The sequence below is a fragment of the Rhodococcus sp. NPDC058521 genome (assembly GCF_042719695.1).
Classification (GTDB): Bacteria; Actinomycetota; Actinomycetes; order Mycobacteriales; family Mycobacteriaceae; genus Rhodococcus_F.
On sequence record NZ_JBHXNL010000017.1, the window covers coordinates 1 to 57,671 of the forward strand.

Annotated in this window: 48 protein-coding genes and 1 tRNA gene (1 of these 49 running past the window's edge); 17 read left to right on the forward strand and 32 right to left on the reverse strand. The window is 63.8% G+C overall.

Annotation, left to right across the window (positions count from 1 at the left end; all coding sequences use genetic code 11):
• Window positions 1-94: 94 nt before the first annotated feature.
• On the reverse strand, window positions 95-967 hold the full coding sequence (locus ACFWO3_RS20035) for a TetR/AcrR family transcriptional regulator C-terminal domain-containing protein (protein WP_378581036.1): 873 nt from the start codon (window positions 965-967) through the stop codon (window positions 95-97).
• 93 nt (window positions 968-1,060) lie between these two features.
• Here ACFWO3_RS20035 and ACFWO3_RS20040 point away from each other — a divergent pair, with 93 nt between their 5' ends.
• Entirely contained in the window at window positions 1,061-2,293 is a 1,233-nt protein-coding gene (locus ACFWO3_RS20040; RefSeq protein ID WP_378581037.1) for an FAD-dependent monooxygenase, read from the forward strand.
• Here ACFWO3_RS20040 and ACFWO3_RS20045 read toward each other — a convergent pair.
• The 6 genes from ACFWO3_RS20045 to ACFWO3_RS20070 all read right to left on the reverse strand — a co-directional run bounded on the left by ACFWO3_RS20045 (window position 2,272) and on the right by ACFWO3_RS20070 (window position 5,388).
• Complete coding sequence (locus ACFWO3_RS20045) at window positions 2,272-2,631, reverse strand: hypothetical protein (RefSeq protein ID WP_378581039.1); 360 nt, start codon at window positions 2,629-2,631, stop codon at window positions 2,272-2,274. The genes ACFWO3_RS20040 and ACFWO3_RS20045 overlap by 22 nt on opposite strands.
• A 161-nt stretch (window positions 2,632-2,792) precedes the next feature.
• The gene (locus ACFWO3_RS20050) at window positions 2,793-3,365 is read right to left on the reverse strand and encodes a dihydrofolate reductase family protein (RefSeq protein ID WP_378581040.1); all 573 of its coding nucleotides are present in this window, start codon (window positions 3,363-3,365) and stop codon (window positions 2,793-2,795) included.
• A gap of 160 nt (window positions 3,366-3,525) precedes the next feature.
• The gene (locus ACFWO3_RS20055) at window positions 3,526-4,047 is read right to left on the reverse strand and encodes an SDR family NAD(P)-dependent oxidoreductase (protein WP_378581041.1); all 522 of its coding nucleotides are present in this window, start codon (window positions 4,045-4,047) and stop codon (window positions 3,526-3,528) included.
• A gap of 258 nt (window positions 4,048-4,305) precedes the next feature.
• The gene (locus ACFWO3_RS20060) at window positions 4,306-4,770 is read right to left on the reverse strand and encodes a MarR family transcriptional regulator (protein ID WP_378581042.1); all 465 of its coding nucleotides are present in this window, start codon (window positions 4,768-4,770) and stop codon (window positions 4,306-4,308) included.
• A 117-nt stretch (window positions 4,771-4,887) separates the two neighbouring features.
• Window positions 4,888-4,958 (reverse strand) — tRNA-Gly (locus ACFWO3_RS20065).
• Window positions 4,959-5,031: 73 nt separating this feature from the next.
• A complete protein-coding gene (locus tag ACFWO3_RS20070) occupies window positions 5,032-5,388 on the reverse strand; it encodes a VOC family protein (RefSeq protein ID WP_378581044.1) in 357 nt (118 codons plus the stop codon).
• A 39-nt stretch (window positions 5,389-5,427) separates the two neighbouring features.
• Between ACFWO3_RS20070 and dcd the strand changes: the two genes are divergently transcribed.
• Entirely contained in the window at window positions 5,428-5,997 is a 570-nt protein-coding gene (gene dcd / locus ACFWO3_RS20075; protein WP_378581046.1) for a dCTP deaminase, read from the forward strand.
• Here the strand turns inward: dcd and ACFWO3_RS20080 are convergent.
• Window positions 5,978-6,841 (reverse strand): DUF559 domain-containing protein, encoded by an 864-nt coding sequence (locus ACFWO3_RS20080; RefSeq protein WP_378581048.1) that lies wholly within the window; start codon window positions 6,839-6,841, stop codon window positions 5,978-5,980. The two genes, dcd and ACFWO3_RS20080, sit on opposite strands and share 20 nt — an antisense overlap.
• A gap of 162 nt (window positions 6,842-7,003) precedes the next feature.
• On the opposite strand from ACFWO3_RS20080, the gene ACFWO3_RS20085 reads away from it, so the two are divergent.
• Complete coding sequence (locus ACFWO3_RS20085) at window positions 7,004-7,723, forward strand: alpha/beta hydrolase (protein ID WP_378581049.1); 720 nt, start codon at window positions 7,004-7,006, stop codon at window positions 7,721-7,723.
• Here the strand turns inward: ACFWO3_RS20085 and ACFWO3_RS20090 are convergent, their stop codons facing one another.
• From ACFWO3_RS20090 to ACFWO3_RS20100, 3 genes are all read right to left on the reverse strand, one after another.
• Complete coding sequence (locus ACFWO3_RS20090; protein ID WP_378581051.1) at window positions 7,724-13,210, reverse strand: carboxyl transferase domain-containing protein; 5,487 nt, start codon at window positions 13,208-13,210, stop codon at window positions 7,724-7,726.
• A gap of 488 nt (window positions 13,211-13,698) precedes the next feature.
• Window positions 13,699-13,821: a hypothetical protein gene (locus ACFWO3_RS20095; protein WP_378581053.1), complete on the reverse strand. Its 123-nt coding sequence runs from the start codon at window positions 13,819-13,821 to the stop codon at window positions 13,699-13,701.
• A 240-nt stretch (window positions 13,822-14,061) separates the two neighbouring features.
• The gene (locus tag ACFWO3_RS20100; RefSeq protein WP_378581055.1) at window positions 14,062-15,453 is read right to left on the reverse strand and encodes a wax ester/triacylglycerol synthase family O-acyltransferase; all 1,392 of its coding nucleotides are present in this window, start codon (window positions 15,451-15,453) and stop codon (window positions 14,062-14,064) included.
• Between the two features lie 425 nt (window positions 15,454-15,878).
• Here ACFWO3_RS20100 and ACFWO3_RS20105 point away from each other — a divergent pair, with 425 nt between their 5' ends.
• Window positions 15,879-16,217: a hypothetical protein gene (locus ACFWO3_RS20105; RefSeq protein ID WP_378581057.1), complete on the forward strand. Its 339-nt coding sequence runs from the start codon at window positions 15,879-15,881 to the stop codon at window positions 16,215-16,217.
• A 3-nt stretch (window positions 16,218-16,220) separates the two neighbouring features.
• Here ACFWO3_RS20105 and ACFWO3_RS20110 read toward each other — a convergent pair whose 3' ends face one another.
• From ACFWO3_RS20110 to aztB, 6 genes are all read right to left on the reverse strand, one after another.
• Window positions 16,221-18,560 carry a glycoside hydrolase family 65 protein gene (locus ACFWO3_RS20110; RefSeq protein WP_378581058.1) on the reverse strand — a complete coding sequence of 780 codons (2,340 nt, stop codon included), beginning with the start codon at window positions 18,558-18,560 and terminating at the stop codon, window positions 16,221-16,223.
• Window positions 18,550-19,302: an HAD family hydrolase gene (locus tag ACFWO3_RS20115; protein WP_378581151.1), complete on the reverse strand. Its 753-nt coding sequence runs from the start codon at window positions 19,300-19,302 to the stop codon at window positions 18,550-18,552. Before ACFWO3_RS20115 ends, ACFWO3_RS20110 begins: the two co-directional genes overlap by 11 nt.
• 137 nt (window positions 19,303-19,439) lie before the next feature.
• The gene (gene aztD, locus ACFWO3_RS20120; RefSeq protein ID WP_378581060.1) at window positions 19,440-20,609 is read right to left on the reverse strand and encodes a zinc metallochaperone AztD; all 1,170 of its coding nucleotides are present in this window, start codon (window positions 20,607-20,609) and stop codon (window positions 19,440-19,442) included.
• A gap of 68 nt (window positions 20,610-20,677) precedes the next feature.
• A complete protein-coding gene (gene aztC / locus ACFWO3_RS20125; protein WP_378581061.1) occupies window positions 20,678-21,592 on the reverse strand; it encodes a zinc ABC transporter substrate-binding protein AztC in 915 nt (304 codons plus the stop codon).
• Entirely contained in the window at window positions 21,589-22,860 is a 1,272-nt protein-coding gene (locus tag ACFWO3_RS20130; protein ID WP_378581063.1) for an ABC transporter, read from the reverse strand. The genes aztC and ACFWO3_RS20130 overlap by 4 nt, the downstream gene beginning before the upstream one ends.
• A gap of 33 nt (window positions 22,861-22,893) precedes the next feature.
• Window positions 22,894-23,721, reverse strand: a complete 828-nt coding sequence (aztB, locus tag ACFWO3_RS20135) for a zinc ABC transporter permease AztB (protein WP_378581066.1) — start codon at window positions 23,719-23,721, stop codon at window positions 22,894-22,896.
• 19 nt (window positions 23,722-23,740) lie between these two features.
• On the opposite strand from aztB, the gene aztA reads away from it, so the two are divergent.
• A complete protein-coding gene (aztA, locus tag ACFWO3_RS20140; RefSeq protein WP_378581068.1) occupies window positions 23,741-24,463 on the forward strand; it encodes a zinc ABC transporter ATP-binding protein AztA in 723 nt (240 codons plus the stop codon).
• A gap of 148 nt (window positions 24,464-24,611) precedes the next feature.
• On the opposite strand, the gene ACFWO3_RS20145 is transcribed toward aztA, so the two are convergent.
• Complete coding sequence (locus tag ACFWO3_RS20145) at window positions 24,612-25,130, reverse strand: protein tyrosine phosphatase (RefSeq protein ID WP_378581070.1); 519 nt, start codon at window positions 25,128-25,130, stop codon at window positions 24,612-24,614.
• A gap of 126 nt (window positions 25,131-25,256) precedes the next feature.
• Here ACFWO3_RS20145 and ACFWO3_RS20150 point away from each other — a divergent pair, with 126 nt between their 5' ends.
• Window positions 25,257-26,579, forward strand: a complete 1,323-nt coding sequence (locus tag ACFWO3_RS20150) for a UDP-glucose dehydrogenase family protein (RefSeq protein ID WP_378581071.1) — start codon at window positions 25,257-25,259, stop codon at window positions 26,577-26,579.
• A 129-nt stretch (window positions 26,580-26,708) separates the two neighbouring features.
• Window positions 26,709-28,007 carry an Hsp70 family protein gene (locus ACFWO3_RS20155; protein ID WP_378581072.1) on the forward strand — a complete coding sequence of 433 codons (1,299 nt, stop codon included), beginning with the start codon at window positions 26,709-26,711 and terminating at the stop codon, window positions 28,005-28,007.
• 6 nt (window positions 28,008-28,013) lie between these two features.
• Here the strand turns inward: ACFWO3_RS20155 and ACFWO3_RS20160 are convergent, their stop codons facing one another.
• Window positions 28,014-29,282 (reverse strand): YibE/F family protein, encoded by a 1,269-nt coding sequence (locus ACFWO3_RS20160; RefSeq protein ID WP_378581074.1) that lies wholly within the window; start codon window positions 29,280-29,282, stop codon window positions 28,014-28,016.
• 618 nt (window positions 29,283-29,900) lie between these two features.
• On the opposite strand from ACFWO3_RS20160, the gene ACFWO3_RS20165 reads away from it, so the two are divergent.
• Both ACFWO3_RS20165 and ACFWO3_RS20170 read left to right on the forward strand, forming a co-directional pair.
• Window positions 29,901-30,401: a hypothetical protein gene (locus ACFWO3_RS20165; protein WP_378581075.1), complete on the forward strand. Its 501-nt coding sequence runs from the start codon at window positions 29,901-29,903 to the stop codon at window positions 30,399-30,401.
• 2 nt (window positions 30,402-30,403) lie between these two features.
• On the forward strand, window positions 30,404-31,555 hold the full coding sequence (locus tag ACFWO3_RS20170) for an MAB_1171c family putative transporter (RefSeq protein ID WP_378581077.1): 1,152 nt from the start codon (window positions 30,404-30,406) through the stop codon (window positions 31,553-31,555).
• Here ACFWO3_RS20170 and ACFWO3_RS20175 read toward each other — a convergent pair.
• The 5 genes from ACFWO3_RS20175 to ACFWO3_RS20195 form a co-directional block, all read right to left on the reverse strand.
• Window positions 31,531-31,947, reverse strand: coding sequence for a hypothetical protein (locus ACFWO3_RS20175; protein WP_378581079.1), 417 nt, complete (start codon window positions 31,945-31,947; stop codon window positions 31,531-31,533). The genes ACFWO3_RS20170 and ACFWO3_RS20175 overlap by 25 nt on opposite strands.
• Window positions 31,944-32,654 (reverse strand): helix-turn-helix domain-containing protein, encoded by a 711-nt coding sequence (locus tag ACFWO3_RS20180; RefSeq protein ID WP_378581081.1) that lies wholly within the window; start codon window positions 32,652-32,654, stop codon window positions 31,944-31,946. The genes ACFWO3_RS20175 and ACFWO3_RS20180 overlap by 4 nt, the downstream gene beginning before the upstream one ends.
• Window positions 32,655-32,711: 57 nt before the next feature.
• A complete protein-coding gene (locus ACFWO3_RS20185; RefSeq protein WP_378581082.1) occupies window positions 32,712-33,974 on the reverse strand; it encodes a pyridoxal phosphate-dependent aminotransferase in 1,263 nt (420 codons plus the stop codon).
• 125 nt (window positions 33,975-34,099) lie between these two features.
• Entirely contained in the window at window positions 34,100-36,397 is a 2,298-nt protein-coding gene (locus tag ACFWO3_RS20190; RefSeq protein ID WP_378581083.1) for an FHA domain-containing protein, read from the reverse strand.
• A 39-nt stretch (window positions 36,398-36,436) separates the two neighbouring features.
• Window positions 36,437-37,051 (reverse strand): TetR/AcrR family transcriptional regulator, encoded by a 615-nt coding sequence (locus ACFWO3_RS20195; protein WP_378581085.1) that lies wholly within the window; start codon window positions 37,049-37,051, stop codon window positions 36,437-36,439.
• A gap of 74 nt (window positions 37,052-37,125) precedes the next feature.
• On the opposite strand from ACFWO3_RS20195, the gene ACFWO3_RS20200 reads away from it, so the two are divergent.
• Entirely contained in the window at window positions 37,126-37,563 is a 438-nt protein-coding gene (locus ACFWO3_RS20200; RefSeq protein ID WP_378581086.1) for a hypothetical protein, read from the forward strand.
• Window positions 37,564-37,634: 71 nt separating this feature from the next.
• Entirely contained in the window at window positions 37,635-39,047 is a 1,413-nt protein-coding gene (locus ACFWO3_RS20205; protein ID WP_378581088.1) for a carotenoid oxygenase family protein, read from the forward strand.
• Here the strand turns inward: ACFWO3_RS20205 and ACFWO3_RS20210 are convergent.
• Window positions 39,044-39,664 (reverse strand): NAD(P)-dependent oxidoreductase, encoded by a 621-nt coding sequence (locus ACFWO3_RS20210; RefSeq protein ID WP_378581089.1) that lies wholly within the window; start codon window positions 39,662-39,664, stop codon window positions 39,044-39,046. The two genes, ACFWO3_RS20205 and ACFWO3_RS20210, sit on opposite strands and share 4 nt — an antisense overlap.
• A 92-nt stretch (window positions 39,665-39,756) precedes the next feature.
• Between ACFWO3_RS20210 and ACFWO3_RS20215 the strand changes: the two genes are divergently transcribed.
• The 3 genes from ACFWO3_RS20215 (at window position 39,757) to ACFWO3_RS20225 (ending at window position 42,274) form a co-directional block, all read left to right on the forward strand.
• Window positions 39,757-40,788 (forward strand): AraC family transcriptional regulator, encoded by a 1,032-nt coding sequence (locus ACFWO3_RS20215; protein ID WP_378581090.1) that lies wholly within the window; start codon window positions 39,757-39,759, stop codon window positions 40,786-40,788.
• Window positions 40,789-41,052: 264 nt separating this feature from the next.
• Complete coding sequence (locus ACFWO3_RS20220; RefSeq protein WP_378581091.1) at window positions 41,053-41,487, forward strand: hypothetical protein; 435 nt, start codon at window positions 41,053-41,055, stop codon at window positions 41,485-41,487.
• Window positions 41,488-41,692: 205 nt separating this feature from the next.
• Window positions 41,693-42,274, forward strand: coding sequence for an FHA domain-containing protein (locus ACFWO3_RS20225; RefSeq protein ID WP_378581153.1), 582 nt, complete (start codon window positions 41,693-41,695; stop codon window positions 42,272-42,274).
• Here the strand turns inward: ACFWO3_RS20225 and ACFWO3_RS20230 are convergent.
• The 3 genes from ACFWO3_RS20230 to ACFWO3_RS20240 are packed head-to-tail and all read right to left on the reverse strand — an operon-like array spanning window position 42,255 to window position 45,306.
• Window positions 42,255-44,090: a serine/threonine-protein kinase gene (locus ACFWO3_RS20230; protein ID WP_378581092.1), complete on the reverse strand. Its 1,836-nt coding sequence runs from the start codon at window positions 44,088-44,090 to the stop codon at window positions 42,255-42,257. The two genes, ACFWO3_RS20225 and ACFWO3_RS20230, sit on opposite strands and share 20 nt — an antisense overlap.
• On the reverse strand, window positions 44,087-44,884 hold the full coding sequence (locus ACFWO3_RS20235) for a hypothetical protein (protein WP_378581094.1): 798 nt from the start codon (window positions 44,882-44,884) through the stop codon (window positions 44,087-44,089). Before ACFWO3_RS20235 ends, ACFWO3_RS20230 begins: the two co-directional genes overlap by 4 nt.
• The gene (locus tag ACFWO3_RS20240) at window positions 44,881-45,306 is read right to left on the reverse strand and encodes a hypothetical protein (RefSeq protein ID WP_378581095.1); all 426 of its coding nucleotides are present in this window, start codon (window positions 45,304-45,306) and stop codon (window positions 44,881-44,883) included. The genes ACFWO3_RS20235 and ACFWO3_RS20240 overlap by 4 nt, the downstream gene beginning before the upstream one ends.
• Before the next feature lie 885 nt (window positions 45,307-46,191).
• On the opposite strand from ACFWO3_RS20240, the gene ACFWO3_RS20245 reads away from it, so the two are divergent.
• Window positions 46,192-48,156 carry an Hsp70 family protein gene (locus tag ACFWO3_RS20245; protein WP_378581097.1) on the forward strand — a complete coding sequence of 655 codons (1,965 nt, stop codon included), beginning with the start codon at window positions 46,192-46,194 and terminating at the stop codon, window positions 48,154-48,156.
• Between the two features lie 41 nt (window positions 48,157-48,197).
• On the opposite strand, the gene ACFWO3_RS20250 is transcribed toward ACFWO3_RS20245, so the two are convergent.
• From ACFWO3_RS20250 to ACFWO3_RS20265, 4 genes are all read right to left on the reverse strand, one after another.
• Window positions 48,198-49,673, reverse strand: coding sequence for a dynamin family protein (locus ACFWO3_RS20250; RefSeq protein WP_378581098.1), 1,476 nt, complete (start codon window positions 49,671-49,673; stop codon window positions 48,198-48,200).
• On the reverse strand, window positions 49,670-51,529 hold the full coding sequence (locus ACFWO3_RS20255) for a dynamin family protein (RefSeq protein ID WP_378581100.1): 1,860 nt from the start codon (window positions 51,527-51,529) through the stop codon (window positions 49,670-49,672). Before ACFWO3_RS20255 ends, ACFWO3_RS20250 begins: the two co-directional genes overlap by 4 nt.
• 185 nt (window positions 51,530-51,714) lie before the next feature.
• The gene (locus ACFWO3_RS20260) at window positions 51,715-52,920 is read right to left on the reverse strand and encodes an IniB N-terminal domain-containing protein (RefSeq protein WP_378581101.1); all 1,206 of its coding nucleotides are present in this window, start codon (window positions 52,918-52,920) and stop codon (window positions 51,715-51,717) included.
• A 263-nt stretch (window positions 52,921-53,183) separates the two neighbouring features.
• Complete coding sequence (locus ACFWO3_RS20265) at window positions 53,184-53,576, reverse strand: hypothetical protein (protein WP_378581103.1); 393 nt, start codon at window positions 53,574-53,576, stop codon at window positions 53,184-53,186.
• Window positions 53,577-54,480: 904 nt separating this feature from the next.
• Here ACFWO3_RS20265 and ACFWO3_RS20270 point away from each other — a divergent pair.
• Window positions 54,481-57,573, forward strand: a complete 3,093-nt coding sequence (locus ACFWO3_RS20270) for an FAD-dependent oxidoreductase (protein ID WP_378581105.1) — start codon at window positions 54,481-54,483, stop codon at window positions 57,571-57,573.
• A gap of 85 nt (window positions 57,574-57,658) precedes the next feature.
• Window positions 57,659-57,671 carry the beginning of an FAD-dependent oxidoreductase gene (locus tag ACFWO3_RS20275; RefSeq protein ID WP_378581106.1) on the forward strand. The gene runs 1,466 nt beyond the window's last position, so the window shows 13 of its 1,479 coding nt (coding positions 1-13); the start codon lies at window positions 57,659-57,661; its stop codon lies beyond the right edge, outside the window.

Sequence of the window (57,671 nt, forward strand, 5' to 3'; positions counted from 1 at the left end):
ACATGAGATCGGGCGATACTCCACGGCCTCATCCGCCATCAACGCGCACAAACGAATCCAGTCTCACCAGCGAACCGAATCGGTGGATTCGGGCTTAGACGCCGGGGTGTGCGGAGATGCCGTCGATGAATCGGCGTACTCCGGATTCGAGCAGTGTGTCCGGGTCGTACGGGTAGCCGACCTCGATGATGCGATTGAGATTCGGAAACCCGGAGGCGGGTGCGATTCGCCTCAGCTCGCTCGTCCTGGTGTCCATCCACTCGTCGTTGGTGAGGCCGGTCTCCGCGCGGTCCGCGAGTTCCGGCTCGAGGGTCGATCCGAGTCCACGGATCAGGTTGAGTAGACAGAGATAGTCGGTGAATGCCTGCACGGGCTCCAGTCCCGCTCTGTGCAGGCTGCCGAGCATGAACTCCGACAAGGCCATTGCATTGGGCATCTCGGCGGGTCTGGTCAGAGACAGTGCGCCCGCGAACCACGGGTGTTCCACCATTACTCGCCACATCGCGTTTGCCGCGGCCGTCAGATCGCCACGCCAGTCGTCGGAAGCGTCCGGTAGGGCGATCTCTCCCATCACGCGATCGAGCATCGCGAGTTCGAGATCCTCCCGGCTGGGGACGTATCGGTACACCGCCATCGTCGGAATCTCCAGTGCAGCAGCGAGTCTGCGCATGGACACCGCAGTCAGAGACTCGGCATCCGCGATCGAGATCGCCACCTCGACCACACCCTCCGTGGTCAGAGTGGCGGGGTTGGAACCGTCCGGCTTCAGTACGACGCTGCCACGTCCGGGTTTGGATTCGATCAGCCCGGCGTCCTGGAGAATTGAGAGCACCCGGCTTGCGGTGGCCATGGCCACGTTGTGGTCGCGCATGATCGCGCGGGTCGACGGAACGGCGTCGCCTGGACCGAGCCGTCCGGTGGCAATCCGGAGGCGCAGGATCTCGGCGATCTCTTCGGCGCGGGCCATGAGCGTCCTTCCCTGGGTGCACTAGTGCACTTTCTGCAAAAGTGGATGTAAACAGCGTAGCGCCGTGCGCTTCATACGCTGTACGGTTGCCCTATGAAACCTTTGAACATCCTCATCAGCGGCGCCTCGATCGCCGGACCTGCGGCCGCACTCCTGCTTGCTCGTCAGGGGCATGCCGTCACCATCGTGGAGCGTGCTTCGGCGCTCCGGGCCGGCGGCCAGACCGTCGATCTCCGCGGTGCGGGCCGCACCGTGATCGATCGGATCGGTCTCACCGCGGCCACCGACGCTCGCCTGCTCGACCAGCGAGGCATCACGACAGTCGATGCGAAGGGTAAGCGCCACAGCGCTCTTCCGGTAGAAGCATTCGACGGCAACGGAGTCGTATCGACCCACGAGATTCTGCGCGGTGACCTCGCCGAGGCCTTGACCGCAGCTCTTCCGGAATCCGTCGAGTTCATCTGGAACGACACCGTCGTCGCGATCGACGACTCCAGCGACAGCGCAGTCGTTTCGTTCGAGAAGGAGGCGGACCGGCGGTTCGATCTCGTGATCGGGGCCGATGGTCTCGGTTCTGCGGTGCGCCGCAATGCCTTCGGTCCCGACGAGCAGAATCTGCAGCCGATCGGACTGCGCTTTGCATGGTTCACCGCAACCATCGACGACGATCTGAAAGGTTGGTACCTCATGCACAACGCTAAGGGTGGACGCGTGGTGTCGGCGCGGCCTTCCCGGACCGACAACAGGGTCAAGGCCTCGATGGCCATTCGCGGGAGCGACCCGAATCCCCTCTACGACAGGGAAAGCCAGCGACGCGTATTCGAAGAAGCTTTCGCCGACGTCGGGTGGGTCGCGCCGCAGCTGCTGGCACAGATGCACAACGCCGACGACTGGGCGTACGCAGACCTGGCGCAGGTGAAGATGGATCACTTCACAAAGGGACGGGTGGCCCTGGTGGGAGACGCTGGATATTGCCCCACCCCGCTGACCGGATTGGGTACGACGCTCGCGTTGGTCGGTGCGTACGTACTGGCGGGCGAGTTGGGGCGTGCCGGTGGCGACGTCGGCCCGGCTCTTCGCGAGTACGAACGCGTGATGCGTCCGTTCATCGAGCGGACACAGCAACTCCCGCCGGCCGGAGTCGCGGGCTACGCACCCAAGAGTCGAGTGGCAATCGCGCTCAGCCGATTCTCGTACTGGGCGATGAATCGCTGGCCGATGCGAAATATCTTGGCAAAGCAGTTCGCGAAGGCCGACGGAATCGACCTACCCGACTACGAGGCCGAAGGCGTCCGTAATTCTGCTCACGGAGCCCAATGCGCCTGATCGGGGATCGAGGTATTGAAGATTTCGTAGAACCACTGGCCGGGCAGAAGTTCGTTCATCACGTGCCAGTTGCCCCACGGATCCTGCTGGTAATACCGTTCGATGCCCGTTCCGTCGTCGTAGCAGGCGATTCCGGAAGTTCCGAACGGGCTCCAGTAGGTATCGAGGTCCGTCTGCGAGAAGTCGATCGGGGTGCGGAACAGGTGGCTACACGGGGTGAGTTCCGGGTCGTAGATGGTCGGTTGGGCGGCGGCCGGCGCGGCCAGGCCGAGCAGACCTGCGGAAAATGCTGCCGCTGTGGCCGTAGCAGCCACTCCGCGGCGGATGGTGAAACGCACGATGATGTTCCCTCCGGTTCGGGGCAGGTTCCCTCTTTACGTCGGGAGAGTGTCGATGGCCGTTACTCGGATGGCAGCGGGCTGCCATTTCGCTTCTCGGCGCATCCATCCCGGCATGAGGTCGTCTATCGCTCTTCGGTCTTCGAGGTACGAACCCGTCGCTACTTTCCTTCCGCGTTCTTCGGCCGGTATCGAAGTGCGAGCGTCCCGGACCGGAGCTCGTCGCGATCCACGAGCTCGAGTCGGGTGCGTTCGCGCAGACCGGCGAGCAAAGTCGGCCCGTGTCCGGCAAGAACCGGCTGCACGAGGAACGTGTATTCGTCGATCAACCCCAGATCTGCCAAGGCGAGGGGGAGTGTCACACCGCCGACGAACAGCCCCTGGCCCGGCTCACTCTTCAGTTGCCGAACCGATTGTTCCAAGTCGTCTCGCACCAGTTCGGCGTTCCAATCTACCTCGCTCAGCGTGCTCGACACGACGTGCTTCTTAGTCCGGTCGATGGCTTCGGCGAACGGTGTCTCCCACTCGCGCATCCAGTCGGGCCACGCGCCTGTGGACGGCCGGCGCCACGCGGATTCCATCATTTCGTAGGTGACCCGGCCGAACAGCAGGGCATCGGCGCGTTCCATCTCCGCTGTCCAGTAGCGCATCGACTCCTCGTCGGGCGGTACCCCTGCTTCGTGATGACAGCAACCGTCGAGGGTGATGTTGATCGAGTATCGAAGTGGTCTCATCGGGTGGTCCTCCCTCGACGCGCGCAGAGTGTTTTCGTTGGACCATTCTCCGCCTGTCAACGGCCGCAGGCGCGGTTTCAGGTCAGGCCACCATCGGCGCGGATGTTCTGGCCCGTAGCCCATCCGCTGTCGGGGCGAGCAAGTAGGGCAACGAGGTTGGCTATGTCGACGGGGTCATCGAAGCCGCTCCTTCCACCGCGCCCGGTTGGGCGCCGGCACGAAGGAGGTCGGTGTCGGTGGGGCCGAGCGAGATGGTGTTTGCAGTGATACCTCGGTGGCCGAGTTCGCGGGACGCGACACGGGCGACCTGTTCGACGGCGGCCTTGCTTGCTGCATAGACCGACTCCCCGGGGCTGGGCAAATGTGTGCCTACCGTGGAGATGGTGGAGTTCGCGAAGGTACCTGCGTTGACAACGAGAACATCGAGCCCAACGCCGACTTTTCGAAAGAACTCGTCTGCGGCGGAGAAGGCTGAATCGACCTGGTCCGGCTTCGCGACATCGAGCTGCGCTGCACAGGCGTGGCCGTTGTGTTCGGCGATTTCCTTCACGACCGTTTCGGCGGCCTCGGATTGTGCGCGGTAGGTGAGAACAACGGCTGCGCCGTCGGCGGCCAACCGGCGAGCGATAGCGCGGCCTATGCCGCGCGACCCGCCGATGACCAGGGCGCCGTGCCCGGCCAAGGTTGAGCGGAAGTGTCGGGGGCAGGTGAACTCGTCGAAGTGGTCATGGACGCAACGGTGGCACCGATTGCGACACGAATCGCTCCGCGATCGAAAGCCGTCGCGGTCGCCATCGCTCTGCGGACCGCAGCCGGTGCCGGCGTGGCCGATATCGAGGAAGCCGCCGGCCGCGCGTCGACCAAGCTCGAACAGTTGACTTGCTGCCGAAATCACTACGATCGCCACCCGTTACGCGAATGCAACTGTGCCGGGCAGCCCTCAGTTGGATTGACCGGCATTCTGAATCATCCGCTGCAGCACCTTGATTGTGGTGACGTAGTCGGAGTCGGCGATACCTTCGTGAATGCGGGCTCTGATGGCCGGCGCGTGCAGTTTGATCTCCGTGCGGGCCTTCTCTCCCGCCTCGGTGATCCATAGCCGGTCTCGGGTGTCGCGCGTGAGCCATCCGCGTGTCAGCAGGACCTGCGCCTCGGCCTCGAGGTCGTCTTCCGGCCTGATGTAGGAGCTCATGGCCTGCTGGAGTTCGGGGATGGTCATGCCCTCGCCATCGGGTGAAATGTCGTCCTCCGACAGGTTTCGCAGCAGCCAGAACTGCGGCTGAGTGAAGCCCAACTCGGCCTGCAGGGCCCGGGTGTACGAGATGAGGGCCTCATACGCGACCCCGGTCCAGTAGGCGGCAGGTTGAGCGGCAAGTTCCGCGTCAGCGGTGTGTTGGGTTGTCATGCAAGAAACGTAAAACCTCGAGCGTGGTTGAGGTCAAGAGTTGGCTACGCGCGGCGGCTGAGGCGGGCAGCGAGTGAGGGATGAGGGGAGAAGTAGAGAGTGGGAGAGACGAGAGAGAGCCGATGACGGGAATCGAACCCGCGTATTCAGCTTGGGAAGCTGATGTTCTACCATTGAACTACATCGGCGTGCATGATATTGGGCGCCCGTAGGCAGGCCCAACACCCTGCGGCGGCAACATTATCAGACGTCGGAGGCGTATCAGCTCGAGGGCGCGCGGTTGCCGAGAACGCAAAATTCGTTCCCTTCCGGATCCGCGAGAACCACCCACGACGACTCACCTTGACCGACGTCCACGCGCGTCGCTCCCAGTTCGAGTAGCCGGCTGACTTCGGCGGCTTGGTCGTCTGGCCGAAAGTCGAGATGAAGCCGATTGACGGTCCTCTTGCCATCCGGAACCGACAGGAACTCGATCACGGGCTGACCGCCGGGCGGAGTGATCACCACATCGCCGTCTTCGTCCTCGTCGGCGTCCCAGCCGAGGGCAGTTGCCCACCAGTGCCCGAGCCGTGTCGGGTCGAGCGAATTGACGATCACTGCTTCCCACTGAAGACCCATGTTCGAACGCTACCGTCGCACACCCGCTAACCTCTACCCGTGCTGCTCTCCGATCGTGACATCCGTGCCGAAGTCGATTCCGGACGTCTGGCAATCGACCCGTACGACCCGTCGATGGTGCAGCCGTCCTCGGTCGACGTACGTCTCGACGGTCTGTTCCGAGTCTTCAACAACACCAAGTACACGCACATCGACCCAGCTCAGCGGCAAGACGAGCTGACGTCGCTGGTCGAGCCGGGCGAGGGTGAGCCGTTCGTTCTGCACCCCGGTGAGTTCGTGCTGGGCTCCACACTCGAGGTGTGCGCCCTGCCGGACGACCTCGCAGGTCGTCTCGAAGGCAAGTCCAGCCTCGGACGCCTTGGCCTCCTCACACACTCGACGGCGGGCTTCATCGACCCGGGCTTCAACGGCCACATCACGCTCGAACTGTCCAACGTCGCAAATCTCCCGATCACACTCTGGCCGGGAATGAAGATCGGACAGCTGTGCCTCCTGCGTCTGTCGAGCGCCGCCGAGCACCCCTACGGCAGCTCGTCGGTGGGGTCGAAGTACCAGGGTCAACGTGGCCCCACGCCTTCGAAGGCCTACCTCAACTTCGTTCGCGACTGACCACGGACTTACGTCGTCGACGCACCACTGTGATGATCTCGTCCACGACCGCTTCGGTTCGCGCGTTCACGGTCGCAGCCGAATAACGCAGGACCAGCCATCCTCCGAGGACCAGCTCGTTCTGCCTGCGCCGATCGTTGGTGAAAGTGTGCGGATCGCTGTGAAACTCACGGCCGTCGATCTCCACGACCACGCGTGCCCGGTAGTCCACCAGGTCGCCGTAATACGGTCCGATCGGCGCATTGATCTCCATGAAGAACCCGCGTGCAGTCAGCCCACGTGCCACCAGCCTTTCCGGCTCCGAAGCGGTGAACGGACAGGCAGTGCGCAACTGTCGCCGCACCATGCCGATCCCATGCATGCCTTTCGGCTCGTCGCACCGCCTCCGCACAGCCGCCCAGGACAACTTGCCGCTGAGCGCCCCGTCCATCACCTTCTCCAGCTCCGAAGCGGGTAGGCACTCGGCGAGGTCGATGCACGCCTGTTCCATCGACACCACCGGAAGCCCGTACAGATGATCAGCGGGGCCGACGTCCGGTCGGCGGTGCAGCACCAGCCACTCAGGACTTCTGACCTGGGACGACATGGGCACCGTCGCTTCGACCAGCAGTGGCTCCTCGGGGAGCAGGCTCCACAGCCAGGCCGCCGCACGATGGCTCAATACAGCATCCGGTTTCCACACGATCACCGCTTTGCACCGGGTGAGGTAGTTCGGTTCGTCTACCGAATAGACGGCCGGAAGTACTCGGTGGAGGGTTCCGTTCTTCGTCCGATGGGCAATGGCGCTGCGTGTCAGCCCGGACGCGATCAACTGGGCCCGCGTGTACACCTCGATTTCCCCCACGCCCTCGACCTTGCTCGACCCACTGCCGCCAGGGAAGTGCCACCCGGGATCTGTGGATGAACGAGCCTGAGTGCACACAAATCCACATAACGACCGGGTTCCCGTCGCAAAAGGCAACTTGTGTGCACTGAGACTCATCCATACGGGGTCTAGGCTGTCGGCGTGGTCGAGCAGTTCGTGACGGTGCCCAAATCGGGCGACGCTGTGTTGTTGTATGTCCCGAACACAGTGAACAAGGGTCAGCCGATCGAACTTGTCCACTACCTGCACGGCCGTACCGGAACGTACGAGGTGATCGACGAACGCCATCATCTGCGGGATGCCCTACTCGCCGCCGGTTACGCGGTGGCGTGTCCGCAGTTGCACGGTGATCAATGGGGGAACCGTCTCGCGCAGGATGATCTGGGTGCCCTCGACGATTGGATCGCAGAACAGTGGCCGGTCAAGCGCCGGTTCGTGATTGGTGAATCCATGGGCGGCACCACTGCTGCGAACATGGTGCGTCTGCGCGAGCTCGCGGTGGACGCTGTCGTGTTCATCGCACCGTCCCTGTCCATGCAGGCAGTGTGGGACCGCAACGACGAGGCCAGGGCCTCGCTGATCGGCGCCTTCGGCGTGAATCCGGACGGCACCGATCTGAGTGCCAGGACCCGCGAGTGGGACGTGACGCGTCATGACCCGGCCGCATACGAGGGGGTCCACCTGATGGTGTTCGCCTCACCGGACGACCCCATCGCGAACGTTGCCGCTGTGACAGGGCCGTGGATGGATGCTGTTCGCGACGCGAAGGCTCAGGTGTACTTCACCGAGGTCTCGGGCGACCACGTGTCGGACGATCATTTCCGTCCGGACGACGTGGTCGCCTTCTTCGACTCGTTCTGATCAGTTCTGTTCGAGCGTGCGGCTCATCCCACGCGCGACCGCTGCCGCGATGCCCGGCCGCAGCTCTGCAGCGGGGACGATGTGGTGGACCGAACCGACCTCACGTGCCCGCTCGATGTTGTGGATGGCCTCGAACTCCTTGGCCACTTCGCCGAGTTTGGCGGAGCGCGCAGCGACCCGCTGTTCCTGGAGTTCTACACCAAGGCGAGCCTGTTCGCTCTCGTCGCCGGCTGCGGCGAGAGCGACCTCGAGTTCCTTGACCGTGGGGTCGGCCTTGGTGCGGGCGTTGACCTCGCGGGTGAACACGACGGCAGCAGCGGGAGCACCACCGAGGACGGACGCGAAGGAGCCCTCCACAGCAAGGACTTCCATGTTGTCGTTGAGCGCACCGGAGAACACCACGAACGCACCGCCGTGGTAGCGGGACACCACGCAGAACACGATCGGACCGTCGAAGTTGACTATGGCCCTACCGATTTCGGCGCCGTACTCGAGCTGGATGTTGCGCAGCGACTCGGGTGAGCCGTCGAATCCGGAAAGGTTGGCCAGCACGACGACGGGCCGGTTGCCGCTCGCCGCGTTGATGGCGCGTGCCGTCTTCTTCGACGAGTGCGGGAACAGGGTGCCCGACGTCCACTGGTCCGGTCCGTCCGTAGGGAATCGTCCCTTGCGGGGGATGGCCCGCGATTCGATGCCGATCACAGTGACGGGGTTGCCGTCGAGGTGGGCGTCGAACACCACCGATGTGTCGGCGCCGGCCATGTCGGCCCACCGCTCGAGTACGCCGTGGTCCTGGTCGACCACCGAGCGCATGACGGTGCGAATGTCGAACGGCTTCTTGCGTTCCGGGTTCGTCTCCGCCGAGAAGATGTCGCCGACGGTGGTGAAGTCGCTAGAGGGGTGCACGTGCGGGTAGGAACGCACGTCACGTTCGATGGGGTCGGTGGTCTCGGCCTTGCGTGGGAACCGCTCACCGGGGGCGAGGTAGGCGTGCTCGTAGTGTGCGAACAGAATCCCGCATGCGGCAGTGAGATTCGGTGCCCAGTACTGGGCCTGGCCGTTCGGCCCCATTACGCGGTCGTAGCCACCGATACCGAAGTTGTCTTCGGCGGACACACCGCCGGAGTAGTCGAGTGACTGCTTGCCGGTGAGGACCATGGCGCTGTCCGGGGTCATCACGAGGATGCCCTTGGTGTGCGTGAGCATGGTGGCCTCGGCGTTCCAGTACGGCTGCGCCCCGACGTTGATACCCGCGACGACGACGTTGATCTCGCCACCGTTCTGCGTGAACGTCACGATGCGGCGAAGCGCACGCGAGACCCAGTCCATGTTCTCGGTGCCACTGTCCATCGAGATGGTGGCGCCGGACGAGAGGGCAAACCATTCGACCGGAGCGCCGAGCTTCTCGGCCAGGTCGATAGCGGCGACGATGCGTGAGCATTCGGCTTCGGCGACGGTCCCGAGAGCCTTCGTCGGATCACCGAACAGGGCAACACGTTTCATGCCCTCCGGGTAACGCTCGGTAGGCGTGGTCACCAGGCCGACGACGATGCCTGCCTTGTTCTTCCCGTACGGACGTTCGACCGGAACCAGGGTTCCCAGCGCGTCGAAGTCATACTCCTCGAATGTGCCACCCCGACCCGTGAGCTGGGGGATCAACTCGTACGGGTACACGGTTCCACGGGCGCGGGAACGCTTGACCTTCTGGGTGTACTCGTCCAACGGTTGCATGGGTTCGGTGGGCGGGTCGGTGATGTCGACGACCACTCCAGCGCCCGAGCGGTAGGTGAACCGCATCGCGACCTCGCGCGGATCGCTGTCCGGGGTCTCGCGGAATCGGCCCATGATGATGATCTGCTCGAGACCGGCGCCGAGGGTGAGTCGGGCGGCGTTGTGTGCGACGATCTCGATCTGGTCGGCCGGAATGTCGAGCACGGGCCAGGCGTAGAGCACCACACGGTTCGCGTCGAGACGGCGGCTGTTGCCGCGAAGTGCCTGTTCCCGGCGAATTCCGTCGAGGCAGGCCGCGAGGGTGCGCTCGATCGCCGGCATGGCGACGATGTCACCGGACTCGTCGTATTGGGGGCTGAGGTCGCGGATCTCGGCGAGTGCGATGAGGCGCTCGTCGTCCGGGTTGTCCTTGCCGACGAGGCGGTAGAGGTAGGTGTCGGGAGCTGCGGGCAGTCTCGTCCCGGTGAAATTCTTGAACCGCCACAGGTCGAGGCGCTGCCCGGTGAGGGGGTGCATGTCCCTGATGGACAGGTCCTCTTGGAGGCCGGACGGTCCGGGCCGGAACGTGAACTGATGTTCTCCCGATTCGGACACGCCCAGCACGGTCACGGTGAAGCGGCGATTTGCGGAGATCTGCTGTCCGGCAGCGATCTTCGTCAGCAGTGCGGCCGACATGTCGTCGGCGTCGGCAGGCGCGTCCGGCCACGAGAGGTACAGATCCGCGACCAGCGTGAGCGCGGGCGCGGTGTCCGGGGTGAGGCTCGCGATGCCGGTGAGCGTGGTGTCGAGTGTGTCGAAATCGCTGATTGTCGACACGAGGTGGAGCTGCTCGCCCCGCAATTCGAAATTGCCGGTGACGAAGGGTTTTCCGTCCTGCTCGAATGTCTTGACGTCCAGCAGGGTACGGATTCGGTAGTAACGGCGCGTGGTTGCCTCGAGCAGTGCACACAGATCCGAACCGCCCTTGGCGATGCGCTGTGCCAGAAGCGCATTGAGTGGCTCGGGCACGGCAGCAAGGGCCTCGACGCGTTCGACGTAGTCGGCGGCGTCGGGTTCTTCGGACAGGTAGGCGAGGCTTCCGCGCACTCGGTCGTAAACCTTCTGACGAGCATCCCGGATGTGCGGCTCCTCGAAGAAGCGGTATCGCAGGTTGCGGGCGACGTCACCGATCAGCGGGTAGCGGACCTGGGTCGCGAGAATGAGGCGATCGAGGACGTCCGAGATGTCTTGTGCCCCGTCGGGGGTGGTGCTCTTGGTGAGCCACCGCTCGAGCAGTGACGCGACGACGGGGATCTGGTTGTCCATGCGCTGCTGAGCGAGAAACAGTCGGTAGACCGCTTCCTCGACCTCCGCGGTGCGCTCCAGTTCGGTCACCTCGTAATGAGTGAGTGCCTGAGAGAGCTTGGTACGGAACGCTTCCGGGAGCCCCTCGCGTTCGGCATCGAGCGAATGCAGGTACGTGTGGAAGTGCTCACGCGGGCTGTGAACACCTTCGGGTGAACGTTCCTCTTCGGGTGCCGGACGGTTACGCGAGAGCTCGCACACGTCTGCGAACGTGTTGAGCAGTGACAATTCGGCCTGCACGAGCGTGCGGTCGTTCGCGGGCAGTTCGTCGCACAGGGCGTCGTACTCGGCCAGCAGCGCGCTGGCGCGATCGGCGCTGACGTCGTATCCGGTCATCATCGCGCCGAGCGAACGCAACCGGGCGAGTGCGTCGCCGAGTGCGTCCGGGCTCGCGACCGGGACCGGGAGATCGAATTCGACGCGAGGGATGTGTGAGGTGGTCGTCTCCTCGGTGATCTGGTCGACCCGCAGCAAAGCGGCACCGGCGTCCACCTGTGCGTTGACCGTGCCGAGGATCTCGCGAACCGTGCCCGCATAGGGTGCGCGGATCGCCGTTTCCATCTTCATGGACTCGAGGACGACCAGGGTGGCGCCGGCCTCGACCTCGTCACCGACGGCCACGGGCACCGCAACGACCACGGCAGGTGCCGAGGCGCGGACCACGCCTGCTTCGTCCTGGCTGACCTGATGGCTGACGCCGTCGACCTCCACCAGGTACCCGGTGGGGCCGGCGACGGTGACGATCTGGTGGCGGCGGCCGCCGATCGTCAGTCGTGCCTCGAAGTCGCCGAGCCGGTCGAGTTCGACCTCCACGGCTCCGCTGTCGCCGTCGACGAGGTAGTGGTGCGGACCGATCTGGCCGACCTTCAGCTTGTACGCCTGGCCCTGGTAGCTGAGCTCGACCTTCCTGCCGATGGTGTGGTTGGCCCGTGGGCGGCCACCGCGGGCGGAGGAGAGGAACGATGTGCGTTCGAGTGCCTCCTCGGAGTCGTAGACCTCGATGGCGCCTGCGATCAGAGCGACGTCGGCGACCTTGCTTGGCGCCGTGGGCTCACCGGCGCCGGAACGATCGAGCCACCCGGTGTCGGCGCTGGCCGAAATGACCTCGTCGCGGTCGAGAAGGTCGAGGAGGAAGGACTTGGTGGTGGTGCCGCCGTCGAGAACGACGGTGGTCTCGCGCAGGGCGTTGCGCAGCCGTGCCAGCGCCTCCGAGCGGTCGCGCCCCCACGCGATGATCTTGGCGACCATGGAGTCGTAGTCGGGCGGGATAACGTCGCCGGAGGCGATGCCGGTGTCGACGCGGATGCCGGAGCCGAGCGGGAACTTGAGCAGCTGCACCGTGCCGGGTGCCGGGGCGAACCCGTTGTCGGCGTCCTCGGCGTTCAGGCGCGCCTCGACGGCATGTCCGAACTCCGATGGGCACTCGCCGACCAGAGGGTCGCCGCCGGCAACCTGAATCTGCAGCTTCACCAGGTCCAGACCCGTGGTCGCCTCGGTGATGGGGTGCTCGACCTGCAGGCGGGTATTGACCTCGAGGAACGTGAAGATCTTCTGCTCGGGCTGGTACAGGTACTCGACAGTGGCCGCACCGCAGTACCCGGCAGCACGCACCAGATCAGCGGACACCGAGCGCAGGTGATCGGACTGCTCCTGGCTGAGCAGGGGGGAGCTGGACTCCTCGATGACCTTCTGGTTCTTGCGCTGAATGGAGCAGTCACGCACACCCGGCGCCCACACGTTGCCGTGCGCGTCCGCGATGACCTGAACCTCCACGTGGCGGGCATCGGTGACGAGACGTTCGAGGAAGACCACCGGGTCGCCGAACGAGCGCAGCGCCTCACCCTGGGTGCGTTCGAGGGCGAGCTCGAGTTCGTCCTCCGTCCACACCTTGCGGATACCACGGCCACCGCCACCGCTGCGTGCCTTGATGATCAGGGGGTAGCCAATGGCGTGTGCGTGCCGACGCGCATCGGAGCGAGTGTCGACAGGGCCGCCGCTCCACGGCGCCACCGGCACTCCGACCTTCTCGGCCAGCAGCTTCGCCTCGACCTTGTCACCGAGCAGACGCATCGCATCCGCAGAAGGACCGATGAACGTGATGCCCAGTTTCGTCACCAATTCGGCGAACGCGGGGTCCTCGGCCACGAAGCCCCAGCCCACCCACACGGCGTCGGCCCTCGACTCGATCAGGGCGCGCTCGAGTTCTGCGTGGTCCAGGTAGGGGTTGCCGGCGGTCTCACGCAGACATACCGTGTCGTCGGCCTGCCGTACGAACATCGCGCGCCGCTCGGCCTCGGTGTGGAGAGCGATCGTCGTGATGTCGTGGTCGTGCTCGGCATTGAGCTCGCGTACCGCACGAATGAGCCGGACCGCCGACTCGCCACGATTGACCACTGCAATCCGCTTGAACATCCACTGCCACCGTTTCTCGTTGTTTACTCCGGCGGACGTGCACGCACGCACGCGTACACACCGACCGCAACCGACTAGTTGATCAGATCGACCGCGCACGTCGTCTGGAGACGAATGCACGGCGGCACGACGTATGTCGCGCCGATCGCAAGGAAAGTTACCGATTGTCGATCTGTACCGGATCGGAACTGTCGACTTCCCACCCTGATTTCGGTTCCCTTGCGAGCTATTGCTCGTATGCAAGCATGCAGTATTTTTTCACACTTGTCATGTTGTCAACACCTAGAGATTGTGCCTCTGAATTGTGTACCTGCACAAAATGATTCAACGTCACATATGTGGACGAAGGTACCGTTCCGGCACTACTCGCTGGTAGGTTTTATTGCTACTTGTGAGTAGTTATTCAGAGGGGCGAGACGGTTTCGAGCGGAAACGGCACAAGCCCCCGGCCTGAGGCCAGGGGCTTGTGCCGTGTGCGGATGTGCGTCCTAGACGTTCCTGGACTTCTCCAGGCCCAGGATTGCGTAGAAGAAGTTCCTGATGGCGGCGAACTTCTCGTTGGTGAGGTCGATCGCCTCGCGCAGCGACTTGTCGAGTGCGGTGTCGGACATGGTTCTTGCTCCCTCCGGTGTGGTGCACGGTGTGCGGATCGAAATCTTGCAGCTGGACACGAACCTGACCAGTGTTCGAATGCTCGTGTGCGGGAAACTGTTTGGAGTTTCAATTGGCTATCGATCAGCGAACCGCGTGAGTGCGGCCTGTCTACCAGCGCAATTGGCGATCGCGGAGTCAGGCTCGGACGTCCACGGTACGCGGAACCGAAAATTCGACTGTGTTCAATGTCACGTTTCTCAGATTCCGAATGCGTTCTCCAGAGCTGCCAATTCGGCACTCAAGCGTCCTGGGAACGACTGCAGGTCCGGAACCGACTTTCGGCAGGCGGTGACGCCGAACGAGATCGTGTCGTCACTGCTGGTGCAGGTGATGTTCATGGCTTGGCCATGCATCGGCACGGAAAGCGGGTACAGGGCATCGAGGTGCGCGCCGTTCCAGTACTGGGGAGCGCTGGGCCCCGCGATGTTGGAAATCACCAGATTGAACGGGGGCCTCGGCAGCGGGTTACGTCCGAAGAACATGTTCGCACCCGCGGGGGCCGCGCCCAAACCGCTCATGGTCAGCACCTGGGTGGGGCTCATAGCACGCAAGGAAGTCTTGCCGTCGTTCATGCACGTCCGAATGGTGCTCAACCGCTCGATCGGATCGGAGAGGTGAGTGCCGAGGTTGCACATCAGGACCCCGACGGCATTTCCTTCCTCGGTCCCTGTTCGGTCGTGGAGAGACACCGGCACCATTGCGACCAATGGTTCGTCAGGCAGTGCCGACTGGTCGGAGAGGTAGGACCGCAGCGCTCCCGAGGACATGGCAAGTACGACGTCGTTGATGGTGGCGTCGGCGTACTTCGCGACGAGACGAAGTTGCTCCAGCGGCAGTGCTCGCGCCGAGTAGTCCCGCGCACGTGAGACCTGGACGTTGAACATGGTGCGGGGCGCGGACAGCGACATGGCGCCGCCGCGGTCCTGTACCGCGCGTGACACGGTGGTGGCGAGTGCCGGAACCGTTCCGGCGACCTCGCCGAGGAGGCTACGCCCGGTGCGTACGGCAGCGCCGGGGAGATCGACCACGCGGATACCGCGCTGTTCGGCGTTGGTTTCCGCCTTCGGGTGGTTCTGCCACGGCGCCGACATGCCCCGTTGCTCGGAGTTCTCGCTCAGCGAGCGGCGCAGCACCTTCATGGCGGTCACCCCGTCCATGATCGAGTGGTGGACTTTCGTGTAGATCGCGAACCGTCCGTCGCGGAGCCCCTCGATGAAGTGCATTTCCCACAGTGGGCGGGTGCGGTCGAGAGGGGTGCTGTGCAGGTGTGCGCACAGGTTCGTCAGTTCTCGATCTCCGCCAGGTGTCGGGAGGGCGTTCTTGTGAAAGTGATGGTCCAGGTCGACAGCGGAGTCGGTGTCCCACGCCCACTGGCCGAGGGTCATCAGGGTTCGTCGCGGACGTTTCGCGAACCTCTCGGACACGTTGCCCGGCTCGTCCTCGATGTGTGAGTCGAGGAGGTCCCGGACGTCGCGGGCATCGGCACCTTCGGGAGGTTGGAAGATCTGGATTCCACCGACGTGCAGAGGATGCTCGGGTGCGTCGCCGAGGAGAAACATCGAGTCGAGTGGGGACATCGGCATCAGCATGTGCGAATCCTCTCCGGCGTTCACGCATCCCCCCGGATGCGCGCGGCGGCGGTCGGTCGGTATGGGGCGACGACCTGATCTACGACCTCCGTGCGGTGTTGCGCGAAGGTATCGGAAGGGAAACGAACAGGGTGTCGGTCTCAATTAGTACTACGCCTGTTCGTGCCCTGCCACTAGACAAACGTCCAGTCAAGACTTCAGCATCGTGAAACTGATTGAAGGCGAAAATGCTTGCGCGGGACACATTTTCAGCGAATGTAAATCGGTAATGGGGGGCGTGTCCCCCGATCGGGGGACGGCGGTGTGGTCCCGAACGTGATGCCGATGGGGGAATGCGTGCGGCGGGTGATGCTCGATAGTGAATGCATACCGCGAACAACATCAACGATTGTTCGTAGAAATACACTCGGACAGAGGTTTTCGACATGCAGAACGTTTCGGACATCAGAATTGCGCGCAATCGCACTCCCCGTCGGGTGTTGTTCCTCGGCGCACCCGGGACCAGTGCCGAGGCCACCCGTTGGGCCATGGTGAAGGGTTGGCTGCAGTCCGAGGGCATTCTTCCTGTCCGCCGGAATCACGGCGAGGTGCTGTGCGTCATCGCGAGCGAAGACGTCCTGGACGGGATGTGCTCACCGATCGAAGCAGCCGCCCTGCAACGGGCACGAGAACTCGGCACTCCGTGCATCGGGATTCATGAGTCCGCCGCGATCTGGGATCTCACCGCTCCGGTGCGCCCTCGTCGCCAGTCGGTGGGAGCGTGAACCTCAACCGCGCCGGGCGGGCTCGCGGCCGTGTGGTTGGCGCACCTCGGGGATATCCGGCAATGGGGGGATCTCGTGCGTCACCGGGGTGGTACCGAGAGTGAACGGCTCGCCGTGATGAGACAACAGGATCGGCTCACCGCGCACCAGGGTGTAGGACGCGGTGTGCTGATGAATCTCGACCCCGATGCAACTTCCTCGAACGAGCATGTGAAATGCCAATCGGTTCAATTGTTCGGGGATCCGCGGCGCGAAACTGATGTTTCCGCCGTGGTCGCGCATTCCACCGAATCCCGCGACGCATCCCAGCCAGGACCCGGCCAGCGATGCGACGTGCAGACCGTTGGAGACGTTCGAGTGCAGGTCGTGCAAATCGGTGAGGGCGGCTTCGGAAAGGTAGTCGTAGGCGAGTTGCAGGTCTCCGATCTCCGCGGCCACGATGGATTGAATACACGCGGACAGTGACGAATCGCGGACGGTGATCGCCTCGTAGTACAGGAAGTCTGCGAGCTTCTGTTCGTCGGTGAAGGCGTCCCCACGCAGATAGAGCGCCATGACGAGGTCGGCTTGCTTGACCACTCTCTTGCGGTACAGGTCGAAGTACGGGTAGTTGAGAAGGAGCGGATACGTGCCCGCTGGTGTACCCGCGAAGTCCCAGTCGGCGTGATGGGTGAATCCGTCCGACTGCTGGTGCACGCCCAATCCATCGTCGAACGGGATCCGCATGTGTTCGGCGGCGTCCCGCCACAGGGCGGTCTCCTCGTCGTCGACCCCGAGGTCGCGTGCGAGGTCGGGGTGCTTCGTGCAGACGGTGGCGGCGTCCACCAGATTCTGCTGGGCCATCAGATTGGTGAACACGTTGTTGTCGGCGATGGCGGTGTACTCGTCGGGCCCGGTTACTCCGTCGATTCGAAATTCACCCTGAGAATTGTGGTGGCCGAGCGAGCACCACAGTCTGGCCGTCTCGACGAGTAGTTCGAGCCCGCATTCGGTCTCGAACTCGGTGTCTTCGGTGGCGGCCAGATAGCGTGCCGTCGCCGCTGCGACGTCCGCGTTGACGTGAAATGCTGCCGTGCCGGCCGGCCAGTAGCCCGAACATTCCTGACCGTTGATGGAACGCCAGGGAAATGCGGCACCTGTCTGTCCGAGCTGTCGCGCGCGATCCTTCGCGGTGTCCAGTGTCGAATGCCGCCAGCGCAACGCGTCGCGGGCGGCGTCCGGCATGGTGTAGGTGAGGACGGGCAATACGTATGTCTCGGTGTCCCAGAACGCGTGCCCGTCGTATCCGGGTCCGGTCAGGCCTTTGGCGGGAATGGCTCGTGATTCACCACGGGCGCCGGCCTGCAGCACGTGGAATAGACCGAAGCGGACTGCTTGCTGGAGTTCGGCGTCTCCTTCGATCTCGACGTCGGCGGCGGCCCAGAAATTGTCCAGGTACTCGCGCTGCCGTTGGAGCAAGGCTTCCCACCCGGTTTCCATCGCTCCGGCGAGCGCTCCGTCGACCTGGGCGCGCAACGCCGGCACCGATCGTCGAGCCGACCACCCGTAAGCCAGGTACTTGGTGACGCGCAACGTCTTGCCTGCCGGAACGTCGACGGCGACGGTCAGTCTGGCCAGATCCTTCTCGGTGTCGATGCTGCAGCGGGCATCGGCCGGCAAGTCGATCTCGTGGTCCATCCCGGCGGCCACGTAGAGGTTAGACGAGCGGGTGTGATGGGCGAGCACAGCGCGATAGCCGCTGGCAGCGGCGAAGTCCGCAACCAGCGGGTTGTCGAGCGCGGCGGCGACCCGTGGGTCGTCCGACTTGGTCGGCAGCGGCTCGTTCGCCAACAGGTCGGATTGGAGGACGAGTTCGAGTTCGCCGTCGAGCGGTTCGACCTCGTATCGGATGGCGGCGACGGCGCGCGACGAGAACGACACCAGTCGCTCGGACCGGATTCGCACCCTTCTGCCGGTGGGGGAGACCCATTCGGTGGTGCGGCGCAGCGTTCCGGATCGGAAGTCGAGGACCCGCTCGTGGTGAGGGGCGTCGCCGTAACGCATATCGAGGGGTTCGTCCTCGATGAGCAGCCTGATGATGTTGCCGTCGGTGACACTGACGACGGTCTGCCCGTCTTCCGGGTACCCGTAGCCGGCTTCGGCGTAGGGGAGTTCGCGCTGCTCGTAGAAGCCGTTGAGGTAGGTGCCGGCGAGCCCACGTGGCTCACCTTCCTCGAAGCTTCCGCGGATACCGATGTGTCCGTTGGAGAGTGCGAACGTCGATTCCGTTCGGTGCAGGGCCTCGAGGTCCAGGCCGCGCCAGCGTAGTTCCCACGGTGATATCTCGTAGCCCTCAGCGTCCATGCACACCGGCTTCGTAAGTCCCGCTCAGCAGGTCGGCCAGATCGGTGACGACGATGTCGGCGCCATGTTCGCGCAGGGCATCGCCGTGGTTCACGCGGTCGACGCCCACCACGTAGCCGAACTTGCCCGCGCGACCGGCTTCGACCCCGGACAGCGCATCCTCGAATACGGCCGCGTCCTCCGGTGGTACCGCGAGCGCCTCGGCGCCCGCCAGGAAGGAGTCGGGTGCGGGTTTCCCGCGTAGACCCCGGTCGGTGATGACGACGCCGTCGATGCGGATGTGGACGTATCGGCTGAGGTCGGCGGCATCGAGGACCGACTTGCCGTTGGCGGACGAGGTGACCACGGCGATCTTCAGTCCGTGCTCGTACGCGGCTTGGATGTACTTCACCGAGCCCGGATAGGGACTTACCCCTTCCTTCTCGATGACCTTCAGCAGCAGCTCGTTCTTGCGGTTACCCACGCCGTTGACGGTGTCGTCGGATGGCGGGTCGTCCGCCGAGCCGTCCGGAAGCGCGATCTTGCGGGACCGAAGGAAGGCGCGCACGCCGTCCGCTCGGGGTCTGCCGTCCACGTAGTCCAGGTAGTCCTCGTCGGTGAACGGCGCGAAACCCTCGCCGTCACGACGGCGCAGAAAATCGTCGAACGTCTGTTTCCACGCCTTCCTGTGCAGTACCGCGGTGCCGGTCAGCACACCGTCGAGGTCGAACAGACACGCCGAGATGTTGCCGGGGAGTCCCATCACTCCTCTGACGCTACAACCGAACACCCTGAATCCGTGGCGGATGAGCCACCGCGTGTTGTGACCGTTCCCAGGAACCTGCGGTTCGGTTGTGGAGGGATGACAACACTCGACAACCGAACCGCATGCGCCCGTTGCTAGCCGGTGACCCCGGTGAGCTCGTTGGGAGTCTCCGGAAGTTCAGCTTCGGCCTTCACCTTCCCCGACGCGAGGTCGACGGAATTGATCTTCTTGGTCGCCGGGTCGGTGACGTAGGCGGTACCGCCCTGCACGAACAGGGTGGGGCGGGGGTCCTGCCACTTTTCAGGCTCCGTCCACGGCTCGACGACCGGAATCGTTGCGGTGACCGCCTTGGTGTTCGGGTCGATGACGTGTAGGGCGCCGTCTGTGCCGAGCACGAGAGCTTCGCCGTTCGGTCCACGGCCGAGCGACCGGAAGCTGTAGCTGGCGCCGAGCTCGACGAGAGACATCTGGTTGGTCGCCGTGTCGATGAGCGACACTCGTTCTGGCCGCTCGAGCTCAGCCTCGGGGTCCGTCTTGTAGTCGCCGAGCAGGATGGGAGAGTCCTCGGTGCCGACCTGCGTGCCGATCCGTCCGTACGGGTCCGGTGACGCGATCTTCGTGATGGCGCCGTCCTTGACGACGAGGGCTCCGTTCTCACAACCGAACGACACCGCCTCGTTGGCCGCGACGGCTTCACCGTGCACGCCCGGGCACTCCTCGCTGCGAGCAGTTTCGTGGCCATGCTCGTCGAGTACGACGATGCCCTGCCGCTCGTCCTCGTTGCCGAGCGTGGTGACCAGAGTTCCGTCGGAGAGTTCCACCGCAACACCGTGGTGCGGCTCGGCAGTGGTGTGCTCGTGGGTTTCGGGCTGCCCGTCGCTCAGAGTGATGGGATCGAAGATGCTCACCTTGCCGGTGCCGTCGTCGAACAGCACTGTCTTTCCGTCGTGACGGACCACGTGGCCCGGCTTCTCGGCGGGGAAGCTGACGTCGGTCAGTGCCGGCTCAGCTGTGTCGAGGGCCGTGAACTCGTTGCCGGTGCTGACCAGGACGTGCCTGCCGTCACCTGCAGGATTCAGGCGGACGAATCCATCGATGTCATCGACGGTGTCGACGACATCCAGTGTGTCGGCGTCGAGGACCATGACGCCACCGTCGTAACTGACGGTGAGTCGTGGACCGGCGGGAGCGGCGGACTGCGTGTCAGTGGAGGAATTGTCCGAGGAGCAGCCGACGAGGAGCGCAGCCGACGCGCCGAGCGCGACTGCGACGGTTGGGATGCGGGTTCGATTTCGTGTCTTCACGAGTGGAAGACAACTCGTGTTGCAAAGGGTTGTCAAAGCCAATAATGCGCATTATCGCATGTAGGGCCTCATTGCAGGGCCTTGGTGATGCGGTTGGTGTTGGATGTCATCATCTCCAGGTAGGTGGCTGCCCCTGATCCGTCTTCCCCCAGCGACTCGGTGAACAGCGCGACCACCTCGACGTCCGTCCCGGACTCCTTCGCCAGTGCTTCGGCCAGCTTCGAAGGTTGTGACGAGTCGACGAATATCGCCCGGACACCCGAGTTCCGCACCGCGGTGGACAGATCTGCCAGATCTGCAGAACTGGGCGACGCCAGAGTCGTACCGCTCGGAACCACGGCCCCGATCACGTCGAAGTCGAATCGTTGTGCGAGATAGCCGAACACGTGATGATTGGTGATCAGAATGCGTTGCGGTTCGGGGATGGATTGGAAACGTGCCGTCATCGTCGAGGTGAGCTCGGATATCCGGCCGCCATATCTCTGCGCGCGTTCATCGATTACGGACGCTTCCACGCCGTCCACGTGCTCGACGACGGCGTCGCGAATCAGCCCTACCGCGTCGGCGACCCGGTCCGGGTCCGTCCAGAAATGTGGGTCGGGTGTACCTGCACCGGCGCCGGCGTCGAAGGCGATCGGGTTGACCGCAGGCGCTACCTCGAGAACCGGAACGTCCTCGGAGCGTGCGGCATCGACTGTTTTCGCGATGCCCTCCTCGAGGCCGAGGCCATTCGAGATCACAAGGTCTGCCGACGCGATTCGGGCTGACTCTGCAGCGGAGACTTCGAACGAGTGCGGATCGGCGTTGCGTGGCATCAGGACTCGAACCTCCGCGGCATCCCCGACGATGTTCTGTGTGATGTCGCCCAGGATGTTGGTGGTCACGACCACGGTCGGGCGGTCTCCGTTCATGTCCACGGAGCAGCCGGCGACCGCAAGAACCAGGCCGATCAGGACCGAGAAGACGGCCGCCGTGCGGGTCATTCGCCGACCACGCTCATCGAACCGACGGTGAATCCTGCGTCGAGCGTGCGGGCGATGCGCGCGTTGTCGCGGTAGTCGATTTCCTGCACCCGCGATCCGGCCGGGTCGCTCACGTAGGCGCGCTTGCCGGACACGAGGACGGACGGCTTGGCCTGCGACGTGTCGCTCCAATCGAACGGTTCGCTCAGGGCCTGTGCGGACGCTGTCTCCGCCGCGGTGGCGACATCGTAGCTACGGAACGTGCCGTCGGCGAGCACGGCGAACACGGTCTTGCCGTCACCCGAGAGATTCACGTCGAGAGCGCGATCCGGGGTGCGAATGTGGGTCCAGCCGCGTGTTGCCGAATCGAACGCCAGAATCCCGTCGTTGGTCGCGGCAGGGCCTGCGGTGGCGGCGAGAACCGGAACGGAATCCTGTTCGCGGAACGTGGTGGGCCGTGACTCCGGGGTGATGCCCTCTGGGTAGGGCACCTTCTCCGACCTCCACTCCGTGCCATCGGTGGAAGCGACGAAGAGCCCGTCGTCGCACGCCGCGACCGCATACTTGTCGAACGCGGCGGTGCCGTGCATACGTGGGCACGGAGTGCCGAAGGTCTTCACGATCTCGCCTCGTGCGTCACGCAGCTCGAACGACCCTGGACGGGTGTCGTCGGGGTTGGTTGTGGAATGCGAGACCAGGAAATGGTCGTCGACGGGTATCGCCACTCCGTGTTGTGGTGCGTCGGCCGCGATCGAGAATTCGGCGTCCGCGTTTCCGTCCGACAGTTCGCCGAACGTGTTCACCTCCGCCTTGCCCTCACCGTCGAAGAAGGTGGTCACCTTGCGATCGCCGGTGATGACGTGTGCCGGTTTCACACCCTCGAGCTTCCCCAGCTCGGTCGGATCCTTGGTGTACGAGTGCGTGTGATCGCCGTGATCGATGGTCCATGAACCGGGTTCGAGGACGTGGGCAACGTTGCCCTTTCCGTTCACGGCGTAGACGTACCGATCGTTGACGGTGGTGAGCCTCGTGGCGTCCTCGAACTCGAACGAGTGGAGGGACTCCTCCGTCGTGAGGTCGACGATGTCGACCCGGCCGGAATCGGCATCGGCGAGAACCAGACGCGGACTGGGTCCGTCCACCTCCGTCGAGCCGGCCTCTGCGGCGAGGTCGCTGCCTGCTCTAGCGGATCCCGCTTCGGGCTGGTCCGGTTCGGATCCACAGGCGGTGAGTATCAGGGAGGCGGACGCTGCCGCGACAGCACCGCGGACGAGCATGGACTGACGCACGAGATCTCCATCCGTTGAAGGAAGCGATAATCGTTATCGTAAACGGAGGCGTCGCTGGGCTGCGCGCCCGGCGCCGACTACGAAGAACTGCGCCACCGCGACACCCGCGATCGTGGCACCCGCCGCAGTGTCGCCGTACCACGACGTCAGAAGGCCGATGAAGGTTGCCGACCACCCGAACAGCACGGCCAGTGACATGGTTGCGATGATCGAGCGGCCGAGCAGATATGCCGTGGCGGAGGGGGCGATCAGAAGCCCGAACACCAGCAAGGTCCCCACTACTCGGAACGATGCGACCACTGCGAGGACAACGAGACCAAGGAGGGCGACGTGGGCGATACGTGGGTGGAGTCCGAGCGTAAACGCTTTTCGTTCGTCGAAGACCAAGGCCACAAACGGTCTGAAGCACACGAGGGAAACCGCCGCCGCAACAACGACCGTTCCCAAGAGCATCCACAGATCACCGACCGTGGCCGAGAGGACATCACCGAACAGGAAGCTGGTGAGGTCGACGGCGAACGAACTCGATCTGGACACGATCACCACGCCGAGGGCAAGCATCCCGGCGAACAGCAGGCCGATTCCAGTGTCCTCGGACAGCTCCGAATCCTTTGATACCCAAGCTATTCCGGCGAGCATGGCGATCGCGCTGACGGCGGCCCCGACCATGAGGTTGGCGCCCACCAGGTACGAAACTGCGATACCGGGGAGCATGCCGTGGGATACGGCATCGCTCATGAAAGCCATTCCGCGCAGGACCACCCAAGTTCCGACGAGGGCGCACAGGATCGACACGAGCATGCCCGACAGAAGGGCTCTGCGGACGAACGACACGGTGAACGGATCGAGTAGCCACTGCACGCTGCTAACCTAATTGACGATGATTGTCGCAAGCGAATTGACCGTTCGGTATGGCGTGAACACAGCGCTGTGCGGCGTGAACGCACGGTTTGAGCCGGGAACGGTCAGTGCGCTCGTCGGACACAACGGCTCCGGAAAGTCGACCCTTCTGCAAGTGCTGGCTGGGGTCGTCGACCTCGCTTCGGGTTCGATCGAGGGAGTGCCGAAGTCGGTGGCGTACGTGCCGCAGCGAAGTGTCGTGGGTTCCCGCCTTCCGCTGTCCGTACGGGAAGTGGTGGCGATGGGAGCCTGGGAGCGCGCCGGCCTGTTTCGTCGAGTGTCGCGATCCGACCGGCGTTGCATCGATTCGGCCATCGATCGACTCGGGTTGGCCGCTATCCGGCACCGGAGGTTGTCGACACTCTCCGGCGGACAGTGTCAACGCGCCTTGCTCGCCCAGGCGCTCGTGCAACGAGGTGATCTCCTCCTCCTCGACGAACCGAGTACGGGCCTCGATGCGGAAGCGGCAACGGTGATCGACGAGGTGATCGCGGAGGAGTCCGCGCGGGGTTCGACGGTGGTCGTGGCGACCCACGACATGGCGGGTGCGGCGCGTGCAGATCAGGTCATCGAACTTGAACGAGGTTCAGTTCGGGAGTGGCCTGCAAACAGCGAAACCGGTTGGTATCAGCGGACTATCGCCGCAGGTAGTGCTGGTGTCGGCGCGTTCCGGCCCGGTGCAGACGAGCGTTACAGAAATTAAACATGTGAAAAGCGTGCATCTCGGCGAGGTTGGGTCTACTGTGAGGAACGCACGTCCAGCCAACCCCCCCGGCTGGTTGCGCTGGCCCCGCCAACCCACCCCCCCGGTTTGGCGGGGCCACTCTAATTTCTGGGCGAACAGGTAGCGGTCACGAACGCACCGAGCGTGTCAGGGCGCCCGTCAGTTCGGCGATCTCCGAACCCACCGACAGGTAAGTGTCTTCGTCCTTACCCGAAGGATCGGCTACATCCTCGGGGCCGTCCGAGGTAGTGAACTTGGAGCGCGCAGCATCGAGAGCCGACACGGTGGTCGCACCCGAAGCCTCGGCGAGGCGTGCTGCTTCCTTCAGGGTGAACGTCTTCTTCGACTGCTTCGGAGCGAGCTTCACGACCTCGTCACGGTCGCTCTCGGTCATTGTCAGGACCAGATCTGCCTCGCCCGCGATCTCTGCGGTCAGGCCGCGGGCGCTGAAACCGCTCGGGTCTCCGCCCAAGCCCTCCAAGACTGCTGCCGCGGTCTTCTCCATGGGCTGACCAGCCTTGGCCTTCGTTCCCGCACTCGATGCAACGAGTTCGGTCGTGCCGACTTCCTCGGCGAATGCAGTGGTGATGCGTTCGGCCGTTGCGGAGCGGCTGACGTTTTCGGTGCAGACGAAGAGAACATGCATGACCGAAAGCATAAGGTCTCGAAAGTCGTGCGCCGAACAGGCACCTCACCTGTTGTACACGTGCTGTTGGTCCTACACACCGATGAGGTATCCGCGGTGATCACCTACCGGGATTATCAAGGTGGTATGCGCTGCACCGTGTTTGGAACCGGGTACCTGGGGGCGACCCACGCGGCCTGTATGGCCGAGCTCGGTCACGACGTGCTCGGCGTCGACATCGACCCGGGCAAGGTGGCGAAACTCTCCTCGGGCGAAGTGCCGTTCTACGAGCCTGGGCTCGCGGACGTGCTCCGCCGCAACATCGATGCAGGTCGACTGCGGTTCACCACGTCGTACGAGGAGGCGGCTGCCTTCGCGGACCTGCACTTCGTGGGTGTGGGGACGCCACAGAAGAAGGGTGAGTACGCCGCAGACCTTCGCCACGTGCACTCCGTGATCGACACCCTGGCGCCGCTGCTGGACGGACCTTCGGTGATCGTCGGGAAATCGACCGTCCCGGTGGGTACCGCAACCGAGCTGGGCGCTCGCGTCCGCCGGCTGGCACCCGCAGGCGACGACGTCGAGGTGGTCTGGAATCCCGAGTTCCTGCGCGAAGGATTCGCAGTCGAGGACACTTTGCGCCCGGATCGACTCGTGCTCGGCGTCGACAGTGACCGTCCCGGCAACGCCGAATCTCGGCTTCGCGAACTGTATGCGGACCTGCTCGACAGCGACGTTCCGTTTCTCGTGACGGACCTCGCGACGGCAGAGTTGGTGAAGGTGTCGGCCAATGCCTTCCTCGCCACGAAGATCTCCTTCATCAACGCGATATCCGAAGTGTGCGAAGCGACGGGGGCCGATGTCACTCAGCTTGCCGACGCCCTGGGCTACGACGCTCGAATCGGCCGCCGATTCCTCAATGCCGGACTCGGCTTCGGGGGTGGGTGCCTTCCCAAGGACATTCGCGCGTTCATGGCTCGCGCCGGTGAGCTGGGGGCCAACCAGGCTCTGCACTTCCTGCGTGAGGTGGACAGCATCAACATGCGTCGTCGTACTCGCATGGTGGAACTGGCCGCGCAAGCTTGCGGCGGATCACTGCTCGGTGCAAACGTCGCCGTTCTGGGTGCTGCCTTCAAACCCGAATCGGACGACGTGCGTGACTCACCGGCCCTCAACGTCGCAGGCATGATGCAGCTCCACGGTGCCGTGGTCAGCGTGTACGACCCCAAGGCGCTGGACAACGCTCGTCGACTGTTTCCCACACTCGATTACGCCACTTCGGTCACGGAGGCGTGCGAGAACGCGGATGCGATTCTGCTGCTCACGGAGTGGAAGGAATTCGCCAACCTGGAACCGGGCGACCTCGAGTCCGTCGTCGGTCGACGGGTGATGGTCGACGGACGCAACTGCCTCGACGCACAGTCGTGGCGTGACGCCGGTTGGGATTATCGAGGCCTGGGCCGACGGTGACGTGCGCCACCGATGTGCTGGTAGATCGTTTGCGGCGAGGATGTTCGTCGGAGGCTTCGGTTAGAGTCTCGGTTCACGGAGTGGGGGATTTTCGACATCGAACCCATGAAACGATGAGTGAGGCGGCGCATGAGTTCGGTTCTCGGGGTATCGGTGGGGGCGAGCGCTGTGCGCCTGGCCCGCCCGGACTCGGGTGATCTGAACCCGGTCCTGTCGCAATCGGTGGACAGTCGTCGGCCGGAGGAGTTGGCCGCCGAATCGATCGGTGTCGTCCTTACCGGTGATGCGAATCCCGGGCGAGTGCACCATGCGGGTGTCGCGTACCGGGATGCGGAGCAGGCGGACGCCGTGCACGCCGCGATGGCCCGCCAGCAGCTTCGAAACTATCGACTGGTCCCAGAGGTGCGGGCGACGCTGCACGCCCTCGAGGACTCCGGTGTGCTGGGGTCCGCCGAAGTCCCACTGATCTACGACCTGGGTAGTTCCGGTCTCACCATCAGCGTTGTCGACCGGGCGAGCGGGGGCGTCCTCGAGACCCTGCGGACGGATTCTGTCGGCGGCGATCTGTTCGACAGGCTGATCCGGGACAACCAGGTGTCGGCCGGCCGGTTGCGTTCCCCACGTACCGAAGCCGAGTCACGAGCGCTCGATGCGCAGTGCCGTGCCGCGAAAGAACAGCTCTCGAGGGGCGGTGCCGTATGCGTGCCTGGGGATAGCGGATTGCTTCTCCTGTCCCGCTCGGTGTTCGACTCGCTCGTGACCGTTGCGGTCGAATCTTCTGCCCGCCTCACGCGGGAGGTGATCGCACGCTCCCGGCGCGTGCCCGATCTGGTCGTCCTCGTCGGAGGTGGCGCGCACATCCCGTTGGTTCGGTCGGTGATGGAGTCGTGGATCGCGCTGCCCACCGTTGTCCCCGACGACCCGGAAACGGTGTCCGCGCGTGGTGCCGGAATGCTGGTGCGCTCGGAATCCTCCGATCACGTCGGGTCGGCGCCCGGCGGGTCGGGTACGACCGAGTCCGAGCCCGACTGGGCAGCGTTGATCGAGGGCACCGGCTCCGACGGTGAGGCACGCGCGCGCAAGCGCAAGATCGGTACCGTCGCCGCGAGTATCGCGGTGCTGGGAATCCTCGGGATCGGTGTTGCCGTCGGTGGTGCGATGACGCCGGGGGAGACGGCAGGTGAAGCTGTTCCCGCGCCACCGATGTCCACCCCGCCGAGCAGCACCTCGGTTGCTCCGCCACCTCCGCCGCCCGCGCCGCCGAAGGTCAGCGACGCGGCGCCTGCCCCGACTCGGACCCCGCAGAGCGTGCAGATTCCCGAACCGGCTCCGCCTCCTCCGCCTCCACCGAGACCGGTGTTCCCGGGGCTGCCACCGCTGCAACTGCCGCCCTTCCAATTGCCGGAGTTGCCACGCTTTCCCCGTTGAACACGGTCAGCGTGAGTGGCGACCGCCCCTGCGTGCAGGAGTAGTGGGCGCGCTTCCGAGCGGGCGAGCCAGAAGCACAGCGATTCCCGTGGTCAACGGAACGGACAGAGCCAGAGCGATGCCGCCCACGGCCGATCGGGTTATCTCCGTCGCCACGGCATCGCTCGTCAGTACGTCCTGTATCGGGCGCCCCGACACACTGAACAACAGCAGCAAGGGCAACGCTCCACCGGCATACGCGAGAACCAGGGTGTACACGGTGCTGGCGATGTGGTCTCTGCCCACGCGCATAGCGGACGCGAAGATGTTGCGGCGGTTTGCGTTCGGATCGAGCTCGGCTAGTTCGAATGCAGACGAGGCCTGGGTGATCGTCACGTCGTTGAGGACACCTAGTGAACCGATGATGAAGCCCGCCAACAAGAGTCCGGTGATGCTCACCGTGCCTATGTAGGCCTGGACATCGGTGTTCTGTTCCTCGGACAGGCCGGTCAACTTGGTGAGACCGATGGCGCCGTAGGACAACACGGCCGCCAACATCATGGACGCCAGCGTCCCGAGCAGTGCCGAACTCGTTCGAAGCGAGACGCCGTGAGCCAGATACAACACCGCGTACAGGATGATCGAACCACCAACCAGTGCAACGGGTATCGCGGGTTTACCGTCCAGAAGCGCGGGCAGCATGAACACCACCAGAACAGCGAACGCGACAACGATGCCGATCAACGCTCGAAGTCCGCGCCAGCGTGCGATCGCAATGACGACGGCCGCGAAGGCGAGGGTGATCAGTGCCAGTGGCAGCCCGCGCGAGTAGTCCTCGAAGGAGTACTGGATCGTGCCGTTGATGTCGGGTTGTCGAAGCATTCGAATGTCGTCTCCGACGTGGAGACTCGGCTGGCCCGGGTTCGGGATGATCTCGAGGAGGGTGCGCATGCCCTCGTCTTCGCCCGATTCGATGTCGACGATGCTGCGCTCGCACTGATAGGCGTCGGTTTCCGGCGGTACCGGATTACCCGTGAACGCGGTCCCGGCCGACACGCTTCCACACGACCCGAACTCGTGGGCAGTCACGGTGCCGGATTCCGTGACCACATCACCGCTCAGTGGGAGCTTGGTCTGGATCTGCTCGGTACTAGGCCACAACATCACCGCTCCCACGGCGACCGCCGCGGCGATGATTCCGAGGATGGTGACGACAACGGTCGCGGCTGCCGTGCCGAGGGGTGCAGGCTCCCCGTGTCCGTGTCCGTGTCCATGTCCATGTCCGTGCGTGGTCATCGGCGGACGTCTCGTGTGTGATGCGTGTGTGGCACCACGCCAGAGTAGTCACCCTGGAACTGCCACCGGGCACCAGTGGACCTACTGGTGAACGGAGCACACGGCTATTGTTCCTATGTCGCTTACATGTCGCTAGTGTGTTTAAATATCCGAGCAACGTCGGATACGCGCCCACAAAGTGCTTCACGGCAGAGCCCCAGTAGGTCCGAACGGGCAGGGCTCGAATGTTCGCTCAGATCGGTTCGGAGGGGGATCGATCTCTCAGCGGGATTCGATGCATGAAACGGGGCGGCTGCGAAGTTCTCGAGGGGTGGATTTCGCGCCGGCGAAATTGGCCGAGCTGGGTGGCGGGGTACAGGGGGGGTTGACCCCGCCACCAACCTGACGACCACAGGGGGGGGGGAGGGCCGTCAGGTGCTCGTGGCACCGAAGTGCCGAGGACCAATTTACATACACATCGTGTGCATTCGTCAACCGGGTGGGCGAAATCGCACCCGTGTCGTGACGTAGGGCGCGATCACACCGTCTCGCTGGGTGAGACTGCGCCTACTCACGATCGAGCCCGTCAGGCGTCGTCGCCCGAGAGGGCATAGAATGCCACCGTTCAGGAGGTGAACGGTGAAGCGGCCATTTCGCGGAAACGACGTCGCGCGAGCGTTGGAACGGATGAATCTTCCATCCGCAGTGACCCGTGATGCGATAGTGGCCGGGGTGGCTGCACGGCGTGGTCGGCCTATCCAGCTGGTCCCGGTTCCGCACAGTGTCCTGCGCGGCAATCATTTCGGAATGTGGCTGGCCAGAATCTCCGACGACGTCATCGTCTACACCGGGGACACCTCGGACACGCACGCCACGCACATCGTGTGCCACGAGATCGCCCATATGGAACTCCATCACGATCTCGCACCGATCGGCGACACGACTCTCGATCCTGCCCAGCTGCGTGACCTCACTCCCAGCGTGGGGTCCTCGGAAATTGTCAGTGCGTTGGGCAGATCCAATTACTCCACTCGGCAGGAATACGACGCCGAACTTCTCGCGACCCACATCATGGCTCGCGTGAACAGGCGCGGTGGCAACGGCGACGAACGGGCTGCACGCATCCTAGGAAGCTTCTGAGGATGACAGCACTCCCGCCGCCGGTCATGGCCGTCTTGCTGTTCGTGGTGTGGGGCACCACTGCTCTCAGGCTCGTATGGACCAGGCACGGGGTGGTCAATACCCGGCAGAACGTCTTTCTGGTGCTGGCGTCGATCACGGTTCTGATGTCGAAGTCCTGGGTGCATCGGCCGCTCGACGAAACGTTCGGTTACGGTACCGCGCGTCACTTCGGAAACGCGATCATCATGTTGTCCTTCGCCTCTCTCTTCAGTCTCGCTGTGGCGTGGGCGCTGGGGCACAAGAAGTGGCCGCGGGTGCACGTCGTATCGATGGCCTTCTGCGCTTTGCTCGGAATCGCATTGCTGATGCTGAGTGCACCTGCCCGCGCTGCCGGCCAACGCCTCGAGGAGTCGGGTGGCTGGCAGTACGCCGGGTACTTCGTGGTCTACGCCATCCCGTCGCTCACAGTCTGCGCAACCGTCGTCTTCGTGGCGACGAAGAGTCTGCGCCGAACCTCCGTTCGGTCCGAGCGACGGATGTTCGGGGTGCTGACCGGGATCGGTGTGGTGTCCGGACTCGACGCCGGGTCGATGGCGGTGGCGGCCGTCATGTCGGCGATGGGCGTGACCAACGGGTTCACAGAGTTCCGGACCGCCATCAATGGAGTGACCACGATGTTCATTCTCGTGGGCATGTGTTCGGTGGCGGTGCGTCCCGCTATTCGCGCGGCGATGGAGACGTTCCAGCTCGACCGACCGTCACGACTGCGCAGACAGCTGTCGCCGATGTGGCGCACGCTCACCGATTCCGTGCCGGGGGTGGTCCTCGAACTGCGCCCGGCCGATCGTGGCGCCCTCCCGTCGCGGATGGCGTTGCATCGCATGTGTGTCGAGATACGTGACTCGATGTTGGTCGTCGACGAGTACCCACAGTTCGGTCGCGTCCCCCCGCTCGGCGAAGACCGAGATCTGAGTGTGGCGGTCGGGTTGCATCTGTCGTGTATGGCTCGGGCAGCCGGTGAGTCGCCACAACCCGACACCTCACAGATCAGGTCGCACTCCGTGGATCTGCGCAATGAGGTCGGCGAACTCGCCCGCATCGCCGGCCACTGGGCACAGGCAGGCCGAATCGCTCGCGAGTGGGTCGCCTACCGGGAGTCGGTTCCGAACTGATTCGGAAGGTTCTGAAGGAGGGGAATCATCCTTTCCATCGCTTCGACCGACAGTTGCTGTTCGCTCGGTCCGCCGCGCATCGACATATGGTTGACCCCCGCTTCTCGCACGGCGAGCTTGAAGCGAATCAGGGTGTCGTAGTCGTGATAGTCGGAATCCGACAGGTACTGCACCGGGACGTGAAAACAGGCAGCCAGGGCCGAAAGAATCTCGGGCTCACCGTAGGGGTCGACACCGTCGCGAAGTGCCTGCACGGATTCGGCGCTCACCTGACGACCGACGACCTGCGACAGCGACTCCGCTACTTCTGCGGTGGTGGGCCCGGGTGCCCCGTCCTCGTGCGCCAGCGCGAACAATCTGTTGACTCGTACGGAGAGTGGGGTCGTGCTCATGCGCTGATCTCCGTGCTCGCATCGGTATCGGGTGTGGTGTTCGCGACGGCCGTCAGCCAACGCTGATGGAAGCGTGCGCAGGTCTGGTCATCGAGATCGTGATGGCGTCCGGACAGGAAGCGTCGGTACCTGGCCTCTTCGTACTCCACAGGGTCGGCGAAATCGGGTGGGGTGTCCAGCAGTTCACCAAAGGCGAATTCGACCAGCGGCTGCCGCGGTCCGGTCGGGCCACCGTTCACCTCGAGTAGACGCGTGACATAGCTGCCGGTGATCTTGGAGATCACCCTGTTCAAGTCCTCGGCGGCCTCGGACAGTCCGGCCACGCCCGGATTGGCTTCGGCGAGGCGGTTGATCTTCGAATGGGGGCCGAGGATCTCGACGATGGTTTCGAGGTCCAGAGGGATGTGAGTCGGGCCGAGCGCCAACTGCGGCCGTGCAGCGGCAGGTTTCGCCGAGTCTTCGCCTTCCAATGGGGTGGGCGTTCCACCTTCGAGCGTGCGAGCCGCGCTGCCGGGGACCCAACGCAGAGCGACATCGAGTTTCCGGAGAGTCTCGATGCTCGGATCCGGCCCGGTCCCGTTCTCCGCCCGAGTCTGCGCGGCATCCGAAGGGCCGCCGGCTGCAGTCACCTCGTCCTGGGTCAGGTTGAGCATTCGCCGACGCTTGTAGACGTACTGCCCGAACCTGGCTCGGATCTCGGTAGCCATGTTCATTCCCCCAAAAGAGATAGCAAAGCGACGTTCGTATCGCTTTCTGCCTCGATCCTACTGCTTGTAGCTCGTGAGGAAGTTACCGAACCTCTCGATCGCCACCGCCAGGTCGCGCGCCCACGGCAGAGTGACGATACGGACGTGGTCGTGATCGGGCCAATTGAAGCCGGTCCCCTGCACGACGAGGATCTTCTCCTGCAAGAGGAGGTCCTGAACGAGCTTCTCGTCGTCGTGGATCTCGTAGACCTCGGGATCGAGACGGGGGAACGCATAGAGGGCTCCGCGCGGCTTCACGCACGACACACCCGGGATCATGTTGAGTCGCTCCCACGCGACGTCGCGCTGTTCGAGCAGTCGGCCGCCGGGCAGGATCAGATCTTCGATGCTCTGGTGTCCGCCGAGTGCCACCTGGATCGCGTGTTGACCGGGAACGTTCGGGCACAAACGAGTGGAAGCAAGCAGGTCGATTCCCTCGAGGAACCCTTTCGCGTGCTCCTTCGGTCCTGTGATGGCGAGCCACCCTGCGCGGTATCCGGCGACGCGGTACGCCTTCGACAGACCGTTGAACGTCAGGCACAGCAGGTCCGGGGCCAGCGTTGCCAAAGAGGTGTGTTTGACGTCGTCGTAGAGGATCTTGTCGTAGATCTCGTCGGCCAACAGCAACAACTGGTGCTTGCGTGCGACCTCTACCAACCGCTGCAGAACCTCGGTCGAGTACACGGCACCCGTCGGGTTGTTCGGATTGATGACGAGTAGTGCCTTGGTCTTGTCGGTGATCTTCGATTCGATGTCCGCGACGTCGGGATTCCAGTCGTTTCCCTCGTCGCACAAGTAGTGGACGGGGGTGCCGCCGGACAGGCTCGTCATCGCCGTCCACAGTGGGTAGTCGGGCGCCGGGATCAGGACCTCGTCGCCGTTGTCGAGCAGAGCCTGCATCGTCATGGTGATGAGCTCGGATACGCCGTTGCCCAGGTAGATGTCGTCGACGTCCAGCTCGGGGAAGCCGGGAACCAGCTCGTACCGCGTCACGATCGCACGCCGGGCCGAGAAGATGCCCTTGGACTCCGAATACCCCTGCGCATAGGGCAGGGCGGCGATCATGTCGCGCATGATCACGTCGGGCGCATCGAAGCCGAACGGGGCGGGATTACCGATGTTGAGCTTGAGGATTCGATGCCCTTCAGCCTCGAGACGGGCCGCATGCGCGTGCACCGGCCCACGAATCTCGTATAGCACGTTCTGGAGCTTGCTCGACTGCTCCAACGCACGCTGCGGCTGACGACGGTGAAAATGCTCCGGAGTGCTCACGGCGTTCATCTTCCCACTCCCGTGCAACTCGATTGTGAATCGGTGCGGGAACGCTGATCGATCAGGCCGCGAACTCCCCCTGTGAGTGGCTGGCGAGGCTCTGGACTCGCTAACCACTCACAGGGGTGGGACGCTCACCGCCCGCGGCTTCGCGAACGAAGCCGGAGTCTGGTGTAGGTGAACGCAGCCAGCGCTGCACTGATGAGCAGCAGCATGGCGGTACTGAGCAGCCACCAGGATGCGGTGTGTTGCCAGAGCGTGTCCGGCTCGGTGCCGGTGGAGTTCGTGACCAGGTCCACGGTCGAGGCTGCGGCCGCGAATCCCCATCTGGAGGGAAAAAGCCACGCGAACTGTTCGAGAACGGCACGTCCCGTGATGGTGATCAACCCCCCGCACATGACCAACTGGGCCATGATCGTGACCACCAGCATCGGCAACACCTGCTCGTTCGAGCGCGCCACCGACGACAATGCCAAACCGACGAGTACACAGGAGCAGGTCGTCACGGCGATGTCCACGACCAGCTCGAGTGGGCCGGACGGTATGAAGCTGCCGCGACCTGGGAAGCCCTTGCCCACGAAGACGATCGACACCATGACCACCGACTGGACGATCGCGGCGACGCAGAACACGACGACTTTTGCCGTCAGATACGCAGACGGGAGCAGACCTGCGGCGCGCTCGCGGTGATAGACCATCCGCTCGCCGACCAGGTCACGAATCGTCAAGGAGCAGCCCATGAACGCGGCGCCCAGAATCAGCACCACCAGAATCTGGGTGAGCTCACCGGACACGTCGGTCCCGGAGGGTCCGAAACCCGTATCGCCGGGCACGAGCAGTGCCAAACCGCCGAGCACGAACGGAAGAAGGGACAGGAATATCAAGTAGCCCCTGTCGGCGCGGATCAACCGAACCTGTCGTCTCGCAACGGTGCTCAACTGTTTCCGACGCGATGTGCGGGCGGGTCGGCCGAGTGGGCCGGGCGGGCTCGGTGGTGCGGAAGCCCTGTCCGGGCGGGTGGCGCGGTACTCGGCGAACACGCCGTCCGGGTCGGCTGCGACGCGGGCGAATATGTCGGCCCAATCGCTGCTGCCGAGCGCGGCACCGACACGATCGGGTGGACCGACATAGGCCGTCTTACCGCCGGGCGCAAGCAGCAAGACCTGATCGCACATCTCGAGGTAGGACAGTGAGTGCGTCACGATGACGACGACGCGACCGGAGTCGGCGAGGCGGCGCAGCGTGGCCATGATCTGCCGATCGAGTGCCGGGTCGAGACCGGAGGTCGGCTCGTCGAGAATGAGCAATGAAGGGCCGGTGAGCAATTCGAGGGCAACGGATGCGCGTTTGCGTTGCCCGCCGGAGAGCCGATCGACGCGGGTGTCGGCGTGCTCTGTCAGTTGCAACTCGTCGAGTACCCCGGCTATCACCGCTTCGCGGTCGGCTCGGGTGGTGTCCGGAGGCAGCCTCAGCTCGGCGGCGTAGCCCAGCGCCCGCCGGATGGTCAGCTGCCTGTGGACGACGTCGTCTTGGGGCACCATGCCGATGCGGGAACGCAGCACCGAGTAGTCGGCGTGCACGCTGCGTCCCTCGAATTCGACAACGCCGTCCGTCGGGCTTGCGGTGCCGGAGACGATGGTGGCCACGGTTGTCTTTCCTGCGCCGGACGGGCCGATCACGGCCGTGAGGCTGCCAGGGCCGGCGTCGAACGTGACGTCCTCGAGTAGCCGCCGTCCGTCGTCGATGGTGAGTCCCACGCCGTCAACCCGAAGCCCGCCGGCAGCCGGTGCCTCGGCGTGTCGGGCCACGAGTCGCCCTTCCTTCACGATCAGATCTGTGTTGCCGATGGTGACGACGTCGTCCTCGGTCAGCTGTGCGCGTGAGACTCGGGTGTTACCGAGGAACGTTCCGTTGGCGCTACCCAGATCGTCGATCTCGAGCCCCTCCGCCACGCTGTGCACGATCGCGTGATGTCGTGATGCCAACACGTCCTTGATCACGATGTCGTTGTCGGGTGACCGGCCGATCGTGCGGGCCCCGGCCGGTACGGACTCGTGGGGCGTCGGCGGTTGAGTGCCGACGCTGATGGTCGACTCGTCCCATCGGCCGCCCCCGGCCAGGCGTGTCGCGTCCGGGTCCTCGATGGAGATGCGCACCGTCGGTCCGCTGGTGGCGTTGCCGAGACGCACGCGAACCTCGCCGGAGACGGGGATCTTCTCGCGCCGTCGGCCGTCCGCGTAGATACCGTTCTTGCTGTCCGAATCGACGAGAAGCCAGCCGTCGTCCCACACGAGTCGGGCATGTTCACGCGAGACCACCGGATCCTCGACGGTGATTTCCACGTGCGGATCGCGGCCGATGCGGGCGGAGGTGCCGGGACCGAACCTGGCGCGGCCATGCTCGGTCTCGACTACGACCCAAGGGTCGTCCATAGACTCATGGTCCCACGTCGCCCTATCCCCTGTGAGCGGTTAGCGAGTCTCTGGACTCGCTAACCGCTCACAGGAGGTAGGGGTGAGGGTGAGATAGACGGAATGGGCGATTTCATCGAGGAGTTGCTCGCCGACCGGGAGGTGAAAGACGAACAGGGCGGCGATGAGTGGGCCCGTGATCAAGAGGTGGGCCAATTCCACGTCGACATGATCGGCCAGTTCGCCCCGTGCGTGGGCACGCTCGCAGATTTCTCGTACGTCGGCGAGTTCGCTGGCGAGGAAGGTGTCGGTGAGTCGCTCGCGGAGGGTGTCGTCCGCGGTGAGTGCCTCGATCAGCGCAGGTAACGCGACCCGGGCGGCCGGGGTGTCCATGATGTCGTGGACTTGGCAGATCAGGGCGCGCAGATCGCTCTCGAGTCGGCCGGTGTCGGTTACCGGACCGGTGTCGACGTCGTGGACGGCGGAGGCGAAGACCATCTCGGCCTTGGACCCGAATCTACGATAGATCGCTGCTTTGCCTACTCCTGCCCTTGCCGCCACCTGGTCAACGGTGAATCGTCCGTACCCGACCTCGGCGAGAAGTGCGCGAACGGCAGCGGGGACCGCGTGGTCGATCCTGTCGTCGCGGGGGCGGCCGGGTTGGGGCGAATTCATGCTGACCACTATACGAAACCACAGTTTCGATACTAAGGTTTTCGTATATCAACTTTCGACGACAGGAGTCGGTCATGTCCAACACGAACGTCGAAGCGGCACGACGCCTACATGTCATCGGCGCGGGCCTCGTCGGGTTCATCGGAGTCGCACACATCGCGGTGGTTCACGTGTTCGGTAAGCCGAGTGACGGGGAACGTGCGGTGCACGAGCTCGCCGAAGCGACCCCGGTTCGCATGTTCGAGCGCGGAATCACTCGCAGCGTGCACGACTTGGACACCGGCTACAGCGTCGCGATGGGTCTTCTCGCAGCGGGTTTCTCCGCGACGTCAATTGCGGCGGTCCGCCAGGATCCGGCCCTCCTGGGGAGACGGACCCCGGTCTCGATGGCGTCCTCGGCGACTGCCGTTGCCATGCTGGTGGTCGCGGCGAAGCGATTCCCCGAGGTTCCTGTCGGAGTGATCGCTCTCGGTGCCGCATGCCTCGGTGCCGCGCAGCTGATGAGCCCGTAGTTTCGAGTCCGCGGGGAGCAGGGCCGGTGCTACGGTGAATCGACACTGCACATCGACTCGGCAGGTGCCCGATGAGTGTCACAGATTCCGACCCGTTCGAACGTCCCGCCGCCGTGGACGTTGCCCACCACGCTCATCTCACCGGTGCGTTCGAACCTCAGCGTGAGGAAGTGGACGTCCGCGACCTCGAGGTGATCGGCGAGTTGCCGAGCGATCTGCACGGCGCGTATCTACGCAATGGTCCCAACCCGCGATTCGACCCGATCGGAACCTACGTCTACCCGCTCGACGGGGATGCGATGGTGCATCGCGTCGAGTTGGGTGAGGGTGCCGCGCACTACACCAATCGCTTCGTCCGCACCCCGATGGTGGTGGCCGAGGAAGCCGCGGGTCATGCCATCTGGCCCGGGGTGACCGACCCGTACACTCCGAGCGCGGACGAGGTAGGGCCGGAACTGGCCGGAACTCAACGAGAACTGCCCGACATCAACATCGTTCGGCACGGCGGACGGCTGTTGGCGATGGCCGAGACGACTTTTCCCTTCGGTCTCCGGCCGGACGACCTGAGGACGCTGGGACGCGACACTTGCGACGGCGCACTGGCGGTCGGCAGTACCGCGCACCCGAAGATCGACCCGACCACCGGTGAGATGGTGTTGTTCAACTATCTCTTGGAGGAGCCGTACCTGACATGGTCGGTAGTGGGTGCCGATGGTTCGGCGGTCCGTGAGGCCACTCCTGTTGCGGGTGTGGAACGTTCGCTCATGATCCACGACATGGCGCTCACCGAGCGTTACGTCGTCCTCATGTTGTGTCCCCTTGTGTTCGATATCGCGGCGGCCATGACGGGTGGTTCGCTCCTGAACTGGCGCCCTGACGACGGAACTCGAATCGCGCTCATCCCGCGAGACGGCGGAAAGGTGCGATGGGTCGACCACGAGGCATTCTGGGTGTGGCACTTCGCCAACGCATTCGAGTTCGAGGACGGCCGCGTCGGCGTCGACTACGTGGAGTGGCCCTACCCCGGTGGCTTCGCCGAGGAGGATCGTCCGTGCGAAGGAGCGCTGGTGCGGGTGGTGATCGACCCGGTCTCGGGTCGCACATCGCGAGAGGTGATCTGTGATCGAGACGTCGAGTTCCCCAGGATCGACGATCGTCGGATCACCCGGATTCACAGCACGATTTCGACTGTCGGCAAGACCGGCGGACATTCCGGTGGCATGGATTCGTTGTGGTTCTTCGACACCGAGACGCGCTCGGAAAAGCACTGGAAGCCCGATGGTGTGACCGTCGGGGAGCCGATTTTCATGCCCGGGGACGAGCACGGGTACTGGGGCACCATCGGCACCGACGTTGCTGCCGGGCAGTCGTGGTTCTTCGTCCTTCCCGGCGAGGCCCCGGAGTCGGGGCCACTCGCACAGGTGCGCTTGCCGATTCGTGTGCCGTCCGGCTTGCACGGGGCGTGGTTGCCTGATCCGGTCTAGTACGAGATGGCAGGTGCGGCGCGGAGGAAGCTTTCGTCCGTGAGTTGATCGACGATGAAGTCCGCGACGTCGGCACGGGAGATCTTCAACTCGGTCATGCGGTCGTATCCGAACCCCCGCTCGTACTTGCCGGTCTGCGGTCCGTTCGTGAAGGCGGACGGCCGAACGATCGTCCAGTCGAGATCGCTGTCCCGGACGCGACGTTCCTGCTCGACGTGATCGGCGTATGCGGGTCGCAACAGCAAGCCGAACATGATGCGCTTCCAATAGAAGTTCAGGCTGTCTCGGCTTTCGCCGACACCGAGGGTGGACTGGCAGATCAGTCGGCGTACTCCGGTCCGCTGCATGGCATCGATGATCGCTGCGGTGCCGTGTGATCGCACCTCGCCCTTCCGGCCGGCGCCGAGTGTGACGACAACCGCATCTTGCCCGGCAACGGCGCGCAGGACGGCTTCCGAGTCGAGGACGTCGCCCTGGGCGACCGTCAGCCGTTCGTGTCGGGTCGCGACGTGATTCGGATTTCGGGTGAACGCAGTGACCTGGTGTCCCTGTCGGAGCGCCTGTTCGACGACGTGACTGCCCACGCTGCCGGTGGATCCGAAGATGACGATTTTCATGGGAATTTCCCTTTCGTGAGTGGTTTCGAATTGCCTACCGTCCATACTCGGCGGCTCGAGCAGGCGAAACAATGCTCGAACGTCGCAGTTTCATGACTGTTCGTCCGGGAGTGCTGGACGTGCTGCGTGTGCAGCGCCAGACTGAACTCATGCGAGGTGAGGATCCCTGGACCACACCCGACCCGTTGGGTGAAGCGCTACACGTCCTGCGCATGTCGGGCACGTTCTACTGTCGTTCCGAGTTGACCGCGCCGTGGGGTCTGGACCTTCCGCCCGAGCCCGGGTCGATGTGGTTCCACGTCGTGAACTCCGGAACGTGTCTGCTCGACGTGGCGGGAGAGGAATTACGACGCCTCGAGCGCGGCGACTTCGCTCTCGTTCCGCACGGTCATGGGCACCGTTTGATCAGCAGTCCCGATGCACCATCCGAGTCGGTCGAGGAATTGGAGTACGACTACGCGAGCGACCGTTACGCGATTCTTCGATACGGCGGTGGTGGGGAATCCGCCAACATCGTCTGTGGCACAGTCCGTTTCGGGCATCCTGCAGCTCGGAATCTGGTGGCGCTGCTGCCTCGCACGATAGTTCGCCAAGGTTCGCTGGAATCGTCGTCGCCCGAGGCTGACTGGATGCGAAGCACTCTCCGGCTCATCGCTGTCGAAGGCCGCGAGTTGCGGCCGGGTGGTGAGGCGGTGATTCAGCGGCTGTCGGACATTCTCGTCATTCAGGCAATTCGGTCCTGGATCGCCGCAGACCCTGCCGGACAGACGGGATGGCTGGGTGCCTTGCAGGATCCGCGTATCGGCCGGGCGATGTCACTGGTGCATCGTGATCCTGCACGGGCATGGTCGGTGGCATCGCTCGCGAAGGCAACAGCCATGTCGAGGTCGGCGTTCGCGGCCAGGTTCACCGAATTGGTCGGAGAATCGGTGATGCAGTACGTGACGCGGTGGCGGATGCAGGTGGCGCTCGACTGGTTGCAGACGGACGATGTCCCCGTCACTGCCCTCGCAACTCGACTGGGGTACGCGTCCGAAGCCGCATTCAGCCGCGCCTTCAAGCGGACGGTCGGTGTTTCTCCAGGCGCTTGTCGTACTTCGACAGAACTTCGGCGGCCTGCGTAGCCATCGGAATCCGCTCGGATCCACTCTCAGTTGTCGCTGCCCGTTTGCGCGGTGCCGTCCCGCTGGAGAACGCGTGCCCTGGTTCGTGCCCGTGGAGGTTTCGTGCCGGGGCGGGCGCAAGCGAGCACTGTCTGGAGCGGAAACTCGTTTCCTGCTCACAGGGGGTGGTGATTCCTCCACCGTTGGGTGATGTCGAGCGGGGGTGTTGCTGCCTAGTGTCGAAATCGAACACGGAAAGCGTGCTCCACTCGGAAAGGAATTACCATGAATACCAGAACAATCCGGCTCGGACGGACGTCGCAAATCGCGGCCGCAGCAGTAGCGGTCGGAGCCTCCCTGCTCCTGGCCGCACCCAATGCCTCCGCCGTAACCGCACCCACCGTGGAGGCAACTGCATTGCTCAACATTCCATGGGGAGGGACCCACGGAACCAGCTGTGGCTACGAAATCGCCGCCGAGGCAGGCGCAGTAAATGAGGTCGTTGCCTTCGAAGTTGTGGGAACTGCCCCGGCTGTGCCTGCTGCAACTCTTCCAGGCGGGGGTACAGCTACGGCCGCCGGTGATGTCTTCACCACGACGTGGACACCTTCCGCTGTGGGAACCTATGACATCACAGCTGCAGCTGGAGGACCGGCCACCACGGTGGAAGTCAAGAACGGCTTCGCCCTGGGACAGTTCGTCTGTGTGGTGCTGCCCTGATCCTCCCCACGGAAGGACGCAGGTAGGGGCTGTGCATACGCAGCCCCTACCTTTCACCTGCGGGAGTGGTGGTCGGGCGATGCGAATTATTGACGTGACCACTCCGAACGGATGAGACTTTCATTGGAAGAACGAATTCCCTTCAGGTAGGGAAGGTACGACTGTGACCGAATGTCCGGTGGGTCCTCGCCTGTCTTACATCGACATGTCGAGTCGACGAAGAGAGCTGCCCCTGTCCGTCGATGCTCCACGTGTCACCATAGGCCGCTCATCGCAGGCCGATATTGCCCTCACCTCGGATGAGGAGGCATCGCGATTGCACGCGGTGGTCGAGAGGCTCGGTGGTCAATGGACCATCATCGATGACGGCCTGTCGAGCAATGGAACGTTCGTTAACGGTAAGCGCCTCATCGGGCGACACCGACTGATCCCCGGCGACAGTATTCGAGTCGGCTCCACGCAGCTGACCTACGTGGACTACGGGCGTCCTACCAGTGCGAGGACCTCGGTATCGGACGTTCTGCCGACTCGCCGCGCGTTGACCGATGCGCAGATGGCGGTGCTGGTCGCGCTGTGCCGCCCGTACGGACACCGTGCGCCCTTCGCGAGCCCGGCCTCCAACAAGCAGATCGCCGCTGAACTCTTCTTGAGCGCGGAGACGGTCAAGACCCATCTACGAGTGTTGTTCGACAAGTTCGGCGTCGGAGACCTTCCGCAGAATCAGAAGCGGGCGCGTCTCGCCGAACGGGCAATGCAGGGCGGGATCGTCACCGATCACGATCTTTGACTCTCGCCTTGCGTCGATAGCGCCGTCGGCATCCGATTCGCCACGCGCCCACGGCACTTGCAGCACCCGCCAACACACCGAACGCCACCGAGATCACAAGGGCGACATACGTTGGTTCACGACCCACCAGAATCCACGTTGCGCCCACCACACCGATCGCGAGCACCCCACCGAACACCGAAACGCCGATTCCGGCGGATATCCGGCGGTGGCCACGGCGCAGCGAGCGAAGAAACGATTCCAGGTACGCGGCGGCGAACAGGATCAGAGCCGCGACACCGACTGCGGCGGCTGTCGTGATCGCGGGCTGGACGGTCTCCACGGGGAAGCTCGACGTGGAAGGTGACCCGGCCGGCCCGGTCAGCGACAGTTCGCCGGTGAGTGCGCCGGCGACCAGATAGCCGCCGCTCAACGCGGGTATCGTCGCAACATTTCGACCAGCGTCCGGGACGAGGGGCGCGGACTCTTCGGCCACGGTGACCCCCAGTACCGACAGCGTCAGTCCTGCGGTGCCGGCGATCGGATCGCCCGCGGTGCTCACGACCACAGGATCTGTCAGATCGATACTGACCGGAGCATCCCCGATGACGTCGACGCCATTCACCGTGACTGTGCCGGGTGGGATGTCACCTCCTGTGCTCGGTGACCCCAGCCCGAGGAATGCGACACCGACCGTGACGAGGGCGAGTACCGCGGCAATCAGAAACGGCATCTTCGGTGACGGGACGGTGACGACTTCCCTGACCGGGACGAGCGCGGATTTGCTGATATCGACCAGCCGTGTGCCCTGGGCGCGATCGGCCTGCGCGGGGCGCACAGTGGGCGGTGCCGGTTGGTGCTGTGTCGGAGGAGCCGGTGCGACGACACCGTCGATGACGGTAGGAAGTGCGGGTGCCGAGGTTCGTCCCGCCGCCGCCGAGATCGTATCGGCACCGATCAACGGAATATCTTGTGTCGCAATCCATCCCGGACCCCACGGCTCGGCGGATGCCTCGGCCAAGGCAATCCCGAAGGCCTCCGCAGTCGAGTACCGCTCGGCCGGGTTCCGGGCCAGGCCGCCCATGACGACGGCCGCGAGGTGTTCGGGAATGTCCGGCGCAACCTCGTGGAGTGGTGTCGGGTCGTCGAAGGCGTGCATGAACAGAGTCGCCATCGGATCTTTGTCCGGCGGAAACGGCAGGGACCCCGAGAGCAGTTCGTACAGCATGGTTGCCAGCGCGTACACGTCTGTGGCCGGTGATAACTCACCGCCGCGTGCTTGCTCGGGGGCGATGTAGGACGGTGTACCGATCACTTCACCGGCATGGGTCATGAGTGTCTCGTCGCCGCCGACCACTTTCGCGATGCCGAAGTCGGCGACCTTCAAAGTGCCGGACGCCGCGAACAGCAGGTTTTCGGGTTTGACGTCGCGGTGCAGTATTCCGTGGTCGTGTGCAGCCTTGAGCCCGGCCGCGCAGGACAGCGCAACGGCAACTGCAGACGGCGCGTCGAACCCGGCATCGGTGAAGCGGCTCCACACCGTTCCGCCGGGGAGCAATTCCATGACAAGAAGGCAGAGTCCGTCGTTCTCGACGTAGTCGTAGATCGGAACCACATGCGGATGGTCCAACGAGGCGAGTAACCGGGCCTCGGAGACGAAACGACGTTGTACCACCGGGTCGGATGCCAGGGCCGACGGCAACTGTTTGATCGCCACCGGACGTTCGAGCCTGCGATGACGGCCCGCAAGGACCACCCCCCAGCCGCCCTGGCCGAGCTGTCCAGTGATCTCGTATGCGGGTAGCGAATCGCTGACCAGCTCGAGATCGGTGGTCATGGGTCGAGGCTTTCGATGTTCATCGGCTCGGTCTCCCGCATGTCTTCCTCGTACTCATCCTCCTCGTCCGAATCCGGCGTCGGGGAGAGATATCCGAGGGCGAAGAACCCACCCCCGAACACGAGGATGACGAGCAACCAGCGCTCGCCGGACGGCACCCAGACCCGGAATGCGGAGAGCGTGAACACGATCACCAGTCCGATGCCGATACCTGGCGCCAGCAGTCGCAGACCACGCTTCCAGCGGTTGTCGGATAGCCGTTGGCGGGCGATTCCAAACGCTGCGTCGACGATTGCGAGCACGGTGAGGATCAACAATGCGAGTCCGAACAGTCCGTACACGGACCGTAATGAACCCTGGACATCCGTGATGGTGGAGACGGAGGCCAGCGTCTCGCCACGTTCGTCGAATGCCGTCACCGTGCCGCGGATCAGTCCGGTGGCCTGCTCTTCGAGACCGGCGAGATCCACCGAATAGACGAGGGATTCGGTCGTGTTCGGTTCTACGGTGAGGCCCACTGACGTGCCGAATGCGAAGAAGCTCAGGCCCACCACTTGCCCGTCGAGGTCGATGCGGCTGATGGTGACGGGTTCGGGTCCACTATTGGTCACCACTACCTGAATCGTCGCGGAGCCGTCCGGGTCCAAGACGATCGGATCGGTCTCCGTGGCGGTCGAGATGTCGCGTCCGTTGACGCTGGCCGCAAGACTTACGGACCCTGCCGCCGCTGCAGCGGGGAGGGGGAGGAGGAACCCGACGAGGGCAAGTGCCGCCACTAACCAAAGGATTCTCATTTCCCCTCCACTTGTCGAGCGGGTGGGTTCAAGAGCCTTCGCACGTAGATGAAGACCCCGATCAGCAGGAAGAACACGATCACGGTAAGGGTCGACGTTGCGGGGTTGATGCTGCTGACCAGCACCACGTCGAGCGGCGCCGCCAGGAGGACCGGCCCACAATCCGCGGTCACCTGGTAGCGACCTTCGGTCAATGTTTGCATGTGGAATGTGGACACGAATGCGCCGTTGGAGTCGGCGACCGTTGTCCCGGCCGGGGTTCCGCCGACCGAAAGGGCGACTGGAGACTCGGGCGGGCAGCCGTAGCCCTGGCCCGACACCGGGTCTCCGGGCACCACGGCCGGAGCGCTGAGTTGCAGAGCCGCCGCCGACGACGGTGGCAAGGCGCCGGGTGGAGGGACCTGTGACGGAACTCCCGGCACGACACGATGCGTCGCGACGGGGGCGCGGGTGATATCTGGGTCGGCAGAGAGATCCGGGGTGGCGGGTGAGGGTGCGGAACCGGGTCGGGGATCAGGGACTGGAAGGGGGGCAGGGCCGGGAACGTCGGGCCCAGGCCCAGGCCCAGGCCCAGGCCCAGGCCCAGGCCCAGGTCCAGGTTCAGGCCCGGGCCCAGGTTCAGGGCCGGGGGTACCAGGGCCAGGGACCGGACCCGGGATGTTGCTGTCAGGTCCTGGGTCTGTGGGGGTGAAGTCGTCGGGTGGTGGGACGTAGGGGGTGAAGTCGTCGGGTGGGTCTGTGGGGATGAAGTCGTCGGGTGGTGGGACGTAGGGGGTGAAGTCGTCGGGTGGGTCTGTCGGGATGAAGTCGTCGGGTGGTGGGACGTAGGGGGTGAAGTCGGGTGAATTGCAGTAGTTGTTGGTTGGTTGTGGATCGCACCAAGTGGGGGCTGCAACTGCCGGTTGCGGGACGACTACCGGGGAGAGGCACACCAATGCGGCTGCGGTGATCGGAAGGAGGCCGACGCTAGCACCCGCCCACGCCGATCGGGCAGTGCAAAGCATTAGCCTCACCCCCTTGGTGATGCTCGTGAGATCATTCTTCTCCGCTCCCGTCCGGGAGACAACCGCAATTCACCCCCCAGCTTCGATCGTGATCGCCCCCGCGACCGCATAGTCGGCTGCCGGCCGGTATCGAACGATGTGGACGACGCGTGAGGTTCGGACTGTTGCCGCAGCAGGGGTGAGTTCTTTCCCTCCTCATGGGGACGATTCGGCCCGCCGGCGTCCCTAGCCTTGAGATACCACCACTTGGTCCTCCGCGAAGGGACGAAATGTGGTCCCACCATCGAGAGGAAGCTGCGCGCGATGTCCCCAGCACTTGGAATCAAGATCGGAAGCGTCGACTTCGCCACGACGGCGGACCCATCCGACGTGGATCCCGACGCGAAGATGACCGAGATCCGGCACCGTTCGATCCTGGCGATGACGGACGGAGGGGCACCGGTGCTGAAGAATGCCGGCAGCTTGCCTCGTGGGCACGGATCAGGCGCCGAGATCGTTGGCTTCGTCAGTCGTGTCGGCGATCCCGTCGACCTACTCACCGCAGACGGTTCCGCTCACCGACCGGAAGCTCTTGTCGCGGCGGCTATCCGATACTTGGTCAGATATAACGCCGGGACGCTTCCGCACGAGCCAACCATCGCTGTCGCTCACCCCGTCCACTGGGATGCGGACGCGGTCGGACTGGTTCGCCACGCAATGGACCGCGCCGAGCTGACGCATGTCGCGCTCGTATCCGAGAGCGAAGCGACTCTGCGCGCGCTGGAGGCAACCGCTGATGTTCCCGACCAGGGGGTGGTCTTGGTTTACGACCTCGGGGGGAACTCACTCGACGTCTCGGTCGTACGTAAAGGTGATCACGGTATCGACACGATCGGAACACCACTGCACAACCTGGATTTCGGTGGATCGCAGATCGATTTCCTCGCGCTGCAGCACATTCTGACAGGGGTCGAGGACGAGGTCGGCAAGATCGACGACTCGGAGCCCGCGGTCCGGGAGGCGCTCACCGAGTTGCGTGGTCGCTGCTGCCATGCCAAGGAGGTGCTGTCCGCGGAGACGGCCGCCACCGTGGAAGTCGATCTTCCCGGATTCCACAGTGACGTTCGCTTCACCCGTCCCGAACTCGAAGACTTGATCAGGGTGCCCCTCATGCGGACCATCGAGCTGACTCGACAGTATCTGCACGAGAACGACCTAGGCATCGACGATGTGGCGTGCGTTGCCCTTGCAGGAGGGGCTTGCTCGGTTCCCCTTGTGGCAGAGGTCATCTCTTCAGAGTTCCGGATTCCCGTTGTGAGCGTTGCCAACCCGGCGATGCTCTCGGCTCGGGGTGCCGCTCTGTTGTCACGGAGCGCAGCAACTCGATCGATTCGAAGTTCGGTCCCCGTCACGGCATCGAGCAAGCGGCCAAGCACAGTAACGACGCCTCGGCCGCACCACAGGACCGAGTCCCCAACTGCGTCTGCCCCGACCATCGAGTCAGCGCAGCGGCCAAGACGATCGAAGGATGGATTGGCCTCGGCCTCCCCGGTACCTGCGCGTCGAGTTCCTCCGGCGCCAGTTCTTTCCACCCCACTTGTCGATTCTGGTTTGCGCGGCCGCGTTTCGCATCTCTGGGGCCGCCGCGCAGCGCTGGCATTGGCCTCCACGGCAGTTCTCGTTGCCGGTGCTGCTGCCACCGTCGGCGCTGTCGTTCTGGGAAGTGGGGCTCAGACCACAAACCCTGTAAACCCGGTGCCTTCCGTCATGGCAACCGAGGCGGTGGTCTCGCCCCCGCTCGAGGCAGCCCCCGTTCCCGGTTCCCCCGCTGCGGATGCTCCAGCCCGACTCGCACCGGCTCCGATACGGGCATCCGAGCCGCGGCACCCAAGGCCCGTCCTCCAACCTCCCGAGACCGCGGCGAGGCCGGTCCCACCGGTACGCGACCGGGGTGCGCAGTCCGGCAATACCCACACCGACAACGCTTCGTCGCGTTCCGATGTGTCGCCCCAGCCTCCTGCTCAGCTGCCTGCCGATGTGTCCGAGGCTCCTCTTGTCGATGTGCCCATTCAGTCACCGGCAGATACTCCTGCTGCTCCCCCTGTCTACGCGCCTGCACAGCCGCCCGCCGACGAGGCCGACGAGGTCGCTGACGCACCGGCGGAACCGGAGCCTGAGCAATCCCCCGGCCAGTCGGAAACCATCCCGCCGGAGGGCGACTCCACTACCTCGTCCGGTGGTGACGAAACTGCACCAGGTGCCGACACGAGCGGCGCCGACGAACAATAGCCGCTAGAAAGTGAAGGCAAGACGTATCGAGGTGCAGTCGATCAGAGTTTGCGCAGCTCGCTCAGTACGCCCTCGGCGCTCCGGGCCGCGGCGAGGCATGCAGCGGCAGTGAACTGGTCGGCGAGTGGGTGTTCGGCACGTTCACGCCACAGCTGTACCTGAGCCAACGCGACCTCACGGCCCAGTCCCGCGACAGCGAATGGTTCGAGTCCGAGCCGTTCCGCATGTCCCGTGCCGAATGCGCCCAGCACGCGTTGCAGATCGTCGAGTTCGTCCCTGGACAGCCGCGTTTTGACCGATCGGAGTTTTCCGAGCATCCGAAGTTCCTGAAAGCCATGAACGTTCTTCAACAGTCTGGTGACCTCACGGTTGGCTTCGTTTGCCCGTGGGTTCGGATGCTCGGCGTAGATTCGTCGTAGCAATTCCAGAGCGGTGTGGACTTTGAGGTCCTCGGACCGTTGCCCGAATTGGATGTCGATGACGCTCTCGAGTTCACTCAACCCGCTCCGGGCCAGAAGCCTGTCGGCGAGAGTGGGGGAGTCGGCGACGCCGAGCCGTAGTTGGGTCAGTGCCATTCGGATTCCGAACAGTCCGAATCTACGTATCAACTCCCCACGCACTCTGGCATCGAGCGGCAACGGGCTTTCGGTGCGTTCGAAGCGGTCCGAGGACAGCAGCGACAGTTCCATATCCTCTGGCGTTACCGTCGTCAACTTACGGAGGGCCAGAAAATCGCTCTGACGCAGTGTCTTCGCAGAGAGCGCCAGCAGGCCGGCTACCGGTACCGCGGTTTGGCACAGGCCGGTCAACTCGAGTTCCCGCGTCACTTCTTTCGCCACGTCTCGTGCCGAGTGCATAGCGTCGAGCCGTCCTGATCCGAGCTCATCTGCTCGACCGATCACGCCGATAACCCCGAGTGGCCCGGCCTGTCCTCCGACGTGCCCAGCGATCTGCCGTAGGAACGCGACGTCCGTATCAGTCAACGTGCGAAACAGATACACGACCGCATCTGCCTCCGCAGCACCGGATTCGGGTGTGAGAAGCCGCAGGGTCCTTGCGGAGACTTCGCGTGACAGCGAGGAAGTTCCAGGGGTATCGATCAGGGTGGTACGAGAGAGGGTGCTCGCAGGCCAGCCCACATCGATTCGGTCCACTGCCGCTGATGTCAGCGTCCCGAGATCGAAGGTGAGATGTCCGTCGACGCGGCGTACCGGCACGTTCATCGCTGCTCCGTCATGGCAGCGTGCGGTAACCGATGGGGTCGAGCCGTGCCGAAACCACGTGACGATTCGAGTGCATTCGGTTGCATCGGTAGGCGCAATGCTTTGGCCGACAAGTGCGTTCAGTAGTGTGGACTTTCCTGCTTTGAGGGAACCGGCCAATGCGATTCGTAGAGGTTGATCCAATCGTTCGGCCCCGGCGGACAACTGGTCGAGAACGTGCCCGTTCCCTTCGTACAGTCGTCGTGTCGTAGCGATGAGATCGCGTGTGCGGTCGGTTGTGGCGATGGCGGTCATCTTTCAGGGCCCTCCGACCGGATCTCGGTCGCGCGATGACGCAGATCAGCCATCACCGTCAGTTGGTTCTCCAATGCGCGTGCCCGTTCTTCGCGTTCCGCCACTTGAAGATTTGCAGATTCATTGGCCGCCTTGACGGACTCCTTCAGCGACCGGATCGATTGCTCGGCAATGCCCTTGAAATGGTCACGGAGCAGTCTCTGCGTGAGCCGGAGTCGATCGCGTGATTCCTTGTGTACGTGGAAGGAGACGCTGTCGAGGTACTGCCGAACAGCGGTCTTCGCTTCGCCTCGGCGCCGCGCGAGTCGTTGCGTGCGGTCCTCCTTGTACGCCCGGGCCCCCAGCAAGACGCCCGCGCCCAAGGTGATGGGATTCATCATTGCCAGCCCCAACATCGTGGCGCCCATCCCGAACATCATGGCACCGCCGAATCCACCGCGCATCCCCACGAGCAGCTTCTCAGTGATCCCAGCCTTGTTGGTGTCCAAAGTTCCGACCTCGAGCGAGGGGTCGATGATTGCAGTCCCACCGATACCGCTGAGTTGAGGAAGGTCCACCTCGTTGTCCTCGGCTGCGAAGCTCGCCGCGACATCGCGTGCCAAGGCCTCCGACGAGTCATAGGCCCACAAGAAGTTGTCGCCGACGGCGGATGCGACCTGATCTTGCAGCCATTCGGTCAGTTCCGCCCAGATGCGACCGGGGTCGTTTTCGTCGATCGTTGTCTCAGCTGCCTGCACTATCAGACGCATTCGGTTGCGGAGGTCGTGATCGATGTCGGCATTCAAGTCCGATATCCCGTCGTTGAGAACCTGCTGCCACTGAGCCGCCACCTTGGCCCGCGCCTCAGCTGCGGTCTTCTTCACCCGCAATTGCTCGATCAAGCGTTCACGTACGTCCGGATCTCGGAGCGCCGCGAGTTCGGACGCGAGTCCGATGGAAAGGTGTTCTGCAATGGAGTCGAGCTCGTCTGCGAAGCTCATTCTCCGATGAACCGATGCCTCGGCCAGTGCCCTGTTCCGCAGGAAGGCGACCAGTTCGGTGAAGCCCGATTCGGAATTGAGATCGTGGTCTTTCAATCGCAGCGCGTGGGCGCGCAGCACCGATGACACCGGAATGAGTCGTGTCGATAATCCTGCCGACGTCAGGTGTCGTCGATCGGCGTCGAGGATCCGTCGCCAGTCCGGGTACATATCCGTCTTCGTCAGGGCAATCACCGCCGCCGGGCACAGGCCTACGACCTGACGGATGAAGGTGACCTCGGGTTCGGTGAATTCTCGACTGGCATCCGATACAACTACCGCGGCATCGGATGCGGCGAGAACGTTGAGAACCTGCGGGGTATGCGACTGCCCACTTCGCCCCATGCCGGGCGTATCCGTTATCGCCATCCCCTCCGCGAGGAGGGGACTGCTGACGCCGATCTCGGCTCGAATCACCGGATTGCCCTCGGCGTACTCGGAGGTTGACAGATCCGTACCGATGTCCGCAAGTGGCATCGGAACCTCGATGGGTTTGGGACGACTCGGATCGGCAATCACCAGCGTCGCCGAGGCCGTCTCTGCGTGCCGCACCCGCGTTGTCACCGTGGTGCCGCCGTTTACTCTGCACGCAGGTAGATTGAGCAGGGAGTTGATCAGCTCGCTCTTTCCCTGTCGCACTCCTCCTACCACTGCAACCTGCACCGACGTATCGCTGATTCGGTCGAGGGATGTTTGTAGGCGTTCCTCGAGGTCGCCACGATCGGCTGTGCGCAGAATGGATCGAACTGTTTCCATCAGTGCGGGGTCGATCGGCAGGCCGTGGAATGGTGCCGACGTTGCCTCATTGCTGTGCGGTATCGCGGCCGATTGACTCATCGCGTACTCGCCACTTCCCACAACGGAGATCTCTGTAGGCGGAACTCTGTCAATGAGGGTACTCCCGTCACGAGGCCCGCGCAGGCTGCAGCAGGCGGCGTGGTCGGTTGCAACTTGGCCAGATAGCTGGTCGCGCCAACGTTTCAGTTGGCGCGACCAGTTGTCGTGCGGGCGTCAGGCGAGCATCACCCAATGAGGCTGATCTCGGCGGACGTATCGATCTCGTTGGTATCGTGCTCGGAGTTGTCGGTCGTCGATCGGTCGACGGACTCGTCGTTGTACGAATCGTTGGTGGACTCGTCGTCGAACGAATCGTTGATCGACTCGTCGTTGTACGAATCGTTGACCGATTCGTCGTTGAACGAATCGTTGATCGAGTTGTCCTCCAAGTAGTCGACATTGCCGGTTGACGACGTGGTGTCTCCGAAGTCGATGTTGATGTCTTCGACCTCCGATTCACCTGCGACATTGGTGGATTCGGTGTCGCCTCCGCCGTTGGTGTCGCCGCCGAAGATCCCGCCTCCGAATGGGCCGCCCCCGGTGTCGCCACCGCCGTTGGTGTCACCGTTGGTGCTGCCGCCCGCGGAGTCGATGTTCACTTCCTGGTTCCGGCTATCGGTCACGTTGGAGGTGTTACCGACACTGTTTCCGTTGCCGTCCACCTCGGTCGAGTTGTCCGTGTTGCCGCTGCGGTCACCGGTGATGTTGCCCTCACCCTTAGCGTTGCCGTCGCCGACTTGGTTGTCATCGCCCGTCACGATGGGGCCGCGGTTATCGCCGCCGACCGCAGCCCCGCTTTCGCCGGTATTGATTCCGGTGGCATCCTCGGTGGTCGCAACCGCACCGTCGCCGTTGGCATTCGCGGCCTTCTGGTTGAACTCCTGCGTCAGATCTCCGCCGTCGGTGTCGATGTCCTGATGCACACTCTGGTCGGTGTACGAGTAATGGTTGTTGACGATCTGCTGAAGTGCCTGGGCCGGCGCCGCTGCCGGCAGAATTTGAACAGCTGATCCTCCACCCGACAAGACGGACGTGCTGCCTGAGAGCCCCGAACCTGAGAAGCTGGACCCCTGGGGTGAGAAGCCGGATCCGTTGCTCGAGAGTCCGGATCCGTTGCCGGAGAAGCCGGATCCCGAGAAGTTCGATCCGCCACCCGAGAATCCGGAGCCGGCACTCGACCCCGACGATCCGGAATCGCCGCCGACGAAACTCGAACCGCCGCCGGGAACACATCCGGCCAGTGTCGGCAGAACGTCGTTGATCTCGGCGACGCTGATGTCAGCGAGCCCGGCGTCCGACAGGCTTCCCGTTGGATCGGCGTCGAACTCCTCGGCTGCTTCGCGATCGAAGAGCAGGTCCAGGATGAAATCGAAAATTGCGGTGTCAGACATTGGATTCTCCATTGATTCGGGTCGTCGATCGCCCGGTCTGGCGATTGAATTACGAGCCCTGAATCTCAGCGATCACATTGGTTTCGGAGATTTCACGTTTTCGGGCTCTGAAACGATTCTGGCGGCCGGCGGCCGGCGAATCGTCCTCAAAAGGGTGGAGAATGCTCACCCCAGTGGAAGGGCGGGCCACCGTCGACAGCTTGCTACTTGGGTGTAGGAGGCTCGTGTGGCGCAGAGAAGCTGCAGACGTTGGAAGCTCAGGGCTACGACCCGAACATGCCCTGGGTGTCGTTGCTGATCTGCGTGCGGAGGTCGTTGAGAGGGTTACGGGGTGCATAGAGAGTGACGGTAGGGCTCACATTTCCACTGCTAGGGGGGCACTCGAAGTAGGTAGGGTAAGTGCCATCGGGTAACGGGCCTGAACGAACGCCGGATGCGGTTGTAGCGACGGCGGTGCCGTCCACCCACACCGCGCAATCGGCGGCAGGCGTGCCGTCCCATTCGACGGTCCATTCGGTGGGACCCGGTCCGGTCGTGATGGAGATGGTCGGTGGTGTTGCAGCGGAAACGGGGCCGGCACCTACGCCGAGGCCCAGAATCAGTACGGGGGCGAGGACGGCCGCAGAAAGTGCGGTTCGTCCGGTCTTGTTCTTCATGTTCCTAGACTTCCCAGAACCGGCGACGGACCTGCAGCAGTGGGCATCCTAATCAAGCTGGACGGCTACTAATCAAGTCCGACGCTGCGGTCTTCGACGACAGGTGCGCTACTCGGCCCGCTGGACGGTCCGTCAGACCGGGACAGTCAAACTGATTGCGTCACACGTCGTCTCTTTGGTGGCATCGAGTTCCGATCTGCCGATCGGCGAGACCATTACCGCCAATGGTGATAAAGAAACCCTAATCCGCCAGGTCAATAGATCTCAAGTGATGCGTTGACTCGAAAGATGGCTGTGAAGGGAGCAACCTGCGGAAGGAACCGACTCGTTGGCCAGCTTCGTGGATACCCTCCCCGGGTGTGAGGAACCCGACGAGCGCAAAGGGCGGCCGTTGAGTTCGTCGTTGTCACATCGAAGCCGGGCTGATGGTCGGCAGTATCGATGCACTGTTGGAACTCGTCGTACGAGTAAACGCCACCCCTTGCGCATTTCGAATGCTGTGGCGTTGAATTATACCCACAGGGTGACGCTGTTCACTCGATTGCAGCGCGTTCCTCCACCCCTGCCAGCCCGTGGAGACGGACAACTGATGTCCGGCGTCACCGCCATGCGATTGGGGATGTCTGATGCGTGCGCGTTCGATCCCGTTACGGGGGCCTCGCTCTCCTGCCCCTTGCTGTCGCTGCCGCAATCGCGCCATCCCATCACCGACCGTTGGCGCCGCTCCTTTGGATGTCGGCGATGTAGTGGAACTCCTGAAATCGCAAGATGGTCCTCAGGACGGTCAGGTGCTGGAAGCGCTGCGCCACATTGCCTCCCGAGGATTCGAATCAACCACTGTGTTGCCGGATGGGATCGTGTCCAACACAGTGTTCGGGTCGTAATACTGGTCCAGAGCAATCTGATGTCCGAATCCGCACAGATCGAGATCCGGGAGCACGGTCAGAAGGTCCGCTACGTGACCCTCGACCGCGCTCTCGTGATCGGTCGGGACTGCGCCGGTGAGAATGTTGCGGACGAAGGCGTTTCGAGACGACATCTCAAGTTCTTGCCCAGTCCGCTCGGCTTGTCGGTTGTCGACCTCGACAGCCGGAACGGGACATACATCAACGGCACCCTCGCGGACGGACGTGTAGAGCTCCGGACCGGCGATGTCCTCCGCGTGGGCGGCACGGACATCGTCGTCAGGGCAATACCCGGCAGCCGGCTGCCCGTTCGTCGTGTGCCGGAAAGCCGGGCGACGATTCGTACCGGCTTTGCCATACCCCGACCTCCACCCGTGCCGTTGCCGTCACCGGTGAATGTGGCGCCACGATGGAGCGTGCGGAAAGCGTTGCGTCTGGTTTTCGTCGGCCCTGGACCGAGTTCGAATCATCCGGCGGTGCGAAACTATCTGGAGTTGCCCACACGCGTCCCGCAGCCTTTGTGGCACATCGCTCAGGTGATCGCCGTCGTCGCGTATCTTGCGCTGTGCGTGGCGATGTTTCTCCGGCCGGCCGGCGCGATGTTCGCCTTCTTCGGTGTCATCGTGCCGTTGTTGCCCATCGTGTTCTTCGTTGCGCCAGGACTCTGGCGCAACATCTGTCCGCTTGCGGCATCGAACCAGGCGCCACGCCTGTTCGGTTTCAGTCGTGCGGCGACGGTGCCCGAATGGCTGCGTCGGCGCGTGTATGTAATTGCGGCGGCGCTGTTCTTCGGAATCGTCTGTGCCCGGCTGGCGCTCTTCGACAACAGTGCGGGGGCGACGGGGGTGCTGCTGTCGGTGGTGATTGCCTCGGCCTTCGTGGGCGGTGTCGTGTTCAAGGGTAAGAGCGGATGGTGTAGCAGTATCTGTCCGCTGCTGCCTTTGCAGCGCGTTTACGGACAGACTCCGTTTGTGACCGTGCCGAACAGTCATTGCCGACCGTGCGTGTCCTGCACGAAGAATTGCTACGACTTCAAGCCACACATGGCACATCAGGCGGACCTGGTGGATGCCGATACAGCGTGGAGTGCGCCGCGAAGGCTGTTCGTCGCTGCGCTGCCCGGACTCGTCCTCGGATACTTCACGCTCGCGAATCAGATCGACCTGTCCGATTGGGCGCTCTATCAACGTCTGGTGCTGTATCTCCTCGTGAGCGTTGGGTCGTTCTTCGCTCTGGACGCGTTGTCGAACGGCGCCACGGTGCTGATCGCGGCGGGTTACGCGGCGGTGGCCATCAATGTCTTCTACTGGTATTGCAGCGTCGTTCTGGCCAATTCGTTCGCGGTCGTCACCGGTGTGGACATTCCCTGGGTGCGGTGGCCGATCCGGATTGCGGTGGCACTCTTGACCGTGGTGTGGATATCTCGCACCTACTGGAGCACGCGCGCAGTGCCCGCAGGTGACGATGCGTCCGCGCCGCAGAAGGAGGACCGCTCTTCCGATTCGGCCCTGCGGGCGGAGACCGCTACCGAAAAGGCTGAGGTCCGGTTCCTCCCGGACGGTCCTGTTGTGTCGGCAGAGGCCGGCATCAGCTTGCTCGAGGCTGCGGAGCTTCATGGGATTCCGGTCGAGGCGGGGTGTCGAATGGGGGTGTGCGGTGCCGATCCGTTTGCAGTCCTCGAAGGGGAAGAGTGCCTGTCGTCGCCGGACGAGGAGGAGCTCGACACACTCCGACGATTGGGCCTGGCGGAGAACACTCGAATGGCGTGTTGCGCCCGGCTGAGGGAGGGCACCGTCACGGTCTCCACCAGTCCAGGCTCCGGCAGTCCGACTCGCGGCAGCAGGCCGGGAAATTTCGATCGATCGATTCTGAGTGTGGTCGTGCTGGGCAACGGGATCGCCGGGGTGACGGCGGCCGATTTCGTCCGGCGCGGTCACCCGGACTGTGAGATTCATGTGGTTGGGCGAGAACCACTTCCGCTGTACAACAGGATGGGTATCTCACGCCTTGTGTACGGGCGCTCCGCCATGGAGGGTCTGCATTTGCTCACCGATCAGTGGTACGCGGACCACGATGTCACCGCATGGCTGAACACGATCGCGGTGCGAATCGACCCGGACGGACGACGGGTGACACTGGGGACGGGAGACACATTGTGCTTCGACCGGTTGATTCTTTCGATGGGAGCTCGCAGTGCTGTACCCGCGATCGAGGGATTCGGCATGCCAGGTAGTTTCGTGCTTCGAGAAGCAGGTGATGCCATGCAGATTCGAGCGTATGCGCAAGAACACCGTTGCCGCACGGCTGTTGTGGCAGGTGGTGGCCTTCTGGGATTGGAGGTGGCCTACGCGTTGAACGAGCTCGGCATGAAGGTGACTGTTCTCGATCGAGGAAACCGACTGATGGACAAACAGGTGGACGGCCGGTGCAGCCAGCTCGTCGAACACCATTTTGCGCGCGCAGGAATCCGTGTGATTCATCGCGCCGAGGCGGCGGTGGCGACCGGAAAGCATCGTGTCCACGAGGTGACGCTGGTCGACGGAAGGGCGTTGCAGTGTGACGTCTTGTTGGCTTGTGTCGGGATCGAACCGGAGGTGGAACTGGCGAGAGAAGCGGGTATCGCCGCGAATCGTGGCGTCCTGGTCGATGACCGAATGCAATCCAGCGTCCCCGACATTTTCGCGGCCGGCGATGTCGCCGAACATGACGGACGCGTACTGGGATTGTGGCCGATAGCCGCCAAACAAGGTGAGGCTGCGGCGATCAACGCGCTCGGCGGTGACGTACAACTGCGGTCGGAAATTCCGGCCACCATCCTGAAAGGGGTGGGGCTGGAGTTGTTTTCGATTGGTCGCGTACACCGCATGCGCGGCGACGAGGTGATCACCGTCGATGATCCGTTCGTGCCGTCGTACCGCCGTCTGGTGATTTCAGACGGCACCGTCGTCGGCGCTCTGATACTCGGGCACCATCCCGAAGAAATCGCGGCAGTGACCGCAGCCGTCAAGTGCAGTATCGCCGTCGACGAAGCGATGATGCACGGGCTGCGTGCCGGTGGATGGGGACTGCTCGCGCAATCCTCCGAACGGTAATGCAGCCGGAGTCGGGAACCTCTTCCCGCTCTACCGATATCGCCCAGGTAGAGCCATACTGGATGAGTCGCCACCGGAGGTTGCTGTGAACGGTACGC

Bases quoted from the DNA above. Each gene is read 5' to 3' on its own strand.
- aztA (WP_378581068.1), top strand. From the start codon at position 23,741: ATGATTGTCGCAAGCGAATTGACCGTTCGGTATGGCGTGAACACAGCG.
- ACFWO3_RS20195 (WP_378581085.1), bottom strand. From the start codon at position 37,051: ATGAATTCGCCCCAACCCGGCCGCCCCCGCGACGACAGGATCGACCAC.
- ACFWO3_RS20175 (WP_378581079.1), bottom strand. From the start codon at position 31,947: ATGAGCACGACCCCACTCTCCGTACGAGTCAACAGATTGTTCGCGCTG.
- ACFWO3_RS20145 (WP_378581070.1), bottom strand. From the start codon at position 25,130: ATGCATGTTCTCTTCGTCTGCACCGAAAACGTCAGCCGCTCCGCAACG.
- ACFWO3_RS20180 (WP_378581081.1), bottom strand. From the start codon at position 32,654: ATGGCTACCGAGATCCGAGCCAGGTTCGGGCAGTACGTCTACAAGCGT.
- ACFWO3_RS20205 (WP_378581088.1), top strand. From the start codon at position 37,635: ATGAGTGTCACAGATTCCGACCCGTTCGAACGTCCCGCCGCCGTGGAC.
- ACFWO3_RS20225 (WP_378581153.1), top strand. From the start codon at position 41,693: ATGTCGAGTCGACGAAGAGAGCTGCCCCTGTCCGTCGATGCTCCACGT.
- ACFWO3_RS20215 (WP_378581090.1), top strand. From the start codon at position 39,757: ATGACTGTTCGTCCGGGAGTGCTGGACGTGCTGCGTGTGCAGCGCCAG.
- ACFWO3_RS20100 (WP_378581055.1), bottom strand. From the start codon at position 15,453: ATGCTGATGCCGATGTCCCCACTCGACTCGATGTTTCTCCTCGGCGAC.
- ACFWO3_RS20230 (WP_378581092.1), bottom strand. From the start codon at position 44,090: ATGACCACCGATCTCGAGCTGGTCAGCGATTCGCTACCCGCATACGAG.
- ACFWO3_RS20155 (WP_378581072.1), top strand. From the start codon at position 26,709: ATGAGTTCGGTTCTCGGGGTATCGGTGGGGGCGAGCGCTGTGCGCCTG.
- ACFWO3_RS20170 (WP_378581077.1), top strand. From the start codon at position 30,404: ATGACAGCACTCCCGCCGCCGGTCATGGCCGTCTTGCTGTTCGTGGTG.
- ACFWO3_RS20255 (WP_378581100.1), bottom strand. From the start codon at position 51,529: ATGAGTCAATCGGCCGCGATACCGCACAGCAATGAGGCAACGTCGGCA.
- ACFWO3_RS20050 (WP_378581040.1), bottom strand. From the start codon at position 3,365: ATGAGACCACTTCGATACTCGATCAACATCACCCTCGACGGTTGCTGT.
- ACFWO3_RS20220 (WP_378581091.1), top strand. From the start codon at position 41,053: ATGAATACCAGAACAATCCGGCTCGGACGGACGTCGCAAATCGCGGCC.
- ACFWO3_RS20190 (WP_378581083.1), bottom strand. From the start codon at position 36,397: ATGGACGACCCTTGGGTCGTAGTCGAGACCGAGCATGGCCGCGCCAGG.
- ACFWO3_RS20115 (WP_378581151.1), bottom strand. From the start codon at position 19,302: ATGGGACTCCCCGGCAACATCTCGGCGTGTCTGTTCGACCTCGACGGT.
- ACFWO3_RS20250 (WP_378581098.1), bottom strand. From the start codon at position 49,673: ATGACCGCCATCGCCACAACCGACCGCACACGCGATCTCATCGCTACG.
- ACFWO3_RS20160 (WP_378581074.1), bottom strand. From the start codon at position 29,282: ATGACCACGCACGGACATGGACATGGACACGGACACGGACACGGGGAG.
- ACFWO3_RS20060 (WP_378581042.1), bottom strand. From the start codon at position 4,770: ATGACAACCCAACACACCGCTGACGCGGAACTTGCCGCTCAACCTGCC.
- ACFWO3_RS20095 (WP_378581053.1), bottom strand. From the start codon at position 13,821: ATGTCCGACACCGCACTCGACAAGTCGCTGCGCGAGGCGATCGACCTC.
- ACFWO3_RS20210 (WP_378581089.1), bottom strand. From the start codon at position 39,664: ATGAAAATCGTCATCTTCGGATCCACCGGCAGCGTGGGCAGTCACGTC.
- ACFWO3_RS20070 (WP_378581044.1), bottom strand. From the start codon at position 5,388: ATGGGTCTTCAGTGGGAAGCAGTGATCGTCAATTCGCTCGACCCGACA.
- ACFWO3_RS20150 (WP_378581071.1), top strand. From the start codon at position 25,257: ATGCGCTGCACCGTGTTTGGAACCGGGTACCTGGGGGCGACCCACGCG.
- ACFWO3_RS20245 (WP_378581097.1), top strand. From the start codon at position 46,192: ATGTCCCCAGCACTTGGAATCAAGATCGGAAGCGTCGACTTCGCCACG.
- ACFWO3_RS20185 (WP_378581082.1), bottom strand. From the start codon at position 33,974: ATGAACGCCGTGAGCACTCCGGAGCATTTTCACCGTCGTCAGCCGCAG.
- ACFWO3_RS20260 (WP_378581101.1), bottom strand. From the start codon at position 52,920: ATGTCTGACACCGCAATTTTCGATTTCATCCTGGACCTGCTCTTCGAT.
- ACFWO3_RS20110 (WP_378581058.1), bottom strand. From the start codon at position 18,560: ATGGACGCTGAGGGCTACGAGATATCACCGTGGGAACTACGCTGGCGC.
- ACFWO3_RS20200 (WP_378581086.1), top strand. From the start codon at position 37,126: ATGTCCAACACGAACGTCGAAGCGGCACGACGCCTACATGTCATCGGC.
- aztC (WP_378581061.1), bottom strand. From the start codon at position 21,592: ATGACCCGCACGGCGGCCGTCTTCTCGGTCCTGATCGGCCTGGTTCTT.
- ACFWO3_RS20040 (WP_378581037.1), top strand. From the start codon at position 1,061: ATGAAACCTTTGAACATCCTCATCAGCGGCGCCTCGATCGCCGGACCT.
- ACFWO3_RS20270 (WP_378581105.1), top strand. From the start codon at position 54,481: ATGTCCGAATCCGCACAGATCGAGATCCGGGAGCACGGTCAGAAGGTC.
- ACFWO3_RS20265 (WP_378581103.1), bottom strand. From the start codon at position 53,576: ATGAAGAACAAGACCGGACGAACCGCACTTTCTGCGGCCGTCCTCGCC.
- ACFWO3_RS20235 (WP_378581094.1), bottom strand. From the start codon at position 44,884: ATGAGAATCCTTTGGTTAGTGGCGGCACTTGCCCTCGTCGGGTTCCTC.
- ACFWO3_RS20105 (WP_378581057.1), top strand. From the start codon at position 15,879: ATGCAGAACGTTTCGGACATCAGAATTGCGCGCAATCGCACTCCCCGT.
- ACFWO3_RS20090 (WP_378581051.1), bottom strand. From the start codon at position 13,210: ATGTTCAAGCGGATTGCAGTGGTCAATCGTGGCGAGTCGGCGGTCCGG.
- ACFWO3_RS20035 (WP_378581036.1), bottom strand. From the start codon at position 967: ATGGCCCGCGCCGAAGAGATCGCCGAGATCCTGCGCCTCCGGATTGCC.